The organism is Streptomyces sp. MMCC 100 (genome assembly GCF_041538145.2).
Lineage (GTDB): Bacteria > Actinomycetota > Actinomycetes > Streptomycetales > Streptomycetaceae > Streptomyces.
This window is the reverse complement of the sequence record NZ_JBGORK020000001.1, coordinates 6,578,576-6,631,167: the sequence shown is the minus strand read 5'-3', so window position 1 is coordinate 6,631,167 and position 52,592 is coordinate 6,578,576. Positions and strand designations below refer to the sequence as shown.

The 52,592-nt window shown below is 70.8% G+C and carries 52 protein-coding genes and 1 riboswitch (1 of these 53 cut by a window edge); of the genes, 28 read left to right on the top strand and 24 right to left on the bottom strand.

Annotated elements, in window-relative coordinates; all coding sequences use genetic code 11:
• Positions 1 to 336: 336 nt before the first annotated feature.
• From ABS735_RS30525 to ABS735_RS30505, 5 genes are all read left to right on the top strand, one after another.
• A complete protein-coding gene (locus tag ABS735_RS30525) occupies positions 337 to 1,557 on the top strand; it encodes an HD-GYP domain-containing protein (RefSeq protein ID WP_373902769.1) in 1,221 nt (406 codons plus the stop codon).
• A 113-nt stretch (positions 1,558 to 1,670) separates the two neighbouring features.
• Complete coding sequence (locus ABS735_RS30520; RefSeq protein WP_373902497.1) at positions 1,671 to 2,651, top strand: tetratricopeptide repeat protein; 981 nt, start codon at positions 1,671 to 1,673, stop codon at positions 2,649 to 2,651.
• A gap of 101 nt (positions 2,652 to 2,752) precedes the next feature.
• On the top strand, positions 2,753 to 3,403 hold the full coding sequence (gene def, locus ABS735_RS30515; RefSeq protein WP_373902496.1) for a peptide deformylase: 651 nt from the start codon (positions 2,753 to 2,755) through the stop codon (positions 3,401 to 3,403).
• A gap of 260 nt (positions 3,404 to 3,663) precedes the next feature.
• Positions 3,664 to 4,749 (top strand): epi-isozizaene synthase, encoded by a 1,086-nt coding sequence (cyc1, locus tag ABS735_RS30510; protein WP_373902495.1) that lies wholly within the window; start codon positions 3,664 to 3,666, stop codon positions 4,747 to 4,749.
• Complete coding sequence (locus ABS735_RS30505) at positions 4,746 to 6,122, top strand: bifunctional albaflavenone monooxygenase/terpene synthase (protein WP_373902494.1); 1,377 nt, start codon at positions 4,746 to 4,748, stop codon at positions 6,120 to 6,122. Before cyc1 ends, ABS735_RS30505 begins: the two co-directional genes overlap by 4 nt.
• A 15-nt stretch (positions 6,123 to 6,137) precedes the next feature.
• Here the strand turns inward: ABS735_RS30505 and ABS735_RS30500 are convergent, their stop codons facing one another.
• The 7 genes from ABS735_RS30500 to ABS735_RS30470 all read right to left on the bottom strand — a co-directional run bounded on the left by ABS735_RS30500 (position 6,138) and on the right by ABS735_RS30470 (position 14,496).
• On the bottom strand, positions 6,138 to 7,106 hold the full coding sequence (locus tag ABS735_RS30500; RefSeq protein WP_373902493.1) for a GlxA family transcriptional regulator: 969 nt from the start codon (positions 7,104 to 7,106) through the stop codon (positions 6,138 to 6,140).
• Between the two features lie 250 nt (positions 7,107 to 7,356).
• The gene (locus tag ABS735_RS30495; RefSeq protein WP_373902492.1) at positions 7,357 to 8,379 is read right to left on the bottom strand and encodes a ribonucleotide-diphosphate reductase subunit beta; all 1,023 of its coding nucleotides are present in this window, start codon (positions 8,377 to 8,379) and stop codon (positions 7,357 to 7,359) included.
• Positions 8,379 to 10,754, bottom strand: coding sequence for a ribonucleoside-diphosphate reductase subunit alpha (locus ABS735_RS30490; protein ID WP_373902491.1), 2,376 nt, complete (start codon positions 10,752 to 10,754; stop codon positions 8,379 to 8,381). The genes ABS735_RS30495 and ABS735_RS30490 overlap by 1 nt, the downstream gene beginning before the upstream one ends.
• 124 nt (positions 10,755 to 10,878) lie before the next feature.
• Positions 10,879 to 11,022: riboswitch (cobalamin riboswitch) on the bottom strand.
• Positions 11,023 to 11,087: 65 nt separating this feature from the next.
• Positions 11,088 to 11,594, bottom strand: a complete 507-nt coding sequence (locus tag ABS735_RS30485) for a GNAT family N-acetyltransferase (protein ID WP_373902490.1) — start codon at positions 11,592 to 11,594, stop codon at positions 11,088 to 11,090.
• Between the two features lie 85 nt (positions 11,595 to 11,679).
• Entirely contained in the window at positions 11,680 to 13,290 is a 1,611-nt protein-coding gene (gene mctP / locus ABS735_RS30480; RefSeq protein WP_373902489.1) for a monocarboxylate uptake permease MctP, read from the bottom strand.
• On the bottom strand, positions 13,287 to 13,586 hold the full coding sequence (locus tag ABS735_RS30475; RefSeq protein WP_373902488.1) for a DUF3311 domain-containing protein: 300 nt from the start codon (positions 13,584 to 13,586) through the stop codon (positions 13,287 to 13,289). Before ABS735_RS30475 ends, mctP begins: the two co-directional genes overlap by 4 nt.
• 145 nt (positions 13,587 to 13,731) lie before the next feature.
• The gene (locus ABS735_RS30470) at positions 13,732 to 14,496 is read right to left on the bottom strand and encodes a GntR family transcriptional regulator (protein WP_003973740.1); all 765 of its coding nucleotides are present in this window, start codon (positions 14,494 to 14,496) and stop codon (positions 13,732 to 13,734) included.
• Positions 14,497 to 14,950: 454 nt separating this feature from the next.
• Between ABS735_RS30470 and ABS735_RS30465 the strand changes: the two genes are divergently transcribed.
• The 4 genes from ABS735_RS30465 to ABS735_RS30450 all read left to right on the top strand — a co-directional run bounded on the left by ABS735_RS30465 (position 14,951) and on the right by ABS735_RS30450 (position 19,755).
• On the top strand, positions 14,951 to 16,252 hold the full coding sequence (locus ABS735_RS30465) for a sugar ABC transporter substrate-binding protein (RefSeq protein ID WP_373902486.1): 1,302 nt from the start codon (positions 14,951 to 14,953) through the stop codon (positions 16,250 to 16,252).
• 139 nt (positions 16,253 to 16,391) lie between these two features.
• The gene (locus tag ABS735_RS30460; RefSeq protein WP_373902485.1) at positions 16,392 to 17,384 is read left to right on the top strand and encodes a carbohydrate ABC transporter permease; all 993 of its coding nucleotides are present in this window, start codon (positions 16,392 to 16,394) and stop codon (positions 17,382 to 17,384) included.
• The gene (locus ABS735_RS30455; protein ID WP_373902484.1) at positions 17,381 to 18,256 is read left to right on the top strand and encodes a carbohydrate ABC transporter permease; all 876 of its coding nucleotides are present in this window, start codon (positions 17,381 to 17,383) and stop codon (positions 18,254 to 18,256) included. Before ABS735_RS30460 ends, ABS735_RS30455 begins: the two co-directional genes overlap by 4 nt.
• A gap of 8 nt (positions 18,257 to 18,264) precedes the next feature.
• Positions 18,265 to 19,755 carry a glycoside hydrolase family 3 protein gene (locus tag ABS735_RS30450; RefSeq protein ID WP_373902483.1) on the top strand — a complete coding sequence of 497 codons (1,491 nt, stop codon included), beginning with the start codon at positions 18,265 to 18,267 and terminating at the stop codon, positions 19,753 to 19,755.
• Positions 19,756 to 20,036: 281 nt separating this feature from the next.
• Here ABS735_RS30450 and nagB read toward each other — a convergent pair whose 3' ends face one another.
• Together nagB and ABS735_RS30440 are read right to left on the bottom strand one after the other, a co-directional pair.
• Positions 20,037 to 20,822, bottom strand: coding sequence for a glucosamine-6-phosphate deaminase (gene nagB, locus ABS735_RS30445; RefSeq protein ID WP_373902482.1), 786 nt, complete (start codon positions 20,820 to 20,822; stop codon positions 20,037 to 20,039).
• Positions 20,823 to 20,955: 133 nt separating this feature from the next.
• Entirely contained in the window at positions 20,956 to 21,708 is a 753-nt protein-coding gene (locus ABS735_RS30440) for an SDR family oxidoreductase (RefSeq protein ID WP_373902481.1), read from the bottom strand.
• A 97-nt stretch (positions 21,709 to 21,805) separates the two neighbouring features.
• On the opposite strand from ABS735_RS30440, the gene ABS735_RS30435 reads away from it, so the two are divergent.
• Together ABS735_RS30435 and ABS735_RS30430 are read left to right on the top strand one after the other, a co-directional pair.
• On the top strand, positions 21,806 to 22,450 hold the full coding sequence (locus ABS735_RS30435; protein ID WP_373902480.1) for a TetR/AcrR family transcriptional regulator: 645 nt from the start codon (positions 21,806 to 21,808) through the stop codon (positions 22,448 to 22,450).
• A gap of 426 nt (positions 22,451 to 22,876) precedes the next feature.
• On the top strand, positions 22,877 to 24,352 hold the full coding sequence (locus tag ABS735_RS30430) for a sensor histidine kinase (RefSeq protein ID WP_373902479.1): 1,476 nt from the start codon (positions 22,877 to 22,879) through the stop codon (positions 24,350 to 24,352).
• Between the two features lie 184 nt (positions 24,353 to 24,536).
• On the opposite strand, the gene ABS735_RS30425 is transcribed toward ABS735_RS30430, so the two are convergent.
• Both ABS735_RS30425 and ABS735_RS30420 read right to left on the bottom strand, forming a co-directional pair.
• Complete coding sequence (locus ABS735_RS30425) at positions 24,537 to 24,794, bottom strand: WhiB family transcriptional regulator (protein ID WP_003973730.1); 258 nt, start codon at positions 24,792 to 24,794, stop codon at positions 24,537 to 24,539.
• Positions 24,795 to 25,114: 320 nt separating this feature from the next.
• Positions 25,115 to 26,083, bottom strand: a complete 969-nt coding sequence (locus ABS735_RS30420) for a diacylglycerol/lipid kinase family protein (protein WP_373902478.1) — start codon at positions 26,081 to 26,083, stop codon at positions 25,115 to 25,117.
• 132 nt (positions 26,084 to 26,215) lie between these two features.
• Here ABS735_RS30420 and ABS735_RS30415 point away from each other — a divergent pair, with 132 nt between their 5' ends.
• Positions 26,216 to 26,674 carry a hypothetical protein gene (locus tag ABS735_RS30415; protein ID WP_373902477.1) on the top strand — a complete coding sequence of 153 codons (459 nt, stop codon included), beginning with the start codon at positions 26,216 to 26,218 and terminating at the stop codon, positions 26,672 to 26,674.
• Between the two features lie 19 nt (positions 26,675 to 26,693).
• Here ABS735_RS30415 and ABS735_RS30410 read toward each other — a convergent pair whose 3' ends face one another.
• The 3 genes from ABS735_RS30410 to ABS735_RS30400 all read right to left on the bottom strand — a co-directional run bounded on the left by ABS735_RS30410 (position 26,694) and on the right by ABS735_RS30400 (position 28,700).
• Positions 26,694 to 27,758 (bottom strand): RNA polymerase sigma factor SigF, encoded by a 1,065-nt coding sequence (locus tag ABS735_RS30410; RefSeq protein ID WP_373902476.1) that lies wholly within the window; start codon positions 27,756 to 27,758, stop codon positions 26,694 to 26,696.
• A 17-nt stretch (positions 27,759 to 27,775) separates the two neighbouring features.
• Positions 27,776 to 28,189: an ATP-binding protein gene (locus tag ABS735_RS30405; protein ID WP_003973726.1), complete on the bottom strand. Its 414-nt coding sequence runs from the start codon at positions 28,187 to 28,189 to the stop codon at positions 27,776 to 27,778.
• 250 nt (positions 28,190 to 28,439) lie between these two features.
• Positions 28,440 to 28,700: a UBP-type zinc finger domain-containing protein gene (locus tag ABS735_RS30400; RefSeq protein ID WP_059300643.1), complete on the bottom strand. Its 261-nt coding sequence runs from the start codon at positions 28,698 to 28,700 to the stop codon at positions 28,440 to 28,442.
• A gap of 61 nt (positions 28,701 to 28,761) precedes the next feature.
• Here ABS735_RS30400 and ABS735_RS30395 point away from each other — a divergent pair, with 61 nt between their 5' ends.
• A complete protein-coding gene (locus ABS735_RS30395) occupies positions 28,762 to 30,354 on the top strand; it encodes a Na+/H+ antiporter (RefSeq protein ID WP_373902475.1) in 1,593 nt (530 codons plus the stop codon).
• A 31-nt stretch (positions 30,355 to 30,385) separates the two neighbouring features.
• Here ABS735_RS30395 and ABS735_RS30390 read toward each other — a convergent pair whose 3' ends face one another.
• Positions 30,386 to 31,294 (bottom strand): 1-aminocyclopropane-1-carboxylate deaminase/D-cysteine desulfhydrase, encoded by a 909-nt coding sequence (locus ABS735_RS30390; RefSeq protein ID WP_373902473.1) that lies wholly within the window; start codon positions 31,292 to 31,294, stop codon positions 30,386 to 30,388.
• Positions 31,295 to 31,350: 56 nt separating this feature from the next.
• Positions 31,351 to 31,929, bottom strand: coding sequence for an N-acetylmuramoyl-L-alanine amidase (locus tag ABS735_RS30385; RefSeq protein ID WP_373902768.1), 579 nt, complete (start codon positions 31,927 to 31,929; stop codon positions 31,351 to 31,353).
• A 341-nt stretch (positions 31,930 to 32,270) separates the two neighbouring features.
• Between ABS735_RS30385 and ABS735_RS30380 the strand changes: the two genes are divergently transcribed.
• From ABS735_RS30380 to ABS735_RS30360, 5 genes are all read left to right on the top strand, one after another.
• Positions 32,271 to 33,677, top strand: a complete 1,407-nt coding sequence (locus ABS735_RS30380) for a family 2B encapsulin nanocompartment shell protein (RefSeq protein ID WP_373902472.1) — start codon at positions 32,271 to 32,273, stop codon at positions 33,675 to 33,677.
• A gap of 85 nt (positions 33,678 to 33,762) precedes the next feature.
• On the top strand, positions 33,763 to 34,923 hold the full coding sequence (locus tag ABS735_RS30375) for a family 2 encapsulin nanocompartment cargo protein polyprenyl transferase (protein ID WP_373902471.1): 1,161 nt from the start codon (positions 33,763 to 33,765) through the stop codon (positions 34,921 to 34,923).
• Between the two features lie 287 nt (positions 34,924 to 35,210).
• A complete protein-coding gene (locus ABS735_RS30370) occupies positions 35,211 to 35,945 on the top strand; it encodes a GNAT family N-acetyltransferase (protein ID WP_373902470.1) in 735 nt (244 codons plus the stop codon).
• Positions 35,946 to 36,030: 85 nt separating this feature from the next.
• The gene (locus ABS735_RS30365) at positions 36,031 to 36,615 is read left to right on the top strand and encodes a dihydrofolate reductase family protein (RefSeq protein ID WP_373902469.1); all 585 of its coding nucleotides are present in this window, start codon (positions 36,031 to 36,033) and stop codon (positions 36,613 to 36,615) included.
• A gap of 26 nt (positions 36,616 to 36,641) precedes the next feature.
• Positions 36,642 to 36,863: a hypothetical protein gene (locus ABS735_RS30360; protein WP_373902468.1), complete on the top strand. Its 222-nt coding sequence runs from the start codon at positions 36,642 to 36,644 to the stop codon at positions 36,861 to 36,863.
• A gap of 131 nt (positions 36,864 to 36,994) precedes the next feature.
• Here the strand turns inward: ABS735_RS30360 and sodN are convergent, their stop codons facing one another.
• Positions 36,995 to 37,390, bottom strand: a complete 396-nt coding sequence (gene sodN, locus ABS735_RS30355; protein WP_373902467.1) for a superoxide dismutase, Ni — start codon at positions 37,388 to 37,390, stop codon at positions 36,995 to 36,997.
• Between the two features lie 145 nt (positions 37,391 to 37,535).
• Between sodN and sodX the strand changes: the two genes are divergently transcribed.
• Positions 37,536 to 37,970 carry a nickel-type superoxide dismutase maturation protease gene (sodX, locus tag ABS735_RS30350; protein ID WP_373902466.1) on the top strand — a complete coding sequence of 145 codons (435 nt, stop codon included), beginning with the start codon at positions 37,536 to 37,538 and terminating at the stop codon, positions 37,968 to 37,970.
• On the opposite strand, the gene ABS735_RS30345 is transcribed toward sodX, so the two are convergent.
• Positions 37,874 to 38,503: a CGNR zinc finger domain-containing protein gene (locus tag ABS735_RS30345; protein ID WP_123626192.1), complete on the bottom strand. Its 630-nt coding sequence runs from the start codon at positions 38,501 to 38,503 to the stop codon at positions 37,874 to 37,876. The two genes, sodX and ABS735_RS30345, sit on opposite strands and share 97 nt — an antisense overlap.
• A gap of 100 nt (positions 38,504 to 38,603) precedes the next feature.
• Between ABS735_RS30345 and ABS735_RS30340 the strand changes: the two genes are divergently transcribed.
• Positions 38,604 to 39,401 (top strand): class I SAM-dependent methyltransferase, encoded by a 798-nt coding sequence (locus ABS735_RS30340; RefSeq protein WP_373902465.1) that lies wholly within the window; start codon positions 38,604 to 38,606, stop codon positions 39,399 to 39,401.
• An 81-nt stretch (positions 39,402 to 39,482) separates the two neighbouring features.
• Here ABS735_RS30340 and ABS735_RS30335 read toward each other — a convergent pair whose 3' ends face one another.
• Genes ABS735_RS30335 through ABS735_RS30325 form a run of 3 tightly spaced genes read right to left on the bottom strand, consistent with a single transcriptional unit; the run spans position 39,483 to position 42,358 of the window.
• Positions 39,483 to 40,235, bottom strand: a complete 753-nt coding sequence (locus ABS735_RS30335; RefSeq protein ID WP_373902767.1) for an amino acid ABC transporter ATP-binding protein — start codon at positions 40,233 to 40,235, stop codon at positions 39,483 to 39,485.
• Between the two features lie 53 nt (positions 40,236 to 40,288).
• Positions 40,289 to 41,230 (bottom strand): amino acid ABC transporter permease, encoded by a 942-nt coding sequence (locus ABS735_RS30330; protein ID WP_373902464.1) that lies wholly within the window; start codon positions 41,228 to 41,230, stop codon positions 40,289 to 40,291.
• A 30-nt stretch (positions 41,231 to 41,260) separates the two neighbouring features.
• The gene (locus tag ABS735_RS30325; RefSeq protein ID WP_373902766.1) at positions 41,261 to 42,358 is read right to left on the bottom strand and encodes an ABC transporter substrate-binding protein; all 1,098 of its coding nucleotides are present in this window, start codon (positions 42,356 to 42,358) and stop codon (positions 41,261 to 41,263) included.
• A 503-nt stretch (positions 42,359 to 42,861) separates the two neighbouring features.
• On the opposite strand from ABS735_RS30325, the gene ABS735_RS30320 reads away from it, so the two are divergent.
• The 4 genes from ABS735_RS30320 to ABS735_RS30305 all read left to right on the top strand — a co-directional run bounded on the left by ABS735_RS30320 (position 42,862) and on the right by ABS735_RS30305 (position 46,348).
• Positions 42,862 to 44,091 (top strand): NAD(P)-dependent malic enzyme, encoded by a 1,230-nt coding sequence (locus ABS735_RS30320; RefSeq protein ID WP_373902463.1) that lies wholly within the window; start codon positions 42,862 to 42,864, stop codon positions 44,089 to 44,091.
• Between the two features lie 388 nt (positions 44,092 to 44,479).
• Positions 44,480 to 45,445 (top strand): zinc-binding dehydrogenase, encoded by a 966-nt coding sequence (locus ABS735_RS30315; protein ID WP_373902462.1) that lies wholly within the window; start codon positions 44,480 to 44,482, stop codon positions 45,443 to 45,445.
• Between the two features lie 127 nt (positions 45,446 to 45,572).
• The gene (locus tag ABS735_RS30310; protein WP_373902461.1) at positions 45,573 to 45,782 is read left to right on the top strand and encodes a helix-turn-helix domain-containing protein; all 210 of its coding nucleotides are present in this window, start codon (positions 45,573 to 45,575) and stop codon (positions 45,780 to 45,782) included.
• On the top strand, positions 45,782 to 46,348 hold the full coding sequence (locus tag ABS735_RS30305; protein ID WP_373902460.1) for a Clp protease N-terminal domain-containing protein: 567 nt from the start codon (positions 45,782 to 45,784) through the stop codon (positions 46,346 to 46,348). The genes ABS735_RS30310 and ABS735_RS30305 overlap by 1 nt, the downstream gene beginning before the upstream one ends.
• Before the next feature lie 79 nt (positions 46,349 to 46,427).
• On the opposite strand, the gene ABS735_RS30300 is transcribed toward ABS735_RS30305, so the two are convergent.
• Positions 46,428 to 47,510 (bottom strand): PadR family transcriptional regulator, encoded by a 1,083-nt coding sequence (locus ABS735_RS30300; protein ID WP_373902459.1) that lies wholly within the window; start codon positions 47,508 to 47,510, stop codon positions 46,428 to 46,430.
• A 1-nt stretch (position 47,511) separates the two neighbouring features.
• Positions 47,512 to 48,462, bottom strand: coding sequence for a DUF4097 family beta strand repeat-containing protein (locus ABS735_RS30295; protein WP_373902765.1), 951 nt, complete (start codon positions 48,460 to 48,462; stop codon positions 47,512 to 47,514).
• Between the two features lie 137 nt (positions 48,463 to 48,599).
• Between ABS735_RS30295 and ABS735_RS30290 the strand changes: the two genes are divergently transcribed.
• Positions 48,600 to 49,457 (top strand): hypothetical protein, encoded by an 858-nt coding sequence (locus tag ABS735_RS30290; protein ID WP_373902458.1) that lies wholly within the window; start codon positions 48,600 to 48,602, stop codon positions 49,455 to 49,457.
• Positions 49,458 to 49,681: 224 nt separating this feature from the next.
• Here ABS735_RS30290 and ABS735_RS30285 read toward each other — a convergent pair whose 3' ends face one another.
• On the bottom strand, positions 49,682 to 49,864 hold the full coding sequence (locus tag ABS735_RS30285; protein ID WP_003961784.1) for a DUF6104 family protein: 183 nt from the start codon (positions 49,862 to 49,864) through the stop codon (positions 49,682 to 49,684).
• 189 nt (positions 49,865 to 50,053) lie between these two features.
• Here ABS735_RS30285 and ABS735_RS30280 point away from each other — a divergent pair, with 189 nt between their 5' ends.
• From ABS735_RS30280 to ABS735_RS30270, 3 genes are all read left to right on the top strand, one after another.
• Positions 50,054 to 50,413 carry a CU044_2847 family protein gene (locus ABS735_RS30280; RefSeq protein ID WP_373902457.1) on the top strand — a complete coding sequence of 120 codons (360 nt, stop codon included), beginning with the start codon at positions 50,054 to 50,056 and terminating at the stop codon, positions 50,411 to 50,413.
• Positions 50,406 to 52,364 carry a VMAP-C domain-containing protein gene (locus ABS735_RS30275; RefSeq protein ID WP_373902456.1) on the top strand — a complete coding sequence of 653 codons (1,959 nt, stop codon included), beginning with the start codon at positions 50,406 to 50,408 and terminating at the stop codon, positions 52,362 to 52,364. The genes ABS735_RS30280 and ABS735_RS30275 overlap by 8 nt, the downstream gene beginning before the upstream one ends.
• Positions 52,365 to 52,542: 178 nt before the next feature.
• A protein-coding gene (locus ABS735_RS30270; protein WP_373902455.1) for a MoxR family ATPase crosses the window boundary here: on the top strand, positions 52,543 to 52,592 show its 5' end (the start). The gene runs 949 nt beyond the window's last position; only the first 50 of its 999 coding nucleotides appear in the window; it begins with the start codon at positions 52,543 to 52,545; its stop codon lies beyond the right edge, outside the window.

Below are 52,592 nucleotides of genomic sequence, written 5' to 3'. Positions count from 1 at the left end.
TGGGTCGGGTCGTGGCTGCCGTCTGGGCCGTGTCCGTGGCGCGGGGCATGCCTGGCGTCTGGGCCAGGCATGCCGTCCGAGGTGTCGCCGGGTGCGGCCGGGTGCGGTGGCCGTGGTGGTGGACGCCGTGCGCGTGGGTACGGGGTGCGCGGGGCGGCGGCTCCGGGCGGTGGGGTGCGGTGCAGCGCGCGGTGGTCGCGCGGGTGGGGGCAGACCGTGAGGCCCTTCCGGCCGCGAGTTCCGTCTCCCTCCCCGCCCCCGCACGGGCGGGAGCGCCCGGCCCCGTCTCCGGGGACCGGAGGCAAGCGACGCTCTCCGTTCCCGGCCCCGGCGGCCCTGTTCCTCGTACCCGGTTGTGCCGGGATCCTCGCGCTCGGGTGTCTCGCCTCCGTGCTGGGGTCGGGGCCCGTGCAGCGGCCCGTGGCGCTCGCCTTCGGGGGTCTCGTCGCCCTCGGTGAGCTGACCCGGCGGACCGATGCCGAGGCCCGGGAGGCCGCTCCGCTCGGGGCCGCGGGCGCGCTGGCGTACGCGCTGCTCGCAGACGTGGCCGGGCAGCCCGCGCACCACGGCGTCGCGCAGACCGTCACCGTCGTGCTCGCCGCCTCGCTGCTCGGCAGCGTGCCCTACGTCGCCCGCGGCAGCGGTCCCGTCCTCGACCACCTGGCGCGGCGCGTGCTCACCGTCGGCTTCGCCGCCGTGTGCTTCCGGCCGCTGTCCAACCAGGGTGTCTTCGACGACTGGAGCGGCCCCGCCTACGCGCTGCTGCTGCTCGCGCTGCTCGCCCTGACCACGCTGTGCGACGCCGTGCTCGCCGCGGCGCCCGCGCACGCGCGCACCGGCTGGCCCTTCGGGCCGCTGCTGCGGGAAGAACTGCGCGGCATGGTCGGGATCACGTCGGCGGTGTGCGCGACCGGCGCGGTGATGGCGCTCGCGGTGAGCGTCGCGGGACTGTGGGCGCTCCCCGTCTTCTCCGTGCCCCTGCTGCTCGCCCAGCTCTCCTACCGCCGGTACGCGGCCGTCCGGGCCACCTACCGGCAGACCATCGCCTCCCTGGCCCGCGCCACCGAGATCGCCGGGTACACCCCGGCCGGGCACGCCCGCCGCGTCGCCGGACTCGGTGTGGCCGTCGGGCGGGACCTGGGGCTGTCCGGGGCCGAGCTGACCGTGCTGGAGTACGCGGCCCTCATGCACGACATCGGCCAGCTGAGCCTGGTCGACCCGGTCCCGGCGGGCGCCACCGCGGACCTGCCCGCCGCCGAGCAGCGGCGGATCGCGCTGCTCGGCGGGGCGGTGGTCCGCCAGACCGGCGTCGACGCGGCGGTCGCGGTGGTCGTCGAGCGGCAGGCCGACCCCTGCCGGGAGCAGCCGGTCGCCGCCCGGATCGTGCGGGTCGTGAACGCCTACGAGGAGAAGGCGCGGGACGCGGGCCCGGGCGGCGTTCTGACGGCACTGGAGGAGCTGCGCCTGGCCACCGCCGGTGACTACGCTCCCGAAGTGGTGGAAGCACTGGCCCGGGTACTTTCCCGGGGCAGCCTTACCGAGCCCGCGGCTGGGTAACCCATGGGTAATGAGCGCCTCCGCAGCCGTACGTGGTTTGATGCCCGGAAGAGGGTGTCCGGGGGCGCGAAAGGCACAGCCAGCCCACAGAACGGAACTGGCAGGCGGGAATCGTGAGGATCTTCGGCAAGGCACGGCACCGGCCCTCCGCCTCCTGGCGGCAGGCCACCGACCGCGCGTTCACGCTGATCGGCGACGGTCGCTACGACGACGCGGGCGCGCTGCTGACGCGGGCGGCGGACCTGGAGCCCTGGCTGTCGGAGTCCTGGTTCAACCTGGCGCTGCTGCACAAGTTCCGGCACGACTGGGAGCAGGCGAGGGCGGCCGGCCTCAGGGCCGTCGCCCTGCTCGACCGGGACACCGGCGCCCCCGACTGGTGGAACGTCGGCATCGCCGCCACCGCCCTGCAGGACTGGCCGCTGGCCCGCCGCGCCTGGCAGGCCTACGGCCTGCGCACCCCGGGGAACGCCACGGACGCGGGTGAGCCGCTCGGCATGGATCTCGGCAGCGCGGCCGTACGGCTCTCCCCGGAGGGCGAGGCCGAGGTGGTGTGGGGGCGGCGGCTCGACCCCGCCCGCGTCGAGGTGCTGTCCATCCCGCTGCCGTCCTCCGGGCGGCGCTGGGGCGAGGTCGTCCTGCACGACGGCGTGCCGCACGGGGAACGGACGACCTCGGCCGGGCACTCGTACCCCGTCTTCGACGAGATCGAGCTGTGGGCGCCCTCGCCCGTGCCCACCTGGGTCGTCCTCCTGGAGGCCGCCACCGAGGCCGACCGGGACGCCCTGGAGCAGCTCGCCGCCGACGCCGGGTTCGCCGCCGAGGACTGGTCCTCCTCCGTCCGGCTGCTGTGCCGGATGTGCTCGGAGTCCCGCATGCCGTCCGACGAGGGCGAGGGCGAGCACCTCGACCCGCACGACCACAGCGAACCCGGACACCCCGGGCCCCTGGGGCACCGCACCGACGGGCAGCTGTGGGTGCCGGAGCGGGAGTGCGGGGTGGCCGCGCCGGCCGGGCTGGTGAAGGGGTTGCTGGACGGGTGGGTCGCGGACAGTCCTGACTCCCGGGACTGGCGGGACCTGGAAGAGGTCTGCTGAGCGGCCCCGTAGTCTTTGTCAGGACAGTCTCTGTCAGGACACTCCAGCAGCAGTCACCATCAGCATCACCCTTGGTTGTACGAGGAAGGCATACGTCGGTCATGGCCCAGCAGGACACCGATCAGCAGCACCCGGGCGTGCTCCCCGTGGACGACGAGGGGTTCGTCGTCGACACCGAGGACTGCGAGGAGCGTGAGGCCGACTGGCGCGGGCGCGGCACCTCACGTCCGATCACGGTGGTCGGCAACCCGGTGCTGCACAAGGAGTGCGAGGACGTCACCGACTTCGGCGAGGAGTTCCAGCAGCTGGTGGCCGACATGTTCGCCAGCCAGCGCACCGCCGAGGGCGTGGGCCTGGCCGCCAACCAGATCGGCGTCTCCAGGAAGGTCTTCGTCTACGACTGCCCCGACGACGAGGGCGTCCGCCACGTCGGCGTGGTCTGCAACCCCAAGCTCGTCGAGCTGCCCGCCGACCGCCGCCGCCTGGACGACAGCAACGAGGGCTGCCTGTCCGTGCCGACCGCCTACGCGCCGCTAGCCCGGCCCGACTACGCCGAGGTGACCGGGCAGGACGAGAAGGGCAACCCCGTCAAGGTGCGCGGCACCGGGTACTTCGCACGGTGTTTGCAGCACGAGACGGACCACCTGTACGGGTACCTGTACATCGACCGGCTCTCCAAGCGCGAACGCAAGGACGCGCTGCGGCAGATGGCCGAGAACGAGCCGCGCTACCCGGTGGTCGCGAACGACTGACGTCGCCCCACCCGCCCCGCATCTGTCTTGCGCACGGCGCCTGTTCGGGTCTTCCCCCGAGCGGGCGCCGTTCGTCTGTGTTCCTCGGTGGGAAGCCGCCACACAACAGGAGAATTCCGGCACCGGGGGGTAGTGAATGAAGCAAATCCGTTCCCAGGGCGGTCAGTTGTGGTGCTGAATGGGAAGTGCGGGGATACGCAACGGCGCACGCCCCGCTCAGCGAGAGGGGTGCGCCACCGGCGGCTGAGAGGGGTTTGTTCGTGCATGCTTTCCCACACGGCACCACAGCGACACCGACCGCGATCGCAGTACCACCATCGCTCCGTCTTCCGGTGATCGAGGCGGAATTTCCCCGGCAACTGCACCCGTATTGGCCGAAGCTCCAGGAGACCACCCGGGCCTGGCTGCTCGAAAAGCGGCTCATGCCGGCGGACAAGGTCGAGGAATATGCCGACGGTCTGTGCTACACGGACCTCATGGCGGGGTACTACCTGGGCGCCCCCGACGAGGTCATGCAGGCGATAGCGGACTACAGCGCCTGGTTCTTCGTCTGGGACGACCGGCACGACCGTGACATCGTCCACGGCCGTCCCGGCGCCTGGCGGCGGCTGCGCGACCGGCTGCACACGGCACTCGACTCACCCGGGGACCACCTGCACCACGAGGACACGCTGGTGGCCGGGTTCGCCGACAGTGTGCGGCGGCTCTACGCCTTCCTGCCGGCCACCTGGAACGCCCGGTTCGCCCGGCACTTCCACACGGTGATCGAGGCGTACGACCGGGAATTCCACAACCGCACGCACGGAATCGTGCCCGGCGTCGAGGACTACCTCGAACTGCGCCGGCTCACCTTCGCGCACTGGATCTGGACCGACCTGCTGGAGCCGAGTTCGGGCTGCGAACTCCCCGACGCCGTCCGGAAACACCCGGCATATCGCCGGGCGGCGCTGCTGAGCCAGGAATTCGCCGCCTGGTACAACGACCTCTGCTCGCTGCCGAAGGAAATAGCGGGAGACGAGGTCCACAATCTCGGCATCAGTCTCATCACCCATCATTCACTCACGCTGGAAGAAACCATCGGAGAAGTCCGGCGGCGTGTCGAGGAATGCATCATCGAATTCCTCGCCGTGGAGCAGGACGCCTTACGGTTCGCCGACGAACTCGCCGACGGAACCGTACGCGGAAAGGAACTGAGCGGCGCCGTACGGGCCAACGTCGGCAATATGCGGAACTGGTTCAGTTCCGTCTACTGGTTCCACCACGAGTCCGGCCGGTACATGGTCGACAGCTGGGACGACCGGTCCACGCCCCCGTACGTCAACAACGAAGCGGCAGGTGAGAAATGACCGTCGAGTCCGTCAACCCCGAAACCCGCGCACCGGGGGCACCCGAGCTGCGCGAACCGCCCGTCGCGGGCGGCGGCGTACCGCTGCTCGGCCACGGCTGGCGGCTGGCCCGCGACCCGCTGGCCTTCATGTCCCAGCTGCGCGACCACGGCGACATCGTGCGCATCAAGCTCGGCCCCAAGACCGTCTACGCGGTCACGAACCCGGAGCTGACCGGCGCCCTCGCCCTGAGCCCCGACTACCACATAGCCGGCCCGCTGTGGGAGTCGCTGGAGGGGCTGCTCGGCAAGGAGGGCGTGGCGACCGCCAACGGCCCGCTCCACCGCCGCCAGCGCCGCACCATCCAGCCGGCGTTCCGGCTCGACGCCATCCCCGCCTACGGGCCGATCATGGAGGAGGAGGCGCACGCGCTCGCCGAGCGCTGGCAGCCCGGGCGGACCGTCGACGCCACCTCCGAGTCCTTCCGGGTCGCCGTGCGCGTCGCGGCCCGCTGCCTGCTGCGCGGGCAGTACATGGACGAGCGGGCCGAGCGGCTGTGCGTCGCGCTCGCCACCGTCTTCCGGGGCATGTACCGGCGCATGGTGGTCCCGCTCGGACCGCTGTACCGGCTGCCGCTTCCGGCCAACCGCCGATTCAACGACGCGTTGGCCGATCTGCATCTGCTGGTCGACGAGATCATCGCCGAGCGCCGCGCATCCGGTCAAAAGCCGGACGATTTGCTCACGGCATTGCTGGAGGCGAAGGACGACAATGGCGACCCGATCGGGGAACAGGAGATCCACGACCAGGTGGTCGCGATACTCACCCCCGGCAGTGAAACCATCGCGTCCACGATCATGTGGTTGCTCCAGGCACTTGCCGACCATCCGGAACATGCCGACCGCATACGCGATGAAGTCGAAGCGGTCACCGGCGGACGCCCCGTGGCATTCGAGGACGTCCGCAGGCTCACGCACACCGGCAATGTCATCGTGGAGGCCATGCGTTTGCGTCCGGCCGTATGGGTATTGACGCGGCGCGCGGTGGCCGAGTCGGAACTCGGTGGCTATCGCATTCCGGCCGGTGCGGACATCATCTACAGTCCGTACGCAATCCAACGCGATCCGAAGTCGTACGACGACAACCTGGAGTTCGACCCGGACCGATGGCTCCCGGAACGCGCGAAGAATGTGCCGAAATACGCCATGAAGCCGTTCAGTGCGGGCAAGCGGAAGTGCCCCAGTGACCACTTCTCGATGGCACAGCTCGCGCTGATCACGGCCGCGCTCGCCACCAAGTACCGCTTCGAGCAGGTGGCGGGCTCCAACGACGCCGTTCGCGTCGGCATCACGCTGCGTCCGCACGACCTGCTGGTCAGGCCCGTGGCGCGGTGACGCGACCGTAGCGGATCAGGCGGCGGCCTCAGGGCCCCGGAAGGTGCGCCGGTAGGCGTGCGGGGTGGTGCCCAGGGCCCTGGTGAACTGGTGCCTCAGGGCCGCCGCCGTACCGAAACCGGCGCGCCAGGCGATCGCGTCCATCGTCTCGTCCGTCGCCTCCAGCAGCCGCTGGGCCAGCAGTACGCGCTGGCGCAGGATCCAGCGGTAGGGGGTCGTCCCCGTCTCCTGCTGGAAGCGGCGGGCGAAGGTGCGCGGGGACATGTGCGCCCTGGCCGCGAGCTGCTCGACGGTGACCTCCTCGTCGAGGTGCTGTTCCATCCAGGCCAGCACCTCGCCGACGGTGTCGCAGGAGGAGCGCGGCAGTGGCCGTTCGATGTACTGCGCCTGCCCGCCGTCCCGGTGCGGCGGCACCACCATGCGCCGGGCGATCCGGTTGGCGACCTCCGGCCCCTGCTCCTTGCGCACGATGTGCAGGCAGGCGTCGATGCCGGCGGCGGTCCCGGCCGAGGTGATCACCGGGTCCTCGTCGACGTAGAGCACGTCCGGCGCGACCTCGGCCCGCGGGTACTGCCGGGCCAGCTCGGCCGCGTGGTGCCAGTGCACCGCGCACCGCCGCCCGTCCAGCAGGCCGGCGGCGCCCAGCACGAAGACGCCGGAGCACACGCTCAGCACGCGGGTGCCCCGGTCCGTCGCCCTGCGCAGGGCCTCCAGCAGCCCGGGCGGATACTCCCGGCGGACGAAATCACTGCCCGCCGGCACCGCGATCAGGTCGGCCTCGTCCAGCCGCTCGAGACCGTACGGCGTGGAGACGGTCAGTCCACCGACGTGGGTGGTCAGCTCGGGGCCCTCCGCGGAGACCACCGCGAAGTCGTACCGCGGCAGGCCCTCGTCGCTCCGGTCGATACCGAAGACCTCGCAGATCACGCCCAGTTCGAAGGGATGCGCGCCGTCCAGCAGGACGGCGGCCACGTTGCGCAACATGCCGCCAGTGTGCCTCGGAAGTGGCAGGAAATCGAGGTCTTACGGCAGTCCTGCCACTCCCGGTAAGGAGTATCCGGCGCGACAGTGGTGTCATGACCGGAAACCAGATAGAAGGCCTTGTCGGAATGCTCGCGACCTTCGGACTCCTCGTCCTCATGGTCCTCCCCTCGGTGATCGGCATCGTGCGCGAGAGGCGCATCGACCGTCAGATCAGGGAGGCCCAGGAGGACAGGGGCCAGGGGAAGGAGACTCAGAAGTCCTCGGACAGGTCGACGGTGCCCTCCACCGCCACCTGGTACGCCGAGGGGCGCCGCTCGAAGAAGTTGGTCAACTCCTGAACGCCCTGCAGCTCCATGAAGGAGAAGGGGTTCTCGGAGCCGTACACCGGAGCGAAGCCGAGACGCGTCAGACGCTGGTCGGCCACGCACTCCAGGTACTGCCGCATCGAGTCGGTGTTCATGCCCGGGAGGCCGTCACCGCACAGGTCGCGCGCGAACTGCAGCTCGGCCTCGACGGCCTCCCGCAGCATGTCGGTGACCTGCTCCCCGAGCGCGTCGTCGAACAGCTCCGGCTCCTCCTTGCGCACGGTGTCGACGACGTCGAACGCGAAGGACATGTGCATGGTCTCGTCCCGGAACACCCAGTTGGTGCCGGTGGCCAGACCGTGCAGCAGACCCCGGCTGCGGAACCAGTAGACGTAGGCGAAGGCGCCGTAGAAGAACAGGCCCTCGATGCACGCGGCGAAGCAGATGAGGTTGAGCAGGAAACGGCGCCGGTCGGCCTTGGTCTCCAGCCGGTCGATCGACTCCACCGAGTCCATCCACTTGAAGCAGAACCCGGCCTTCTCCCGGATGGACGGGATGTTCTCCACGGCCGCGAAGGCGGCGGCGCGGTCCTCCGGGTCGGGCAGGTAGGTGTCAAGCAGCGTCAGATAGAACTGGACGTGGACGGCCTCCTCGAAGAGCTGGCGGGACAGGTACAGCCGCGCCTCGGGGGAGTTGATGTGCTTGTAGAGGGTCAGCACCAGGTTGTTCGCGACGATCGAGTCACCGGTGGCGAAGAAGGCCACCAGCCGGCCGATCAGATGCTGCTCCATGGGGCTGAGCTTCGCGAGGTCGGCGACGTCCGAGTGGAGGTCGACCTCCTCCACGTGCCAGGTGTTCTTGATGGCGTCCCGGTAGCGCTCGTAGAAGTCCGGGTAGCGCATGGGGCGCAGGGTCAGCTCGAAGCCCGGGTCGAGCAGGTTCTTCGTGGCAGGGGTCTCGGTGGTCATTACTGGCAGGCCTCGCAGGACTCGGGGTTTTCCAGGGAGCAGGCGACCGCTTCGGGGTCCGGGGTGGCCTGCACGGGGACGGTGGCGGCTCGGGCCGCGGCGCGGGCGATCCGGGTCGCCGGGCGCGAGCGCAGGTAGTACGTGGTCTTCAGGCCCTGCTTCCAGGCGTACGCGTACATCGAGGAGAGCTTGCCGATGGTCGGCGTCTCCAGGAACAGGTTCAGCGACTGGGCCTGGTCGAGGTACGGGGTGCGGGCGGCGGCCATGTCGATCAGGCCGCGCTGCGGGATCTCCCAGGCGGTCCGGTACAGCGCGCGCACGTCCTCGGGGATCCAGGTGAAGCCCTGCACCGAGCCGTTGGCCTCGCGCAGCGCCTCGCGGGTGCGTGCGTCCCACACGCCGAGCCGCTTGAGGTCGTCCACCAGGTAGGAGTTGACCTGGAGGAACTCACCCGACAGCGTCTCGCGCTTGAAGAGGTTGGACACCTGCGGCTCGATGCACTCGTAGACACCGGCGATGGAGGCGATGGTCGCGGTCGGAGCGATGGCCAGGAGCAGGGAATTGCGCAGCCCGGTCGTGGCCATGCGCTCGCGCAGCGCGGCCCAGCGCTCCGGCCAGACGGGCTCGACGCCGTAGTGGTCCGGGTGCAGCACGCCCCGGGCCGTGCGGGTCTTCTCCCAGGCCGGCGCGGGGCCGTTGCGCTCGGCGAGGTCGGCGGAGGTCTCGTACGCGGCGAGCATGATCCGCTCGGCGATGCGGGTGGACAGGGCCTTCGCCTCGGGGGAGTCGAAGGGCAGGCGCAGCTGGAAGAAGACGTCCTGCAGGCCCATCGCGCCGAGGCCGACCGGGCGCCAGCGGGCGTTGGAGCGGCCCGCCTGCTCGGTCGGGTAGAAGTTGATGTCGACGACCCGGTCGAGGAAGGTGACGGCGGTGCGGACGGTGGCGTCCAGGCGTTCCCAGTCCATGTCGCCCCTCGCGGGGTCGGCGAAGGCGCCGAGGTTGACCGAGCCCAGGTTGCAGACCGCCGTCTCCCCGTCGTCGGTGACCTCGAGGATCTCCGTGCAGAGGTTGGAGGAGTGGACGACGTGGCCGGGGACCGCGGTCTGGTTCGCGGTCCGGTTGGCGGTGTCCTTGAAGGTCATCCAGCCGTTGCCGGTCTGCGCGAGGGTGCGCATCATGCGGCCGTACAGCTCGCGGGCGGGCAGCGTCTTGCGGGCGAGCCCCGCCTCCTCCGCCCTGCGGTAGGCGGCGTCGAACTCCTCGCCCCACAGGTCGGTCAGCTCCGGCACGTCGGCGGGGGAGAACAGCGACCAGGTCCCGTCGGTGTCCACCCGGCGCATGAACTCGTCCGGGATCCAGTGCGCGAGGTTCAGGTTGTGCGTACGGCGGGCGTCCTCACCGGTGTTGTCCCGCAGCTCCAGGAACTCCTCGACGTCCGCGTGCCAGGTCTCCAGGTAGACCGCCGCCGCGCCCTTGCGCCGGCCGCCCTGGTTCACGGCGGCCACCGAGGCGTCCAGCGTCTTCAGGAACGGGACGATGCCGTTGGAGTGCCCGTTGGTGCCGCGGATCAGCGAACCGCGGGCGCGGACGCGGGAGTAGGCGATGCCGATGCCGCCGGCGTGCTTGGAGAGGCGGGCGACCTGGTGGAGGCGGTCGTAGAGGGAGTCCAGCTCGTCCTTGGGGGAGTCCAGGAGGTAGCAGGACGACATCTGGGCGTGCCGGGTGCCGGAGTTGAAGAGGGTGGGGGAGGAGGGGAGGTAGTCGAGGCGGCTCATCAGGCCGTAGAGGGCGGCCACTTCGTCCACCGCGCGGACGGTGTCGTCCTCGGCGAGTCCGGCGGCGACCCGCAGCATGAAGTGCTGGGGCGTCTCGACGGCCTTGCGGGTGATCGGATGGCGGAGCAGGTAGCGGCTGTACAGGGTGCGCAGACCGAAGTAGCCGAAGCGGTCGTCGGCGGCCGGATCGATCAGCGCGTCAAGGCGGTCCGCGTGCAGCCGTACGAACGCGGCGGTGCGGTCGGCGATCAGGCCCTCGCGGTGGCCGGTGGCGACGGAGTCGGTGAAGGTGACGACGCCCTGGGTGGCGGCCTCGGCGCGGATGCCGATGCTCAGCAGCCGGGCGGCCAGCCGGGAGTAGACCGGGTCCTCGGAGATCAGACCGGCGGCCGCCTCCGTGGCCAGCTCGCGCAGCTCGGCCTCGTCCGCGCGGGCGGACCGGCCGCGCAGTGCGGCGGCGGCCACCCGGCCGGGATCGGCGTCGGTGAGGTCGGCGGTCAGCCCGGTCAGGGTCCGCAGCAGGGCGGCACCGGGTCCGTCGGATTCCCCGGTCGCCGTCACCGGGGTCGCTGAAGCCGGATCGGCTGGCGCGATGGTCACGTGGAGCACTCCCTCGCTCGGCACGGGGCCTGGCGGAGGGCAGGGGGCAGCACACGAGCGCACGCGGCGTCGCGTCCACCGGCCCACTCCACGAGGCCCGGACGTCATGGCACCCGGGCCGGGACGGCCGGGCGCGCTGTCGGCAGGTCCTCGGACTGAACAGGCGTGCGCGCACATGCGAAGACGTACGGATACACGCAAGTACACCGTTGCGGGACAGTTCCGGATTCGCACCGGATTCCCCTGCGGCGACAGCGAGCACGAGCATACATCTTGTGCCGGGTGACGCGAGCACCCCCAGATGTTGTGTCCCGATGGGGTGTCGCGCCGGTGTCAGAGCGTCAGTTCGTAAGTGAGCAGCATGATGTCGTCCAGCTCCGGCAGGGGGTTCCAGTCGCGGTCGGGCGTGCGGACGAAGCCCAGGCGCTCGTAGAGGCGGTGGGCGGTGCGCATGGTGGCCTGGGTCGACAGCACGACGCCCACGCAGCCCGGCACGGTCCGGGCGCGGTCCACGCAGGCCCGTACGAGGGCCTCGCCGGCCCCGCGGCCGCGTGCCTCGCGGGCGACGGCGAGCATGCGTATCTCGGCCTCGCCGGGGCCCGCGATGTCCGCCATGGGCCCGCCGGACGGCACGAAGGTCACGCCGCCGAGCACCCGGCCGTCCGCCGCGGCGACCAGCACCTCGGCGGCCGCCGCCCGCTTGGCCACGTCGCGCAGCTCGTCCAGGTACGAGTCGCTCTCCCCGAAGTCGAGGAGGCCGTCGCGCAGGTAGGCCTGCGCGGTGATCTCGCCGAGGGTGTCGTACCCCTCGGCCGTCGCCCGCCGGATCACGAAGTCCATAGCGCCGAGTGTGCCCGACGGGTGCGACAACGGGCCGCCGGATTTCTCCGACGGCCCGTCTCGAAGCAGGAACTCGAACCAGGGATCAGTGCGAGCTGCCCGCCGTGGCCGGCGGCAGTTCCACCTGGACACCCGGGTCGCCGGCGTCCGCCGTGTAGTCGCTCGGCTTGGTCTCGTCGACGCCGTCGGGCGCCTTGACCGCCTTCAGGACGAAGGTGAGGACCACCGTGACCAGGACGTTCAGCACGAAGGCGGTGAGGCCGATGTAGCCGATCTCGCCGATGCCGGGGATCTCCTCGGAGGAGCCGCCGAAGTGCGCTTGCGTCGGCGAGGCGACCCCGTAGGCGGCGACCGTGCCGTAGACCATGCCGACCGCCCAGCCGCCGAGCAGCGCCCAGCGGTGGAACCAGCGGGTGAACAGGCCGCCGACCAGGGCCGGGAAGGTCTGCAGGATCCAGATGCCGCCCAGCAGCTGGAAGTTGATCGCGACGGTCTTGTCCATGCCCAGGACGAAGATCAGCGCGCCCACCTTCACCAGGAGCGACACCAGCTTGGAGACCTTGGTCTCCTGCTGCGGCGTGGCGTCCGGCTTGATGAAGTCCTTGTAGATGTTGCGGGTGAACAGGTTCGCGGCCGCGATCGACATGATCGCCGCCGGGACCAGCGCGCCGATGCCGATCGCCGCGAAGGCCACGCCCGCGAACCAGTCCGGGAACATGTTCTCGAACAGCTGCGGGATCGCCAGCTGGCCGTTCTCCACCTTGACCCCGGCCGCGATCGCCATGAAGCCCAGCAGCGCGAGCAGGCCCAGCATCAGCGAGTACAGCGGCAGGATCGTGGTGTTGCGGCGGATCACCTCACGGCTGCGCGAGGACAGCGTGGCGGTGATCGAGTGCGGGTACATGAAGAGCGCGAGGGCCGAGCCGAGCGCGAGGGTCGCGTACGTCCACTGCCCTCCCGCGGCCGGCACCACTCCGCCCGCTCCCGTCTCGGTGAACTTGTCGCTCGCCGACGCGAAGATGTCGTCGAAGCCGCCCAGCTTGATCGGGATGTAGATGATCGCCACCGCGATGACGATGTAGATCAGCGTGTCCTTCACGAACGCGATCAGCGCGGGCGCGCGCAGTCCCGACGAATAGGTGTACGCCGCCAGCACACCGAAGGCGATCAGCAGCGGCAGGTCCTTGACGAACCAGTTGGTGTCCTCGCCGCCGCCGACGCCCATCACGTCGAGCACGGCCTGGATGCCGACCAGCTGCAGCGCGATGTACGGCATGGTCGCCAGGATGCCGGTGACGGCCACCGCCAGCGACAGGCCCTTGGAGCCGAACCGGCCGCGCACGAAGTCCGAGGTCGTCACGTATCCGTGCTTGTGCGAGACCGACCACAGGCGGGGCAGGAAGGTGAAGATCAGCGGGTAGACCAGGATCGTGTACGGCACCGCGAAGAAGCCGGACGCGCCCGCCGCGTAGATGGCCGCCGGGACGGCCACGAAGGTGTACGCGGTGTACAGGTCGCCGCCCAGCAGGAACCAGGTGACCCAGGTGCCGAACGAGCGGCCGCCGAGGCCCCACTCGTCGAGGCTGTGCTCGTTCTCGGCGCGGCGCCAGCGGGCGGCCAGGAAGCCCATGGCGGTGACGAGGACGAAGAAGAAGATGAAGACGGCGAGTGCGACGCCGTTCACGCCGTCGTTCATCGCGACTCACCGCCCTTCGGGGCGGAGGAGGCGGAGCCCACGGCGGCGGAGTGGGCGGCGCGTCCGCGCTGGTCCCACTGCCACAGCTTGTACGCGGTCACCGTCAGCAGTGTGGAGATCAGCACCCAGGCCATCTGGTACCAGTAGAAGAACGGGATGCCGATGAGGGCCGGGTCCGTCTTCGAGTACGAACCGACCCACAGCATGGCGACGAACGGTGCGACAAGACAGAGCCCGATGACGACGCGCACCGGCGTCACCACCGGCTCTCTGCTCACTTCTGTGTCTTCTGACATGCGCGGCTCCGTCCCCTCGCTGATCACCTCGTGCAGTGCGCACGAAATGTAGGTGACGGTGTCAAGACAGCGGAAGACCTCGTCCGTATATCGGTCCTCAACTGCAACTTCGCGCCCGCGCGCGAGGAGGTATGCCGGGTATGCACTAGTCCTGGGGCCGCTTGAGGCGGGCCACGAACTTGTAGCGGTCGCCCCGGTACACCGACCGCACCCACTCCACCGGCTGACCGGTGCGGTCCTGCGAGTGCCGGGAGAGCATCAGCATGGGCAGGCCCACGTCGGTGCCGAGCAGACCGGCCTCGCGCGGGGTGGCCAGGGAGGTCTCGATGGTCTCCTCGGCCTCGGCGAGATGGACGTCGTACACCTCGGCGAGCGCGGTGTAGAGGGACGTGTACTTCACCAGGGAGCGGCGCAGGGCCGGGAAGCGCTTCGCGCTGAGGTGGGTGGTCTCGATGGCCATCGGCTCACCGTTGGCCATGCGCAGCCGTTCGATGCGCAGCACCCGGCCGCCGGCCGTGATGTCCAGCAGTCCGGCGAGCCGGTCGTCGGCGGTGATGTAGCCGATGTCCAGCAGCTGCGAGGTGGGTTCGAGGCCCTGGGCCCGCATGTCCTCGGTGTACGAGGTGAGTTGCAGCGCCTGCGACACCTTGGGCTTGGCGACGAAGGTGCCCTTGCCCTGGATGCGCTCCAGGCGGCCCTCGACGACCAGCTCCTGCAGGGCCTGGCGCACCGTCGTGCGCGAGGTGTCGAACTCGGCGGCCAGGGTGCGCTCGGGCGGGACCGGCGTGCCCGGCGTCTGGGTCCGGGTCATGTCGAGCAGATGCTTCTTCAGACGGTAGTACTTGGGCACGCGCGCGGTACGGACGGTCGCCCCACCCTCGTTCTCCGCACTGCTGACGTCGGTGCTCATGCTCTGCCTTCCCGGCTCCGGGTGCCGAAGCGACCGCTATCCCTGTCGGCCACGGCTCACATCGTGGCACGGCTTCGTGCCGGGATGGCCCCCGCACGCTCCGTGATCCCTTCTGTATACCCGTGGGAACACCCTTGGTCTAGTCCACAGGGTGGTCGGACGCCGCTGGTACGCGCGTTCGGAGCCGTTGCGGCACGTCATTCGGTGGGAGGTGGTACACCCGGTCCCGGTCCGTCCGATCTGCCGCTTGCGCAATGAAAGGTCCCTGCATATCTCGGTCCCATCACGGACGCGGGGACTGAGTTTGAACACCCTTGACAGTCCAATTGGTCTGGGCCAAGCTCCCCGTACTGGTCTACACCATTGGTCCAGGTCCCGGCCCCAGGAGCGGTACGCGTTCACGCTCGAACCGCAGGGAGGCAGGGGGGTTTGTGGCATCCCTGAGGAGGGTGGCGTGAAGCGCAAGCTGATAGCCGCGATCGGTATCGCGGGCATCATGGCAAGCATCGCGGCGTGCGGAGGCTCGGACGACGACGCGTCCAAGCAGGACCCGAAGGACCGCAAGGGCGAGCTCACCGTCTGGTTGATGGTGGACGCCCAGAGTAGCTGGCCCGAGCTGGTCAAGCAGGCGAACAGCGAGTTCAACAAGAAGTACCCCGGCGTCAAGGTCAACGTCCAGTACCAGCAGTGGGGCGACAAGACCAAGAAGCTCGACGCCGCCCTGTCCGGCGACTCGTTCCCCGACGTGGTCGAGCTCGGCAACACCGAGACCATGACGTACATCCTCAACGGCGCCCTCGGCGAGATCGACGCCAAGAAGTACGACAACTCGGACACGTGGATCGAGGGCCTCAAGGACACCTGTTCCTACGAGGGCAAGCTCTACTGCGTCCCGTACTACGCGGGTGCCCGCGTCGCCATCTACAACAAGGACATGTTCAAGGCCGGCACGGGCTCCGACCAGCTGCCGACGACCGAGGCCGACCTGCTCAAGGCGCTCGACAAGGTCCAGGCGAAGTACAAGAAGGACAACGCGTTCTCCGCGCTGTACCTGCCGGGCCGCTACTGGTACGCCGCCATGTCCTACGTGGCCGCCTACGGCGGCGAGATCGCCACCTACGACGAGGGCAGCAAGGAGTGGAAGGCCGCCCTGTCCACGCCGGAGGCGCAGAAGGGCATCCAGCACTTCGTCGACCTGGTCAAGAAGTACAACCACGGTGACCAGACGAAGGACGAGCAGGACCACGCCAACGTCATGGCCAACGAGAAGGCCGCCCTTCTCTACGGCAACGGCTGGGAGGCCGGCAGTGTCGTCGACTCCAAGACGAACGGCAACCCCAAGCTGAAGGACAAGATCGCCACGGCGGGCATGCCCGGCCCGGACGGCAAGGCCCTGCCCTCCTTCATCGGCGGGTCCGACCTCGCGACCGTCTCGAAGTCCGACCAGCAGGACCTGGGACAGGAATGGATCTCGTTGTTCACCAACGAGAAGTCCCAGGCCGCACTGGCCGAGAAGAACATCCTGCCGAACAACACCAAGCAGCTCGAGCCGCTGAAGGCCAAGCCCGAGACGGCGCCGATCGCCAACGCGGTCCCGGACGCCTGGTTCACCCCGATCGCCCCGGGCTGGTCCGCGATCGAGAAGAAGGAAACGCTCGAGACGATGCTCCTCGACATCCTCAAGGGCAAGTCGGTCGCCGACGCCACCAAGGCGGCCGACGAGGAGATCAACTCCCTGATCAACGAGTCCTCCTGAGCCTCCCCGCTCGAACCCTCGTTGACCTCCGGTGCCTTGTCCGGCCGCGCCGCCGGACAAGGCCGGTTGGGCGGCCGGCCGCTTGGGGCGTGCTGGCCGCCGACTCGATGCAGAACCCTTCGAACGGAAGGCCAGCACAGTGAGTGCCGCCGACATCAAGACAGCCGGCCCGGAGGTGTCCGCCCCGCGGCCGCCTCACGGTGACGGCCCGGCGCCGTCCGCACCCCGGCGGAGCCGGTGGACGAACGGGCCGTTGCTGCCCTATCTGCTGATCGCGCCGGCTGTCGTGGCCCTCGCCGCGGTGTTCGTCTGGCCGCTGATCAAGACCGTGATCATGTCCTTCCAGGACGTCGGCCGACGCGAACTGTGGACCGGTCAGGCCGCCGACTGGGTCGGCTTCGACCAGTTCGCCAACATCCTCGGCGACAGCGAGTTCTACGACGTCGTGTGGCGCACCGTGCTGTTCATGGTGGTGTGCGTCGTCACCACACTGGCCATCGGCCTCTTCCTCGCGCACTCCATGCAGCGCATGACGAAGGCGGTGCGACTGCTGCTGACCGGCGCCCTGATCGCGGCCTGGTCGCTGCCCCTGCTGGTCGCCACCTCGATCTTCCGCTGGTTCGCCGACTCCGACTACGGCGTCGCCAACATGGTGCTCACCGAGTACCTGGGCCTCGACTTCCAGGGCCACAACTGGTGGCTCGATCCGAAGCAGGGCTTCGTCATGATCGGTGCCGTGGTGGTGTGGGGGGCCGTGCCGTTCGTCGCCGTCACCCTGTACGCCGCCTTCACCCAGGTGCCCAGTGAGCTGGAGGAGGCCGCGGAGCTGGACGGTGCCGGCCGCATCGGCGTGTTCCGCTACGTGACCTGGCCGGTGATCAAGCCCGTCTTCCAGATGGTGGCCACACTCTCGGTGATCTGGGACTTCAATGTCTTCGGACAGGTCTTCCTGATGCGCGGCAACAAGCCGGAGGAGGAGTACAACCTGCTCGGCCTCTACTCGTACGAGAAGGCCTTCGAGTCGAACAGCTTCAGCCAGGGCGCCGCCATCGCCCTGATCACTGTGCTGCTCCTCTCCGGCGTCGCCGTCTACTACCTGCGCCAGCTGCTCAAGATCGGAGAGGTCGAGTGAGCGACACGACAGCCCCGGGCGCCACGGCGCCCGACTACCGGCCCGACCGCAAGAAGCGCAGCCGGCACTTCTACAACCTCGTAGGTCTCGTCACCTTCGTGGTGATGGCCTTCCCGGTCTACTGGCTCGTGGTGAGCGCTCTGCGCCCCAACATCGAGATCCGCTCCTACGACCAGAAGCTCTGGCCGAACTCCATCACCTTCGACAACTTCCGCCGGGCGATCGACGCGCCGAACTTCGGCACCGCCATCCAGTCCAGTCTCATCATCTGTGTGACCGCCGTCCTCGGCGCGATGGTGCTGTCCACGATCGCGGCCTTCGCGATCGGCCGGTTCCGGTTCGCCGGCCGCAAGGTCTTCATGATCGTGCTGCTCGTGGTGCAGCTGCTGCCGCCCACGGCCATGCTGATCCCCCTCTACATCCAGCTGAACGACCTGGGGGCGATCAACGAGTACTGGGGCGTCATCGTCATCTACCTCGTCACCACGCTGCCGTTCGCCACCTGGATGATCCGCGGGTTCGTCGTGAACATCCCGCTGGAGCTGGAGGAGGCCGCGATGGTGGACGGCTGCTCCCGGATGGGTGCCTTCTGGCGCGTGGTGTTCCCGCTGCTCGCCCCCGGCCTCGCCGCCGCGTCGATCTTCTCGCTGATCAACGCGTGGAACGAATACCTGCTCGCCTACATCGTGCTGCAGGACAACGACAAGTACACGCTCAACGTCTGGCTCATGAATTTCACCACCTCGCACGGCACCGACTACGGCGCCCTGATGGCCGCCTCGACGATGATCGCGATACCCGTCGTGGCCTTCTTCATGATCGTTCAGAAGAAGATGGCCGCCGGCCTCACCTCCGGCGCCGTGAAGGGATAGCGCCACCGATGACGACCCTCGCCAGGGCCACCGACACCCTCACGCGCGACGCGCTCACCGTCCTCCAGCCCGGCTTCGCCGGCACCACCGCACCCGACTGGCTGCTGCGCCGACTCGGCGAAGGGCTGGCGTCCGTCGCCCTGTTCGGGCGCAACGTCACCTCGCCCGAGCAGGTGGCGGCCCTGACCGCGCAGCTGCGCGCCGAGCGCGAGGACGTGCTCGTCGCGATCGACGAGGAGGGCGGTGACGTCACCCGCCTGGAGGTGCGCACCGGATCCTCCTTCCCCGGCAACCACGCCCTCGGCGCGGTGGACGACGTCGGGCTCACCCGGGCGGTGGCCGCGGAACTGGGCCGTCGGCTCGCCGCCGCGGGCGTCGACTTCAACTGGGCCCCGTCCGCCGACGTGAACTCCAACCCGGACAACCCGGTCATCGGCGTACGCGCCTTCGGCGCCGACACCGACCTGGTCGCCCGGCACACCGCGGCCTACGTCACCGGCATGCAGTCCGCGGGCGTGGCCACCTGCACCAAGCACTTCCCGGGCCACGGCGACACGGGCATCGACTCCCACCACGCCATGCCGCGCATCGACGTGGACGCCGACGTGCTGGCCGAGCGCGACCTCGTCCCGTTCCGCGCGGCCGTCGCGGCCGGCACCCGCGCGGTGATGAGCGCCCACATCCTGGTCCCGGCCCTGGATCCGGACCGTCCGGCAACGTTGTCCCGCCGCATCCTGACCGATCTGCTCCGGGGCGAACTGGGCTACGACGGGCTCGTCGTCACCGACGGCATCGAGATGAAGGCCATCGCCGGCACCTACGGCATCGAACGCGGCACCGTCATGGCCATCGCGGCCGGTGCCGACGCGATCTGCGTGGGCGGCGGCCTGTCCGACGAGGGCACCGTACGGCGGCTGAGCGACGCGCTGGTCGAGGCCGTACGCGCCGGTGAACTGCCCGAGGAGCGCCTGGCCGACGCGGCGGAACGGGTCAGGGCACTGGCCCGCTGGACCGCGGCGAACCGGCCGGGCGGCGCCGCCGAGGAGACCATCGACGGGGACGTCGGCCTGCGCGCGGCCCGTCGCGCTCTGCGCGTCACCGTCGCCGGGGACTTCACCCCGCTCACCGAGCCGCCGTACGTCGCCGCGCTCACGCCCGTGGCGAACATCGCGGTCGGCGACGAGACGCCCTGGGGCGTCGCGGCCGAGCTCCTCCGCCTGCTCCCGGGCACCGAGACCGGCAGCTTCAACGGCGCCGACGCCGGAAGCGAGGCGCTGGCCGCGGCGGGCTCCCGCCGTGTCGTCGCCGTCGTCCGCGACGAGCACCGCCACCCGTGGATGGCGGCGGCCCTGGACGTCCTGCTGGCGGCCAGGCCCGACACGATCGTCGTCGAGATGGGCGTCCCGCGCGCCCAGCCCCGCGGCGCCCTCCACGTGGCCACCCACGGTGCTGCCCGCGTCTGCGGCCGAGCGGCTGCGGAGGCCATCGCGGGCGTCTGACGAGCAGTGCACTGTGTCGCCACGCCGAAGGCGCCGGTCCCGGAGGGGGACCGGCGCCTTCGCCGTGTGTGGCCGCGCGCGGGCTTCGGCGAGGGTGGAGTTCGCCGGGGTGCCGACGGGCGGGGGGCTCGGGATCTGGGCGAGGCAGACCATTGCCGCGGGTACGGGTGCGGGTGCGGGTGCGGCGGGTGTGGGCACGGCAAAGGCGCCGGGGCCCTGTGACGGGATCCGGCGCCTCTCGCGCGTGGGTGTCCGGCCCGGTGGGCCCGGGACGGGACGGGTCAGATGCCCTGCCAGTCCGGCTTGTGGGCGTAGGTGTGCCGGAAGTAGTCGGCGAGCTTCAGCTTGGACGCGGCGGCCTCGTCGACGACGACCGTGGCGTGCGGATGCAGCTGCAGCGCGGAGGCAGGGCACAGCGCCGCGACCGGGCCCTCGACGCTGGCGGCGACCGCGTCGGCCTTGCCCTCGCCGGTGGCGAGCAGCACCACGTGCCGCGCCTCCAGGATGGTGCCGATGCCCTGCGTGATCACGTGGTGCGGCACCTGCTCGATGTCGCCGTCGAAGAAGCGAGCGTTGTCGACGCGGGTCTGCTCGGTCAGGGTCTTGATCCGCGTCCGGGAGGCGAGCGAGGAGCACGGCTCGTTGAAGCCGATGTGACCGTCGGTGCCGATGCCCAGCAGCTGGAGGTCGACCCCGCCGGCCCCGCTCAGCGCCCGGTCGTAGGCCTCGCACGCGCCCTGCACGTCCGTGGCCGTCCCGTCCGGGCCCATGAACGCGTCCATGTCGATGTCCAGCGGTTCGAGCACCTCGCGCCGCAGCACCGAGCGGTACGACTCCGGGTGCTCCGCGGGCAGCCCCACGTACTCGTCGAGCTGGGCGATCCGGGCCCGCGCGGTGTCCACGGCACCCGAGCGCACCTTGGCCGCCAGCGCCTCGTACACGGGCAGCGGCGTCGAGCCGGTGGCCACCCCGAGCAGGGCGTCGGGCTTGCGCCGGAGCAGCTGCGCCATGGCTTCGGCTATGAGTTCGCCGCCCGCCTTGGCATCGGGAACGATGACAACTTCCACGCTGGCCTGCCGTTTCGAAGAGAGGACTCACCCGGGGCCCGGGACTGGCTATGTGGTTTAGACCAATCTAACAGAGCGGGGCCCAGCGGTCTCGCTGAAACGGGCATGCGGGTGGCGGCGTTCGGCGGTGGTGTCAGGTCAGTGATCCTCCCGTGGCGTCCACCCAGCTTCCCGTGACCCACCGGCCTCCGTGCGAGGCGAGGAACGCGACCACGTCGGCCACCTCGGCCGGCGCCCCCACTCCGCCCAGGGCCGAGAAGGCCGCCGCCTGCGCCCAGCCGTCCGGACTCCCGTGCAGCATCGCGGCCGTGTTGTCCGTGTCGATGATGCCTGGCGCCACCGAGTTCACCGTGATCCCGCGGGCGCCCAGCACCTTGGAGAGGTCGCGCGAGAACACGTCCAGGGCGCCCTTCGTCATCGCGTACGCCATGTTGTCCGGCATCACCGCGGTGCGGGCCAGGCCCGACGAGATGTTGATGACCCGGCCGCCGTCGCGCAGCCGCCCCATGCCGTGCTTGAGGATGAAGAACGGCGCCTTCACATTGACCGTGAAGACCGCGTCGTACTCCGCCTCCCCTATCTCCCCGATGGGGCGCGTGCTGCCGATCCCCGCGTTGTTCACCAGGACGTCCAGACCGTCGGCGTGTCTGTCGAACTCCTCCCACAGGGCCTCGGCGGCACCGGGGGCGCTCAGGTCGGCCCCGATCGTGAACGCCGATCCGCCCGCCGCCTCGATCGCGGCGACCGTGTCCTTCGCCGCCCCCTCGTTCCTCCCGTAGTGCACCGCGACCCGGGCGCCGTCACGGCCCAGCCGCTCCGCGATGCCCCGCCCGATGCCCCTGCTCGCCCCTGTGACCAGTGCCGTCCTGCCGGCAAGCGCGCCCATCTCGGCGCCCCCCTTCGCTTTCACTAGTGGTCGTTACAGAAATGACCGTACAGGAGTCTGGCGTCCTTTATCTAGTGGCCGCTATAAAATGCACTCCATGGTGAACGGTGAGAAGACGGAACGGTCCGGAGCGCCTGCCCGGAGCGGTGCGGCCAGGACCCGCGGCCGCCCGCGCTCCTTCGACCGTGCGACCGCGCTGGAGGCGGCGCTGCTGGCGTTCTGGGAGCACGGGTACGAGGCCACGTCCGTCTCCGACCTGACGCGGGTCATGGACATCGGCGCGCCGAGCCTCTACGCCGCCTTCGGGGACAAGCGCTCGCTCTTCGAGGAGGTCGTCCAGGAGTACGGCGTGCGGTACGGCTCGTTCGGCGACCGGGCCCTCGCCGAGGAGCCGACCGCGCGTGCGGGCATAGAGAGGATGCTGCGCGAGGCCGCCGCCGAGTACACGGCCCCGGGCCGGCCGCACGGCTGTCTGGTCATCCACGCGGCCGCCAACTGTTCGACCGCCGAGGTGGAGGAGTCCCTGCGGGAGCGGCGCAACGCCAACATCGCCGCGATCGAGAGCAGGATCGAGGCCGACGTGGACCGGGGTGTACTGCCGCCGGACACCGATGCCGCCGCCCTCGCCCGGTACACCGGCGCGATGATCCAGGGCATGTCCCAGCAGGCGCGCGACGGCGCGAGCCGGGCGGAACTGGAGGCGCTCGCGGAAATTGCCCTGGCGGTCTGGCCCCGAGGTTGAGCCAACGGGGTTAGGCTTCTGGCGGCTGCCGGACGGGGGTGCAGTCGGCACAAGTCACCAACAACAAACAACGTCCACCGCATGGACACGGTAAGTGGTCTAGTCCACAATGGTCGCTGGGTCACTGACCGTGTCGCTCACGCAAGGTGATCGTCAGGCTTCCGTCCTCCCCGCACAGGAGGACGGACCGAGGATCCGGAGCTCTCTGCCCTGACTGCCCCGGCTCCTCATCCTTCGGCCGACCGGGACCGCACACCCCACGGCCGATGTTGCTCCGGGCTGCGGTGCCGAGAGGGTTGAGGGTCCCTCTCAGGCGCCGCGGCCCGCGGGTGTTTCCGGGGGCCGTTCGGCCGCGTCGGGGGCGGGGGAGCAGCGGAGGGCGGCTGGTTTCGATCGCTGTCCGTACCGCCAGGTACGCTCAGCCCCGTGCCCTCCATGAACGAACTCGTACGCCAGCACACCGCGCTCGACGACTCCGACCTCGAGTGGCTCCACCTGCTGGTCTCGGAGTGGCAGCTGCTGTCCGACCTCTCCTTCGCCGACCTGGTCCTGTGGGTCCCCACCCGCGACGGCACGCGCTACGTCTCCGTCGCCCAGATGCGCCCCAACACCGGACCCACCTCGTACCAGGACGACATGGTCGGCCACCTCGTCCCGCGCGGCCGGCGCCCCATGCTGGACGCCGCCCTGGACGAGGGACGGATCGTGCGCGAGGGCGACCCGGAGTGGCGCGAGGAGGTCCCGGTCCGCGTCGAGTCCATCCCCGTGCGCCGCCAGGGACGCGTCCTCGGGGTCATCGCCCGCAACACCAACCTGCTCACCGTGCGCACGCCGAGCCGCCTGGAACTCACCTACCTGCAGAGCGCCTCGGACCTCGCCCAGATGATCGCGGCCGGTGCCTTCCCGTTCGAGAACCAGCAGGTCGACATGGACGCCTCGCCCCGCGTCGGCGACGGCCTGATCCGGGTCGACGGGGACGGCATCGTCCAGTACGCCTCCCCGAACGCGCTGTCGGCCTACCACCGCATGGGCCTGGCCGCCGACCTGGTCGGCCATCATCTGGGCCGGACCACCGCCGAACTCGCCCCGTCCCGCGGGCCGGTGGACGAGGCGCTCGCCAAGGTGGCCAGCGGCTGGGCGCCGCGCGAGTTCGAGATCGAGGCGCACGACGGGGTGATCCAGTTCCGCGCCATCCCGCTCAAGCCCAAGGGCACGCGTATCGGTTCGCTGGTGCTCCTGCGGGACGTGACGGAACTGCGTCGCCGTGAGCGTGAGTTGATCACCAAGGACGCCACCATCCGGGAGATCCACCACCGGGTGAAGAACAACCTCCAGACGGTGGCGGCCCTGCTGCGCCTGCAGGCCCGGCGCATCGAGTCCGACCGGGGCCGCGAGGCGCTCGAGGAGGCCGTGCGCCGGGTGGGCTCGATCGCGATCGTGCACGAGACGCTCTCCCAGAACCTTGACGAGCGTGTGGAGTTCGACGAGATCGCCGACCGTGTGCTGGCGATGGTGGCCGAGATCTCTCCGGGCCGGGTCACCGGCCGGCGCACCGGCCGCTTCGGCATTCTCGACGCCGAGGTCGCCACCCCGCTGTCCATGGTGCTGACCGAGGTGCTGCAGAACGCCCTGGAGCACGGCTTCCGGGACAGCGACACCGGCACGGTCGAGGTCTCGGCGGTCCGTGGCGGTACCACCAAGGAGGCCCGGCTCCTGGTCACCGTCCAGGACGACGGCGTCGGCCTGCCCGAGGACTTCGACCCGCACCGCTCCGGCAACCTCGGCCTGCAGATCGTCCGCACCCTGGTGGAGGGTGAGTTGGGCGGCACCTTCGACATGGTCCCGGCCGCGGAACGCGGCACCCGGGTGATCCTCGACGTCCCGGTGCCCGCCGAGAAGTAGAACGAGAAACCGAACGGTAAGTGGGCACAGCAAAAAGCCCCGGACCAGTGAAGGTCCGAGGCCAGTGCTCGTGCGATACATCGTCCGATGCGCATCGGGGGTACTGCGCGCTGCGGCTCGGGAGCGGGGGATGCGTACTCGCTGTACGCGCCGCCAAGCTGAGGCTGTCAGTAGGGGTGGGTTGTCAGGCGGAGGCCTGACGAGCCCGGTTGCGGGCGGCACGGCGCTTCATTGCGCGGCGCTCGTCCTCGCTGAGACCACCCCAGACGCCGGAGTCCTGGCCGGACTCGAGCGCCCACTGCAGGCACTGCTCCATGACGGGGCAGCGACGGCAGACGGCCTTGGCTTCCTCGATCTGCAGCAGCGCGGGACCGGTGTTGCCGATGGGGAAGAAGAGCTCGGGGTCTTCCTCGCGGCAAACGGCGCGGTGACGCCAGTCCATGGCTGCTACCTCTCCTTGGTATTACATGCTGGGATGCTTGTGAATGTGAACGCTTTCACGAATCCCTCAACAAGGGAAGGGCCTAGCGCCAGGTTCCCTGGCGTGGTCCTGTGGTTTGAAGAGGGGTTCCGGTGATCTGTGGATGCCGGTCTTGCGGGCTGTCCCGATCGCCAAGAAGAGACTCGCAAACCTCGGCGGCGGATACAACCCCTTCCGGAAAGTTTTTTTTGATTCTTCGGTGTCGACTAGGTCACAGCCGTACTTCCATGGGGTGGACCCTGGTCTAAACGTTCGAGTGAAAGGACTTTCGCCCCTTCTGCTCACACAATCACACGCAGTGCACGGCGTACGCCTGTGAACGTCACGCTGGTCCGCAACCCCAGGTGGTCACCGTCCATCTGAAGGGGCAGAGGCACCTTCGAATGCAAGGTGAAGTCGGTCAGATCGTGCAGGGAGACCGCGTGTCGACCGCGTGGCCCGCGTGCGGGGGACGAAGTGAGCAACTGGGTGCCATACCGGGCGACCGCGGCCGTCGACAGCCGGCTGAGGCCGAAGACGTCGAGCGCGGTGTCGAACGACGCCTCGGGGGAGGCGTAGATCGGGCGGTTGCCGAGGAACGTCCAGGGGCAGGTGTTCGAAACTATGGACAGCACCAGATCGGTGACCGGGTCCTCGCCCGCCCGCTCCAGCGTGATCGTCCCGCTGCGGCGGTGCGGCTCGCCGATGAGCTGGCGCACCACCTGGCGGACGTAGAGGGCGTGCGTCGACTTCTTGCCGCGCTCGCGGTGCTGCTCGACACGGCCGACCACCCCGGCGTCGAAGCCCAGTCCGGCGTTGAAGGTGAACCAGCGCGCCGGGACCGCCTCGTCCTCCGTGCCCGGCGTACCCGACGCCAGGCCCAGGCCGACGGTCCGTTCGCTGCCCTCGCGCAGGGCGTCCAGCAGGGCGCCGGTGGCCTCCACCGCGTGGTTGGGCAGGCCGAGGGCGCGGGCGAAGACGTTGGTGGAACCACCGGGGACCACCGCGAGCCCGGGCAGGTGCTCCGGGTCGGGGCCCGCGTGCAGCAGACCGTTGACGACCTCGTTCACCGTGCCGTCGCCGCCGAGGGCCACCACCAGGTCGATGTCCTCGCTCTGTGCCGCCTGCCGGCCGAGGTCGCGCGCGTGGCCGCGGTACTCGGTGGTGACCGCCTCCAGCTTCATCTCGCTCGCCAGCGCGTGGATCAGCACGTCGCGCGTACGCGCACTCGTGGTGGTTGCCGCCGGATTGACCACGAGAAGTGCACGCATGGTGTGCAGGGTACCTACTGGGTGGTACTCGGCCCAGACCGATGTGAAGATCCCCACCGGGCCCGGTGCGCGTGATACGCCCGACACCCGGGCGGGCGCGGGCGTGGGAGCGCCGAGGGCTACCCTGCAGAGGTGAGCAGTGAGCAGACCCCCGACCCCGCCTCCTCGGTCGCCGAAGAGGCAGAGCCCCGCCCCGCCCGAGTGACCGCCGCGGCGGCGATCGCCGCGCTGGAGGGCCTGGCGCTGGTCGTCGGCGGTGCCTGGATGCTCGTGGGGGGCCTCACCGGGCACCCCGACGACCGGACCGCGGCCGTCACCGGCGGCATCACCCTGATCGTCCTCGCCCTGCTGCCGCTGCTCGCCGCCCGCGGGCTGATCCGCTTGCGGGGATGGAGCCGGGGACCCGCCGTGATCACGCAGATCATGGCGCTGCCCGTCGCCTACAACATGGCGGGGGCCGACAGCCTGGCCGTCCCCGCAGGCGTCGTGCTCGGTGTCGTGGCGCTCACCGCCCTGTACCTGCTCATCAATCCCGAGACCACCCTGGCCCTCGGAATCCGGGGGCCAGGCAACGCCGGCAAACAGCCGTAAGGCGCCCGCTGAGAAGCTGCTACTCCTCGACCAGCAGCTTCTCCCGCAGCTGTGCCAGGGTGCGGGCCAGCAGCCGTGACACGTGCATCTGCGAGATCCCGACCTCCTGGGCGATCTGGGACTGGGTCATGTTGCCGAAGAAGCGCAGCAGCAGGATGCGCTTCTCCCGCGGCGGCAGGTCCTCGAGCAGCGGCTTGAGCGACTCCCGGTACTCGACTCCCTCCAGTGCCTCGTCCTCGGCGCCGAGGGTGTCGGCGACCGCCGGGGACTCGTCGTCGGTGTCCGGGACGTCCAGCGACAGCGTGGAGTACGCGTTGGCCGACTCCAGGCCCTCCAGGACCTCCTCCTCCGAGATGGACAGCTTCTCGGCGAGCTCGTGGACCGTGGGGGAGCGGCCGTGCAGCTGGGAGAGCTCCGCCGTGGCCGTCGTCAGGGCCAGCCGCAGCTCCTGGAGCCGGCGCGGGACACGCACCGCCCAGCCTTTGTCCCGGAAGTGCCGCTTGATCTCGCCGACGACCGTGGGGGTCGCGTACGTGGAGAACTCCACCCCGCGGTCCGGGTCGAAGCGGTCGACCGACTTGATCAGTCCGATGGTGGCGACCTGGGTGAGGTCGTCCAGGGGCTCGCCGCGGTTGCGGAAGCGGCGCGCGAGGTGCTCGACGAGCGGCAGGTGCATGCGGACCAGCCGATTGCGCAGCTCCGCGTACTCCGGGCTGTCCTTCGTCAGCGTGCGCAGCTCGGCGAACAGAAGGCGCGCACCGCTGCGGTCCTGCGGGTCGTGCCGTGTGCCCTGCGTGACCCGTGCCCCCGGCGCGTGGCCGCCGACGTTTCGCTCGTGCTCGCTCATCGTCCCGCCCGTCGCCCTTTCCCGAGCCCGCGCCTCCGCTCGGACGGGCGGGACAGGGGTGTCCCCGGTCCGCTGCCCGTCGCCCGGAACGACGGCCTCCGGCGAGGTCTCGTCCTCCGGATGCGGTCGGGCCTGCTCGGGGATGCCGTCGATGCCGTCCGCCGTGCGTCGCGCCTCGTTCGGAGAACGTGTGCCCTCGGCCGGCAGCTCCCGTGTACCGCGCTCTTCGTCCCGCACCGGCCCGTCCCCGTCCCTCACGTCGGCCCGGGTCCCGCGCCGCGCTGTTTGTAGAGGCTGATCGAAACGGTTTTGTCCTCGTCCACGGCGGAGGAGACCTTGCCCGCGAGGGCGGAGAGCACCGTCCAGGCGAAGGTGTCCCGCGAGGGGGCGTGGCCGTCCGTGGTCGGCGCCGAGACGGTGACCTCGAGCGAGTCGTCGACGAGGCGGAAGACGCAACTGAGCACCGAGCCGGGCACGGCCTGCTGGAGCAGGATCGCGCAGGCCTCGTCGACTGCGATGCGCAGGTCCTCGATCTCGTCGAGGGTGAAGTCCAAACGAGCTGCGAGGCCGGCCGTCGCCGTACGCAGCACCGACAGGTAGGCACCCGCGGCCGGCAGCCGGACTTCGACGAAGTCCTGGGTCGCGGGCTCGCCTGCGATCTGGGACACCCTCACCTCCAAGGTGGTACAAGCGTTACAGGGCCGAGGGACGCCCCTCGGGATAACGCGATACGTGGTTCAGCGGTGACGTTATCGCGCTCCGAAGTTTCCTGTCCCCGAGACCCCAACCCCGTGCTGTCACTCATAGTAAACACACGAACACGCACAGTGGCTAGGGGGTCGGCGGGCCCAAATCGGAAGAGCGCGCGCCGGGTTGACGTACCCAGACGTCAGACGGTCGAACCGTCCCGGGCAGAGGTCACACGAGGACGTGGTCGACGAAGCACCAGCGCCAGCTCTCCCCGGGCTCGAAGGTCCGCATCACCGGGTGACCGGTCTCCTTGTGATGCGCCGTCGCGTGCTGCCTCGGCGAGGAGTCGCAGCAGCCGACATGACCGCAGCTGAGACACAGCCTCAGCTGCACCGGGTCCGTGCCCTCGGCCAGACACTCCGGGCAGGTCTCGCCGCACGGCTCGGGTTCCGGGTGCGGCAGCGCGTCGGCGTGCGTGCACTGTTTCATGATTGCCAGGTTACGACGGGTGTGCGGATGACCGCGCGGAAAACGAGGGCGGGCGAGGACGATGGACGTGATGCCGCTGCTGTTGCTGGTGGCGGGGAGCGCCGCGGTCGCCGCGGCGGGACGGCGCGTACCGGTGCCGGTCCCGCTGCTCCTGGTCGCGGCGGGCCTGGCGGTGAGCTACGTGCCCGGTGTGCCCGACTACACCCTCGACCCGCACATCGTCCTGCCCCTGCTGCTGCCCCCGCTGCTCCACACGGCGGCCACCGACAGCTCCTACCTGGACCTGCGGGCGCAGGCCCGACCCGTGGCGCTGCTGTCCGTGGGATACGTCCTGTTCGCCACCTTCGTCGTCGGCTGCGCGGCCTACTTCATCGTGCCGGGCCTGCCGCTGACCGCGGCCCTGGTGCTCGGTGCCGTCGTGGCACCGCCGGACGCCGTCGCGGCCACGGCGGTCGCCCGCCGCGTGGGGCTGCCCTCCCGGATCACCACGATCCTCCAGGGCGAGTCCCTGGTGAACGACGCCACCGCGATCACCGCCTTCAAGGTGGCGCTCGCGGCGGCCGTCGGCGAGGGCGCGACCTGGGCCGGCGGGATCGGCGAGTTCCTGATCGCGGCGGTGGGCGGCGTCGGGGTCGGGCTGGTCCTGATGGTGCCGCTGCACTGGCTGCGCACCCACCTGACGGAGGCGCTGCTGCAGAACACGCTCTCCCTGCTGATCCCGTTCGTCGCCTACGCGGTCGCCGAGCAGGTGCACGCCTCGGGGGTGCTCGCGGTGGTCGTCGTCGCCCTCTATCTGGGCCACCGCGCGTGGGAGGTCGATTTCGCCACCCGGCTCCAGGAGGAGGCGGTGTGGAAGATGGTCGCGTTCGTCCTGGAGTCGGCCGTGTTCGCCCTCATCGGGCTCCAGCTGCCCGTCGTCCTCAAGGGCCTGGGGGAGTACGAGGGTGTCGACGCAGCCTGGTACGCCCTCGCCGTCTTCCTGGTGGTGGCCGTGGCGAGGTTCGTGTGGGTGTACCCGGCGACCTTCCTGCCCCGGCTGTCGGCCCGCGTACGCGCGCGCGAGGGCGCCCTCTCCTGGCAGGGACCGTTCGTGATCGGCTGGGCCGGGATGCGGGGCGTGGTCTCCCTGGCCATCGCCTTCTCGATCCCGCTCACCGTGCACGGCGGGGAGCCCTTTCCCGAGCGCAACCTCATCCTGTTCCTGACCTTCACGACGGTCATCGGCACGCTGGTCGTCCAGGGCGTCAGCCTGCCGCCGCTGATCCGCCTGCTGAAGTTCCCGGCGCACGACGTGCAGGCCGAGACGCTGGCGGAGGCCAACGCCCAGGCGCAGGCCTCGCGGGTCGCGGAGCAGCGCCTGGACGACCTGCTCGCCGACGAGCGCAACACTCTGCCGACGCCCCTCGCCGACCGCCTCCGCACGGTCCTGGAGCGCCGCCGCAACGCGGTCTGGGAACGGCTGGGCCAGGTCAATCCCGTCACCGGCGAGACCGTCGACGACACCTACCGGCGGCTCTCCCGGGAGATGATCAGCGCCGAGCGCGAGGTCTTCGTCCGGCTGCGGGACGGCCGCTACATCGACGACGAGATGCTCCGGACGCTGCTGCGCCGACTGGACCTGGAGGAGGCGGCGGCCTACCGGGAGACCACCTGAGCGGGCGCTCGGGGCCGTGATCCGGACCCGCTCAGGGGAAGGGCCGGCCGGTGACGACCGCCGCCAGGGTCGTCCCGCGCGGGAAGGCGCCCTCCTCGGTGAGCGCGAGCAGGGCGTACAGCATCTTGGCGACGTAGACGCGTTCCACGGGCAGGTCGTGGCGGCGCTCGAAGTCCTCGGCGAAGGCGTCGAGGCCGGGCGTCGTGCGGGCGTAGCCGCCGTGGTGGAAGCGGTCCTCCAGGCTCCAGGCGCCGCGCGGCCCGCCGAACGCACGCTCCTGGAGCCGCCGTATGTCGCCCTCCAGGAAACCGCCCTTGAGCACGGGTATGCCGACCGCCCGCCGCCCCGGAGGGAGCCCGGCGGCCAGCCCGGCCAGGGTGCCACCGGTGCCGCAGGCGATGGCGGCCACGTCGGCGTGTTCGCCCAGCTCCTCGCCCAGGGCGCGGCAGCCGCGGACGGCCTGGGGGTTGCTGCCGCCCTCGGGAACGACGACGGCGTCCTCTGCGTCGACCGCGCGCAGAAGGGCGGCCAGGGTCTCCGGTTCGGTCTTGCGGCGGTACGTGGAGCGGTCGACGAAGTGCAGCCGCATGCCGTCGGCGGCGCACCGGGCCAGCGAGGGGTTGAGCGGCAGGCCTGCCAGTTCCTGACCGCGGACCACGCCCACCGTGGGCAGCCCGAGCAGCCGGCCTGCGGCTGCCGCGGCCCGCAGGTGGTTGGAGTAGGCACCGCCGAACGTGACGACCGTGCGGCCGCCCGCCGTGGCGAGATTAGGCGCCAGTTTGCGCCATTTGTTGCCGACCAGCTCGGGGTGGATCAGGTCGTCCCGCTTGAGCAGCAACCGGACACCGTGCCGCTCGAAGCGTTCGTCGGCCGCCTCCTGCAGGGGAGAGGGCAGGCGGGGCCGCAGGGCGGCGAGGTCGCGGGTGTCGGTGCCGGTCACCCCGCCATTGTCACGCCGCCGCACACGGCGGACACCTCGCTTCGGCCGGTCCCGGATCACTTCAGCCGGTCGCGGATCCGCTCCCGCATCGAGGCCATCGTGAACCCGCGCGGATCCACCTTTCCCGGCTGCCACTCCAGGTGACCGATGACGGACCGCTCGTTCCAGCCGTGGTGGCGGCACACGGCCGCGGCCGCCCGCTCGATCGCCTCCAGCTGCGCCGCCGGCCAGGGATCGTCGCCGTCGCCGAGGTTCTCGCACTCGAAGCCGTAGAAGTGCCGGTTGCCGTCGGTGCCGGCCTCGTTGTCCCGGGGCAGCGCCTTCTCCGCGATCACCGCGCGCAGGACGTCGTCGTCGCCGAGACCGGCGTGGTTGGCCCGGCCGTACCCGACCAGATGGACCTTGCCGTCCTTGGTGACGACCCCATGGCACAGCGGACCCGGCAGGTCCTCGTGGCCCTCGCGGCAGATGTCCACCGTCCGCGCGCTGCCCTTGGTGACCGTGTGGTGGATCATCACACCGTGCACGGGGCCCCACGGCCCCTGGTGGTTGCGGTTGTGGTCCCGCCAGTCGCCGACCTCGACGACGGTCAGGCCCTCCGCCTTCAGTGCCTTGAGGAAACTGCTCGCGGACATGGGTGAGGCCACGGTCGGCTCCTTCACGCTGCGCGACGACCGCCCGACGCGACCGCCTCGTACGGAGCTTGTACCGAAACGGAGCGTCTCCTATTACTTGTTCGGTCCGTGTGCGAGCCGTTTCGGACAATCTCGTCCCGGCCGACGGCGCCGAACTGGGCCGAGCAGAGTCGGACATGTCGCCGAGCGGCGGAACAAGCCCCCATATGTGCCCCGGCCGCGCGTGATCCATTCCCGCTCTTTCGTGTAATAGCACCGGCACGCTCCGTGAGGAAGGCTGGTCCACGCACATCGATGCCGGGCGGCGCAGTCGTCCGGCATGACCGGGAGGGCAATTCCTTATGTCGGTAGGCGAAGAGGTCCGCACCGAGCAGACCAGGCCGCAGCAGAGCCTCGGCACGGCGGCCGCGCGGAACCTGGCCACCACCACCAAGTCCGTTCCTCAGATGCAGGAGATCAGCTCGCGCTGGCTGCTGCGCACGCTCCCCTGGGTGGACATTCAGGGCGGCACGTACCGGGTGAACCGGCGTATGACCTTCGCCGTCGGCGACGGCCGCGTGACGTTCGTGAAGACCGGTGACCGCGTCGAGGTCATCCCCGCGGAGCTGGGCGAGCTGCCGGCCCTGCGCTCGTACGAGGACGACGAGGTCCTGTCGGAACTCGCGCAGCGCTGTGAGCAGCGGGAGTTCGGCCCCGGCGAGGTGATCACCTCGTTCGGCGGCCGGGCCGACGAGGTCTACCTGCTGGCGCACGGCAGGATCGAGAAGATCGGCACCGGTCCCTACGGCGACGACGCGGTGCTCGGTGTCCTCGCCGACGGCGCCTACTTCGGCGACCAGGCGCTCCTCGACGGGGACGCCATCTGGGAGTACACCGCCCGCACGGTCACCGCCTGCACGGTGCTCGTGCTGCCCCGCCAGGAGGTCGAGCAGGTCGCGGAGCGGGCCGGCTCCCTGCGCGAGCACCTGGAGCAGCGGCGCGCGATCCCGGAGCAGCGCACCAACAAGCACGGTGAGAAGGAGATCGACCTCGCGGCCGGCCACAGCGGCGAGCCGGACATCCCGCACACCTTCGTCGACTACGAGGCCCGGCCCCGTGAGTACGAACTGAGCGTCGCCCAGACCGTGCTGCGCATCCACTCGCGCGTGGCCGACCTGTACAACCAGCCGATGAACCAGACCGAGCAGCAGATCCGGCTGACGGTCGAGGCGCTGAAGGAGCGTCAGGAGCACGAACTCATCAACAACCGTGAGTTCGGCCTGCTGCACAACTGCGAGTACGACCAGCGCATCCAGCCGCACGACGGCGTCCCCGGTCCGGACGACCTCGATGAACTGCTGAGCCGCCGGCGCGGCACCAAGCTGCTCCTCGCCCACCCGCGCGCCATCGCCGCCATCGGCCGCGAGCTCAACAAGCGCGGACTCGTTCCCGAGACGATCGACGTCGCCGGGAACCGCATTCCGACCTGGCGCGGTGTGCCGATCTACCCGTGCAACAAGATCCCGGTCACCGAGGCCCGTACGTCATCGATCATCGCGTTGCGTACCGGAGAGCAGGACCAGGGCGTCATCGGTCTGCGGGCCACCGGCATCCCCGACGAGATCGAGCCGAGTCTGTCGGTGCGCTTCATGGGCATCAACGAACAGGCCGTCATCAAGTACCTGGTCACGGCCTACTACTCGGCCGCGGTCCTCGTGCCGGACGCGCTCGGCGTCCTGGAGAACGTCGAGATCGGCCGCTGGCGGTGACGCCACTGTCCCGGACGCGGTGTCCCCGCCCTCCCGGGCGGGTACACCCCCGGGGTACGGACGGGCCCAGGGGGAAGGTGAGTCCATGACGGAGATCCGGCGCGGCGCCACCGCGACGCGCCGTTCCACCGGAACGCCGGAAAGGCGCGGGTCCATCGGCACACAGCGGGACAACGAGCCGGGGGAGCCGCCCGGGGGGCAGGGGCCGGTGGGGGCCGAAGGGCACGAGGCAGCCGTGCTCCTGAGGGAGTCACGGGCGTCGGTCGACCCCGAACTGCGCTCCGCCATCGCATCAATGCCCGACTCGATGCGCCGGATCGCGCTCTACCACTTCGGCTGGCAGCACGCGGACGGCGCGCCCGCGTCGGGCAACGCGGGCAAGGCGATCCGCCCCGCGCTCGTCCTCACCGCGGCGACCGCGCTCGGCGGGCCGGCGGCCCGTGCGGCTGCCGGCCGGGCCGCGGCGGCGGTGGAACTGGTCCACAACTTCACCCTGCTGCACGACGACGTGATGGACCGGGACGCCACCCGGCGTCATCGGCCCACCGCGTGGACCGTGTTCGGCGACGCCGACGCGATCCTCGCCGGAGACGCCCTGCAGGCGCTCGCCCTGCGGCTGCTCGCCGCAGACCCGCACCCGGCGTCCGCGGCGGCGGCCACCAGGCTCGCCGACTGCGTCATGGAGCTGTGCGAGGGCCAGCACGCGGACACGGCCATGGAAGGGCGTCCGCCGGGCGAGGTCACCCTCGACGAGACGCTCGCCATGGCCGAGGCCAAGACGGGTGCCCTGCTGGGCTGCGCCTGTGCCCTCGGTGCGCTGTACGCGGGCGCCGCCACGGAGGACGTCGAGGCCCTGGACGCCTTCGGCCGTGAGGCCGGTCTGGCCTTCCAGCTCATCGACGACGTCATCGGCATATGGGGCGACCCGCGCCACACCGGAAAGCCGGCCGGTGCGGACCTGGCCGCCCGCAAGAAGTCACTGCCGGTCGTCGCCGCCCTCACCTCCGGCACCCCGGCCGCCGCCGAACTCGCCGAGCTGTACGCGGCACCGTACGACGAGGACAAGGAGGACCTGGAGCACACCGCCCTGGTGGTGGAGCGGGCCGGCGGCCGGGACTGGGCGCAGGTCCAGGCGGCCGACCGGATGGCGAGGGCCATGCAGGAGCTGGCCCGTGCCGTGCCCCACCCGGAGGCGGCGGGCGGCCTGCTCGCGCTGGCCGAGTTCGTGACCCGGCGCAGCACCTGACGGCCGCACCGGTCACCCCGGACCCGGCCGTCCCGGACCCGGTCACCTCGCCCGCCCCGGCGGCCGTGGACCGCCGGGGCGGCCGCGCAAGACCCCGGAGCCCTTGCAGGGCCGTACGGAACCTGACCGACGTACGGCCGCACCGCCGACGGCTCCGGTCCGGCGGGTCCCGCACTTCCCCACGGTGTGCGGGGCCCGCCTCCCTGTCTCTCCCGCTGGGCGTGCGGGTCCACCGGATAGGCTCAACCGCCTTACACGCGAACGATGTTGAGTCGAAGGGGCGAGGCATGGGTGTGGTGATCCGGACCGCGGGCGAGGGCGACCGGGATCTGGTCGTCCGGCTGTTGGACGAGGCCTTTCAGGACGATCCGGTGAGCAGTTGGGTCTTTCCCGGTGAGGAGTACCGGCGACGGACGCACCACCGGCTCATGGCCGCGTTCGCCGACGCCGTCTTCGCCGACGGGCGCATCGACCTCACCGAGGACGGTGCCGCCTGCGCGCTGTGGCTGCCCGTCCCGGCGGACGAGCGCGCCGGCGCCGAGCCGGACGACGGCCCCGAGGCGGATGACGGGCCCGAGTCGGATGACGGCCCCGAGTCGGATGACGGCCCCGAGTCGGATGACGGGCCCGAGTCGGATGACGGGCCCGAGCCGGATGACGGGTCCAAGGCGGGCGTCGAGGACGTTCCCGCGCGGATACGCGAGGCCGTCGACCCGGACAACGAGCGCGTGGAGTTGATAGCCCGGCTCACGGACGGCATCCATCCCACCGGCCGAGCCCATGAGTACCTGTGGATGATCGGCGTGGCCCCCGGGCGGCAGGGCGAGGGGCTGGGCACCGCGCTGATCGAGAGCGTCCTCGACCGCTGCGACCGCGAGGGGTTGCCCGCCTACCTGGAGGCGAGCAGCGCCCGAGGCAAGACGCTGTACGAACGCCTCGGTTTCGTGTTCACCGGGCGGGCCCTGGACCTGCCGGACGGCCCCCGTATGTGGCCCATGTGGCGCGAGCCGCGGACTCGCTGACCGCGTGATCCCCTCCCCGAACAACTACACATGGAGTACTGTGGTCGTAGTGGTCAACGCGTTCGACACGTATGGGGAGACCGGTTTGCGCAAACTCACGTATTTCATCGCCTGCTCGATCGACGGCTTCATCGGCGGCCCGGACGGCGACGCGTCGTTCATGGTCCCGTTCGTCGACGAGGAGTTCTTCGAGTTCCTGAAGACGGAGTATCCGGAGACGATGCCGACTCATGGCCGTCGGCCGCTCGGCATCGACGACCTGCCGAACAAGCGGTTCGACACGATCGTCCAGGGGAGGGCCAGCTACGACCTGGCCCTCAAGGAGGGCGTCACCAGTCCGTACGCACACCTGCGCGAGTACGTCGCCTCGCGCACGCTGACCGAGTCGCCCGACCCGAACGTCGAGATCATCTCGACGGACCTGGTCGGCAGGGTCCGGGACCTGAAGGCGGAGGACAGTGCCTTCGACATCTACCTGTGCGGCGGGTCCGTCGTCGCCGGAGAACTGGTCGACGAGGTCGACGAACTGGTCATCAAGACGTACCCGGTGGTCCTCGGCACCGGTATGCCGATGTTCGCCTCCGGGTTCGAGGTCTCCGAGTTCGTACCGGACTCGGTGCGGACCTTCGGCAACGGAGTGGTGGTGCGCACGTACCACCGGAAGCGCTGAGCCGCCGCCCGCTCTAACCTGGGGGTATGGACAGCGACACGTACGTCTGTCCCAAGTGCGGACAGCCAGTCGAAGCAGTCGCCCGGCGCCACAAGACGCTGGGCGCGTGGGTCCCGGTCTGGGCACCCGGCCCGTGCCGCAACCCGAAGTGCGCGGCAGGTCCCGAGCCGAACGCCCGGACAGCCGAGGCCGGAGCGCGGCCCGAGACAGTGCGACACCCCCGAGGGGCGACCGCGGAGAACCCCTGATCACGGGAAACCCTGACCACGGCAACGCCGAAGGGGCCCGGCCAGGATGGCGGCCGGGCCCCTTCGGGCTTTTGGCTTTTCTGCGGCCTGCGATGGTGCACCGATCGCCGGCCCCGGGGTACCGGCCTTCGTCAGGCCTTCTTGGTCTCCCAGAAGATCTTGTCGATCTGGGCGATGTAGTCCAGGGCCTTCTGGCCGGTCGCCGGGTCCTTCGAGCCCTTGGCGGTCGACAGAGCCTTGAGGGTGTCGTTGACCAGCTGGTGCAGCTCCGGGTACTTCTCGAAGTGCGGGGGCTTGAAGTAGTCGCTCCACAGCACGGAGACGTGGTGCTTCGCGAGCTCGGCGCGCTGCTCCTTGATGACCGTGGCGCGCGTCTGGAAGTGCGGATCGTCGTTGCCGGCCATCTTCTCCTGGATGGCCTTCACCGACTCCGCCTCGATGCGGGCCTGGGCCGGGTCGTACACGCCGCAGGGCAGGTCGCAGTGGGCGCTGACCGTGACCTTGGGGGCAAACAGGCGGGAAAGCATGAAGCGTTCCTTCCTCGTGATCGTCTTCTCAGGGGGGACATTACTCCCTGGGAGGCCCGATTTCGCGAGTGCCCCCGTGGGCTTAGGACAAAAGTCCGGGGTGAGACTGAGACTGGTGGAGGAAAGACCGGGGAGGTGCCGGGTGATGCCGGAGCAACTGTCGCAGGAGACCGAGCGCGCGAGAGGGGCGCTGCCCTTCGGACCGGCCGAGGTGACCGGGCCGTCGATGGTGCCCACGTTGCACCACGGCGACGTGCTGCTCGTGCACTGGGGGGCGCGGGTCCGACCGGGTGACGTGGTCGTGCTGCGGCATCCCTTCCAGCAGGACCTGCTCGTGGTCAAGCGGGCGGCCGAACGGCGCGGGTCCGGCTGGTGGGTGCTCGGGGACAACGCGTTCGCGGGCGGGGACAGCACCGACTACGGGGTCGTCCCGCAGGACCTCGTCCTCGGCAGGGTCCGGTTCCGGTACCGGCCGCGGGCGGGTCAGCGTTCGCCGTTCGCCGTGGTCCGCTGGGCACTGTCGGCGGTCAGGCCGGTGCTGGCCGAGCGGTCCGCCTCCAGGCGCTTGCGGGCGCGGTAGGCCGCCACGTTGGCGCGGGTGGCGCAGCGGTCGGAGCAGTAGCGCCGGGAGCGGTTGGTCGAGGTGTCCAGGTAGGCGTTGCGGCAGGGGGCCGCCTCGCACAGACCCAGCCGGTCGACGCCGTACTCGGTGAGGTGGAAGGCCAGTCCCATGGCCGCGATGGCCGCGAAACCCGCGGTCGCGTTGGAGGGATGGTCCGCCAGGTGCATGTGCCACAGCGGGCTGCCGTCCTCCGCGCGGTGGTCGTGTCCGGAGATCTGCGGGCTCACCGGGAACTCCAGGAGCAGGGAGTTCAGCAGGTCCACGGCGAGGGTCTCGTCGCCACCGTCGGCCGCCTCGAAGACCGCGCGCAGCCGTCCCCGGACCGAGCGGAACCGCGTCACGTCGGCGTCGGACGCGCGCCGGGCCGCCGACTGGTTGGCGCCGAAGAGCTCACGGACGGCCTCCACCGAGGTCAGGGAGTCCTGGCCCCGCGACGGTTCCTCGGTGTTGACGAGACGTACGGCGTAATCCGAGTAATAGGCCAGTTCCACTTGTAGTCCTTACGAAGGGGCTCTATGGTCGTGCCTGCGGTCAGGTAATAGCTGATTGCGCTTCCAGGGTATTACACGACGTAGGCACGGAGGGGGCTCGATGACGGACGCGGACGCCACCACGACCACCACGACCACGACAACCACCGCGGGGGGAGCCGACTGGCAGGCGTGGCAGCGGAGCTGGGACCGGCAGCAGGAGTGGTACATGCCGGACCGTGAGGAGCGGTTCGGGATCATGCTCGACATGGTCGAGGCGCTCGTCGGCCCCGCGCCGCGCGTGCTGGACCTGGCCTGCGGCACCGGCACCATCACGGCCCGGCTGCTCGCCCGGTTCCCGCAGGCCACGAGCACCGGCGTGGACCTCGACCCCGCGCTCCTCGCCATCGCCGAGGGCACCTTCGCGGGCGACGAGCGGGTCTCCTTCGTCACCGCCGACCTCAAGGACCCCGACTGGCCGGCGAAGCTGCCGTACGACACGTACGACGCCGTGCTGACCGCCACGGCCCTGCACTGGTTCCACGCCGAGCCCCTCGCGGATCTCTACGGTCGGGTCGCGGAGCTGGTCCGCGACGGTGGTGTCTTCATGAACGCGGACCACATGATCGACGACACGACGCCCCGGATCAACGCGGCCGAGCGCGCGCAGCGCCACGCGCGGATGGACGCGGCCAAGGGCGAGGGCGCGCTGGACTGGTCCGAGTGGTGGCAGCTCGCCGCCAAGGACCCGGTGCTCGCCGGGCCCACCGCCCGCCGCTTCGAGATCTACGGCGAACACGCCGACGGCGAGATGCCCTCGGCGGCGTGGCACGCGCGCGTACTGCGCGAAAAGGGCTTCGGCGAGGCGCGGCCGGTGTGGTGCTCGCCGTCGGACACCCTGCTGCTGGCCGTCAAGTGAGCTCATGACAGCGAGGAGGGGCGGTACGGGAGATCCGTACCGCCCCTCCTCACGCGGTCCCGGGGGGACCTTGCGCCGGCCTCAGAGGACCTTGGACAGGAACGCCTTCGTCCGGTCGTGCTGCGGATCGGTCAGGACGTCGCGCGGATTGCCCGACTCGACCACCACGCCGTTGTCCATGAAGACCAGGCTGTCGCCGACCTCGCGGGCGAAGCCCATCTCGTGGGTGACGACGACCATCGTCATGCCGGACTCGGCGAGGTCGCGCATGACGTCGAGGACGTCGCCGACCAGCTCGGGGTCGAGCGCCGAGGTCGGCTCGTCGAACAGCATCAGCTTCGGGTCCATCGCCAGGGCCCGCGCGATGGCGACGCGCTGCTGCTGGCCGCCGGAGAGCTGCGAGGGGTAGTTGTCGGCCTTGTCGCCCAGGCCCACGCGCTCCAGGAGCCCCCGCGCGCGGTCCCTGGCCTGGGCCTTGCTCATGCCCTTCACCTGGATCGGCGCCTCCATGACGTTCTCCAGGGCCGTCATGTGCGGGAACAGGTTGAAGCGCTGGAAGACCATGCCGATGTCCCGGCGCTTGAGGGCGACCTCGCTGTCCTTGAGCTCGTAGAGCTTGTCACCCTTCTGGCGGTAGCCGACCAGCTCGCCGTCGACGTACAGACGTCCGGCGTTGATCTTCTCCAGGTGGTTGATGCAGCGCAGGAACGTCGACTTGCCGGAGCCGGAGGGGCCGATGAGGCAGAACACCTCGCCCTGCTTCACCTCCAGGTCGATGCCCTTGAGGACCTCGACGGCGCCGAAGGACTTGTGGACGCCCTCCGCCTTGACCATGGGGACGGCGGAGTCCCGCACGCGGGCACCGTCCGTCTTGCCGATCTTCTCGGTCATGCCATGCCTCCCTTCGGGCGGCCGAGGGAGAACATGTTCGCCTTGACCTTCTGCCACGGCGTCGGTGGCAGCTGGCGGCTGGAGCCTCGGGCGTAGTGCCGCTCCAGGTAGTACTGGCCGATGCTGAAGACCGAAGTCAGCAGCAGGTACCAGGCCGCCGCCAGGAACAGCATCTCGGCCGGGGCACCCGAGGTCTGGCCGATGTCCTGGGCGACCCGGAACAACTCGGCGTACTGGACGACCGACACCAGTGAGGTCGTCTTCAGCATGTTGATGACCTCGTTGCCCGTCGGCGGCACGATGACGCGCATCGCCTGCGGGACCACGATCCGGCGCAGCGTCTTGGCGTGGCTCATGCCGAGCGCGTGCGCCGCCTCGGTCTGGCCCTCGTCGACCGCGAGCAGGCCGGCGCGGCAGATCTCCGCCATGTACGCCGCCTCGTTCAGACCGAGGCCGAGCAGCGCCGTCAGGAACGGCGTCATGAAGTCGGACCACTCGTCGCGGTAGAACGGGCCGAGGTTGATGTACTCGAAGACCAGGCCGAGGTTGAACCAGACGACCAGCTGCACCAGGACCGGCGTGCCGCGGAAGAACCAGATGTAGAACCACGAGATGGACGAGGTCACCGGGTTCTTCGACAGCCGCATCACGGCGAGCAGGATGCCGCCGACGATGCCGATCAGCATCGCCAGGACGGTGATCAGCAGCGTCTTGCCCATGCCGGTCAGGACACGGTCGTCGAAGAAGTAGTCCGGGATCGCGCCCCAGTTGATCTTGCCCTGGGAGAACGCGTACACGACCGCGACCAGCAGCGCGATCGCGACGACCGCGGAGACGTAGCGCCCGTAGTGCCGGACCGGGATGGCCTTGATGGCCTCCGGCGGGGTCGGCGGGGTGTCGGCCGGGCCGCCCGCCGTCTTGTCGATGTCAACAGTCACGGATGTTGCCTTTCAGCGCCCGCCGCGCGGTCACTTGCCGCCGTTGACGGTGGCCTGGGTGACGGCGCCTTCCGCCACGCCCCACTTGTCCATGATCTTCTTGTACTCGCCGTTGGCGATCACCGCGTCCAGCGCCGCCTTCAGGGCGTCGCGCAGCTGCGTGTTGTCCTTGGCGACCGCGATGCCGTACGGCGCGGCCTCGACCTGCTCGCCGACCATCTCGAAGTCCTTGCCGCCGCCGGAGGTCTTCACCGCGTACGCCGCGACCGGGAAGTCGGAGGAGCCGGCGTCCGCGCCGCCCGCGCGCAGACGGGTCTGGGCCTGCTGGTCGTTGTCGAAGGCCTCCATGGAGATCTTCTTGCCGGCCGGGCACTTCTCGTTCTCGGCCTTGGCGAGGTCCTCGGAGACCGTGCCGCGCTGGAGCACGAGCTTCTTGCCGCACAGGTCGGACCAGGTCTTGATGCCCTGGTCGTCGCCCTTCTTGGTGTAGATGGAGACACCGGCGGTGAAGTAGTCGACGAAGTCGACGCCCTGGCCGACCTTCTTGCCGGTGTCGGCGTCGATGCCCTCCTGGCGGTCCTTGGTGTCGGTCATCGCGGACATGGCGATGTCGTACCGCTTGGAGCGCAGACCGGTGATCAGGGTGTCGAAGGTGCCGTTCTCGAACTCGAACTTCACACCGAGCTGCTTGCCCAGGGCGTCCGCGAGGTCGGGGTCGATACCGACGGTCTTGCCGGAGTCGTCCTTGAATTCGACGGGAGCGTACGCGATGTCGGAGCCGACCTTGACGGTGCCCTTGTCGCGAATCGACTGCGGCAGCTTGTCCGCCAGCGGAGCGCCGCTCGAGGACTGGGTGTCGCTGCTGCCGGAATCGCCGCTCTCGGTCTGGTCGCCGCATCCGGTGAGCAGCAGGGCGCCTGCGACCGCGATCGCACCGAGCGCTGCTAGCCGGGAGTGCGCGGCGGTCGTACGACGGGTGGAGCGTGCGGTCATGGTGGTTCCTCCGGCGGATGAGGGAGTAGCCGATGGGGACGGTGGAGTTCCGGTGGGACGGACGCCGGCCGGAGACCGACCGGCGTCGTGGGTCGACGAGAGCACACACCTTCGAGTGCCGCGACCTCGTGTGATTACGGCATCTTGCCATTCGGACTCGGCCGTTCAGGGGGGCCGTCATGTCAAAATCGGATAACGGGTCACCCCCCGAACCGCACCAGGTCGGTACATCACGACCGAACCTTTGCGGGAATCTGCCCTTCCGGCCGGAAGATCTACGGAATTTCTCGTTATCCGAACATGGATTGCGGGTGAGCTGGGTCGCCGAAGGTGGCGTTCGCAGGTCTGTCAAGGGGTGCCGGGAGGTTGTCCGGAACCCTGGCTATGAGCCATGTCACCGACATGCGGCGTTCGGGGTCCGGCATGTGAGCTTGCGCTTATCGGACTCGTCGCGGGGGCGGTCCGTCGGGTAAGAAGGTTCTTTACACCCCTCATCAGGGGCTCAGGGCGCGTGTGCGGCGCGTCCGTCGCGCAGGGTCCTCGTGGCCCAGACAGCCATCTCCCTGTGCGGTGCCCGCCCATTCCTCACCAGGAGTGGACAAACCCTCAATCCATGAACTCTTAAGGGGTAAGACAAAGTGGCAGCGGAGATCGTCAATCCTCGCAGCGACAGCGACGCCAGTGCGGAGCAGGAGGCGGGCGCCGAGCCGCTCGACTCCTTCGACCCCGCGTTCGCGCTGCACCGCGGCGGCAAGATGGCCGTGCAGGCCACCGTGCCGGTCCGCGACAAGGAAGACCTGTCCCTGGCGTACACGCCCGGCGTCGCGAAAGTGTGCAGCGCGATCGCCGAGCAGCCCGACCTCGTCCACGACTACACCTGGAAGTCGTCGGTCGTCGCGGTCGTGACGGACGGTACGGCGGTGCTGGGGCTCGGGGACATCGGGCCCGAGGCCTCCCTTCCCGTGATGGAGGGCAAGGCCATCCTCTTCAAGCAGTTCGGCGGCGTGGACGCGGTCCCGATCGCCCTGAACTGCACGGACGCCGACGAGATCGTCGAGACCGTGGTCCGGCTCGCGCCCTCCTTCGGCGGCGTCAACCTCGAGGACATCTCGGCGCCGCGGTGCTTCGAGATCGAGCGCAAGCTCCAGGAGCGCCTCGACATCCCGGTCTTCCACGACGACCAGCACGGCACGGCGGTCGTGACGCTGGCGGCGCTGCGGAACGCGGCGCGGCTGAGCGGACGGGCGCTCGGTGAGCTGCGGGCGGTGATCTCGGGCGCGGGCGCGGCCGGGGTCGCCATCGCCAAGATGCTCGTGGAGGCCGGCATCGGGGACGTCGCGGTCGCCGACCGCAAGGGCGTCGTCTCGGCCGACCGGGACGACCTGACGCCGGTGAAGCAGGAGCTGGCCTCCTTCACCAACAAGGCCGGGCTGTCGGGCTCGCTGGACGCGGCCCTCGCGGGCGCCGATGTCTTCATCGGTGTCTCCGGCGGTACGGTGCCGGAGCCGGCGGTGGCCTCGATGGCGAAGGGCGCGTTCGTCTTCGCGATGGCCAACCCGAACCCCGAGGTGCATCCGGAGGTCGCCCACAAGTACGCGGCGGTCGTCGCGACGGGGCGCTCGGACTTCCCGAACCAGATCAACAACGTGCTGGCGTTCCCGGGCATCTTCGCGGGCGCGCTGCAGGTGCGGGCGTCGCGGATCACCGAGGGCATGAAGCTCGCGGCGGCCGAGGCGCTGGCCTCCGTGGTGGGGGACGACCTCGCCGCGGACTGCGTCATTCCGTCCCCGTTCGACGAGCGGGTCGCGCCGGCGGTCACGGCTGCGGTGGCTGCGGCGGCTCGGGCGGAGGGGGTCGCGCGCCGGTGACGGTGTGACTCCTGCGGTGCGGTGAGCGGCCTCGTCCTTGGCGGACGGGGCCGCTTGGCTTTGCGTGCGTGCGTGCGGGCGCGGCCGTCGGACGGCGGGTGCGTGTGCGTGTGCGTGTGCGCTGGTGCTGGGCTGGGGGTGGGGTGCGCTGACCGGCGCCGGCCGGGTGCCTCCGCCAGTGCCTGAACGGCCTGGGAGGTACCCCCAGCGCCCACCCTCCCCCACTCTCGGCTTCGCTCGAGCGAGGGGACCCCATCGCCCCAGCGGCACGACTGCCCGCAGCGACGGCGGTACGGCGACTGCCCGCAGTCCGGGGGTGGGGCAAGAGGGGGTGTGTCACACGGCGCTGTGGTTCCGGTTGGGCGGTGTGGAACCTATCGTCAAGGTCATGTTCGCTGTCTACGCCGCCCGAATCGACCGCGACCAGCCGCTGGCCGGCCTGGAGTTGGGAGAGCTTCCGGCTCCCGAGGCCCGGCCCGGCTGGAGTGTCGTCGATGTCAGGGCCGCCTCCCTCAACCACCACGACCTGTGGTCCCTGCGCGGCGTCGGCCTCCCCGAGGACCGGTTGCCGATGATCCTCGGCTGCGACGCCGCCGGGGTCGACGCGGACGGCAACGAGGTCGTCCTGCACTCCGTGATCGGCCAGACCGGTCACGGGGTCGGCCCCGAGGAGCCCCGCTCCATCCTCACCGAGCGCTACCCGGGGACGTTCGCCGAGCAGGTCGCCGTGCCGACCTGGAACATCCTGCCCAAGCCCAAGGAGCTCTCCTTCGAGGAGGCCGCCTGTCTGCCGACCGCCTGGCTGACGGCGTACCGGATGCTGTTCACCAACGCCGGGGTGCGTCCCGGTGACTCCGTGCTGGTGCAGGGCGCCGGCGGCGGGGTGGCCACGGCCGCGATCGTGCTCGGCAAGGCGGCGGGGCTGCGGGTCTTCGCGACCAGCCGGGACGAGGCCAAGCGCAAGCGGGCCCTGGAACTCGGCGCGGTCGAGGCCGTCGAGACCGGTGCGCGGCTGCCGCAGCGGGTCGACGCCGTGATCGAGACCGTGGGCGCCGCCACCTGGTCGCACTCCATCAAGTCGCTGCGGCCCGGCGGCACGCTGGTCATCTCCGGTGCCACCAGCGGGGACCGGCCCTCCCACGCCGAGCTGACCCGGATCTTCTTCCTGGAGCTCAAGGTCGTCGGCTCCACGATGGGTTCCAAGGACGAACTGGAGGACCTGCTGTCCTTCTGCGCCGCCACCGGTGTGCGGCCCGTCATCGACGAGGTGCTCCCGATGGACCGGGCCCGCGAGGGGTTCGAGCGGATGGCTTCCGGGGAGCAGTTCGGCAAGATCGTGCTCAGCAACTCCTGACGCCTTCGCCCAGTTCCTCCAGATGCGGCGGGTCCGGTTCTCCGGGCCCGCCGTTCGCGTGCACCGCCTGGCCCTCGGCATGTCAACCAGTGTTGACATAAACCTGGTGTCAACCTAAGTTGACTGCATGAGTGAAGCAACGGATCTCGCCACGCGGGCGGGTGACCGCGATCCCCGGATCGGGCTGCGGGCCGTCGCCGCCCTGCGAAAGCTGGTGGAGCAACTGGAAGCGGTACAGGTGCGCAGCGCGCGCGGGCAGGGCTGGTCGTGGCAGGAGATCGCCACGGAACTCGGGGTCAGCAGGCAGGCCGTGCACAAGAAGTACGGGAGGCATTGATGTTCGAGCGATTCACGAAGGACGCCCGGGCGGTCGTGCAGGGCGCCGTCGGGCACGCCGAAGAGGCGCGGGCGCATACCGTCGTGCCCGAGCACCTGCTGCTCGCCCTGCTGGACCGAGAGGGCAGCCGCGCCTCCTTCGCGCTGGCGGCACTCGGTGTCGGCGAGCGTCGGGAAGAGGTACGGCAGGCGCTGCGGGACGCGCGGCGACGTGCCGGGCTGTCGCAGGCCGAGACCGATGCCCTCGCCGGACTGGGGGTCGACGTCGGGGAGATCGTCGCCCGGGTGGAGGAGGCCCATGGCGTGGGCGCGATGTCCGCCGACGACCGGAAGGGCAGGCGCCTGTGGTCGGGGCACCGCAGCTTCAGCCGGGGGGCCAAGGAGGTACTGGAGAAGGCGCTGCGGGTCGCCGTCGCCCGGCGTGAGCGCCACATCGGGGACGAGCACATCCTCCTCGCCCTGGTCCTCCGCCCCGGCGTGCCGGCCGAGGTGCTCGCCGACCACGGGGTGACCCACGAGTCGCTGACCAGGGTGCTGGGCGACGGAGCCGGGGAAGCCTGCGCCTGACCGGCGCTTCACTTCCGCGCGACCGGTCGTCCGCCGGTGTGCGGCGCCCCTGAGGGAGTGGCGGGGCGCCGTACCCGACTCAGCCCTTCGGTGTCCGCAGGAGCACCCCGATGTGCGCTGCGGCCTCCGACAGGCGGCGGCGGGTGTCGCGCAACTGGTCGGCCGTCACACCGTGGTCTCGGGCGGCGTCGCGGATGTCGTCCCGGAAGCGGTCGAGCAGCCGGTCCAGGTCGCGGGCCGGGTCGCCGGTGGACTCCGCGGCGTCCTCGTGGGCCCAGCTCGGGGCGTATCCCGCGGGGAAGTCCTCGGGCGTGACGGAGTACTCGGGACCGGGGGAGCGCTCGGTCCGCGGGGCGGCGCTCCCGGTGTCGGTGCGGCCGAAGCCCCAGTCCTTGCCGAACTCCTTCCCGAAGTCCTTTCCGAAGTCGCCGACCTCCTTGGCCAGTTCGCTCAGGCCCTCGCGCAGTCCCGTCGGCCAGTCGCCCCGCGAGAAGTGGTCCTGCACCTGTTCCTGCACGCGCTGGGCGATGCGCTGGACCTCCTCCTGCGCCTGGGCCCGGGCCCGCTCCTGGGCCTCCTTGGCCTGGCGCCGGGCCCGCTGGGCCTCGTCACGGGCGCGGCGGCTCTCGTCCTTGGCGCGGCGGGCCTGCTCCTTCCACTCCTGCTTGACGCGCCGCATCTCCTCCTTGGCGGCCCGCCAGGCCTCCTTCTCGTCGGTGTCCCCGGCACCGCCGAGGGGGCTCCCCTCGTCGTGTGCCCCGGAACCGGTGCCCCGGCGGGCCGCGGTGGCCGCGGCCCGCATCTCCCGCCGCAGATCGCCGGCCGCGCCCCGTACGTCGGCCCGGATCTCGGCGGCCAGCTCGGCGACCGATTCCCGGATCTCCAGCTCCAGGTCGGCCAGCTCTCCGCTGCGGTCGGCCAGCTCGGCGCGGCCGGCGTCCGTGATGGCGTACACCTTGCGGCCGCCCTCGGTGGTGTGGGTGACCAGGCCCTCCGCCTCCAGCTTGGCCAGGCGCGGGTACACCGTGCCCGCGGACGGGGCGTACAGGCCCTGGAAGCGCTCTTCGAGGAGCCGGATCACCTCGTAACCGTGACGCGGGGCCTCGTCCAGGAGCTTGAGGAGATAGAGGCGGAGGCGGCCGTGGGCGAAGACGGGGGGCATGTCAGAGCACCTTCTTGTCGGTCGTGCCGTCGGAAGGGGCGCCGGTGGCGCCCTGATCCCGGACGGAAGCGGAATTGTCCCCCGAGCCGCCCCGCGCGTCGTCCGCCGGGCCGGTGTCCTGCGGCTCCCGCTCCCACGGTGCGTCCTCCGTCGCCGGGCGGCGGAGCAGGGCGATCGAGCCGGAGACCGTGGTGGCCTTCAGCCGGCCGTTGCCCGCGCCGAGTCGCCCGGTGATGCGCTTGGCCCCCCACTGGCCGCCCACCCGGAGGTCCTCGAAGGCGCTGCTGACCATGCCGCTGGCCGTGTTCGCCTCGACCTGGGCATCGGCCGGCTGGGGGAGCCGGATGGCGATCTCGCCCGAGACGCTGTTCAGGCTGATGTCGGTGGGGCCGCCGGCCGGGTCCAGGTCGACGATCATCGAACCGCTCACCGAGTCGGCCCGCACGGAGGAGCCCGCCTCCACCACCGTCAGGTCGCCGGAGACGGAGTTGAAGCGCAGGTCGCCGGTGAGGGCCTGGGCCTCCACGTTCCCCGAGACGGTGTCGGCGCGGACCGGGCCCGCGAGGCTCACCAGCGTGGTGTCCCCGGAGACGCCCTTCACCTCGGCGGATCCGTCGAGACCGGAGACCACGGCCGCCGCGCTGACCGCGCCCACCTCCACGCGGGTGCCGGTCGGCACCGCCAGGGAGACCACCGCGGTGCGGCGCCAGCCCTTGCGGTCCAGCCACTTGAGGAAGCCCTTCCAGGGCAGGTCCTCGTAGGCCACCGTGAGCACGCCGTCCCGGTGGGTCACGATCAGGGGTGGTCCGTCGATCTCGGAGACCTCTAGACGGGCGGAACCTTCGTCCGTGCCCACCACGTTCACCGTTCCACCGACGATGCGTACGTGGAGTCCTCTCACGGGCTCGTCGAAGGTGAGCTTCCTGGGCTCGGTGACGGACCACTCGGACATGGTGACGACCTCCTCGACCGAACGCGCCATATCGCGTCCTTGCCAATTCACGATATATCGCGGGCACGGAAAGTCAAGACGCCCGTTCTGGTGATCGACGATCGGCCGACCGAACCGATGTGCCCTAGCTTGTCCCTATGTCGACGGAAGAGCCCATGTCCGCTCCCGCTCCCGGGGCCCTGCTGCTCTGCCGCGCCGAGCCGGACTCCGTCGCCGCCGTCGCTCCACTGCTCGGCGAGCGGATGCCGCTGGTCCGGGCGGGCGAGGGATGGAGCGCGCTCGTGCCGGAGGGCGGGCCCTGGCGCGACGGCAGGGAGCCCGTCGACCGTGTGGTCACCGGCTGGGCCGCGGCGCTCGCCGTCGGCGCTCCCTGGCCGGTGCTCGCCCTGTGGTGGGACGCCGACCGGGCCGGATACACCCTCGCCTCCGGCTTCCGCCGCCCCGTCGGCTACGTGTGGCTCGCGGACGGCACGCCGGCCGGTGAGGACGAGGCGATGCGTACGTTCGCCGCCCGGCTCGGCCTCGACCCGGTCCTGGACGTCCAGTCGCTGGACCGGCTCACCCGGCCCGATCCGGATGCCGGTCACGGTCACGGTCTCGGTCGGGACGCCGGAGCCGGGGCCGGTGCCGGTGCCCGGGCCAGGCTGCGCGGGCTGCTCGCGGTGCTTGCGCGCGCGGGGATCACCCTCCCCGCCGGACTCGTCCCCGGCGAAGGCGCCGACCGCCTCGGCACGGCCGCCCGCGCCCTCCCCGGCGCCCTCCGGACCGACGCCGCCGGACGCCGCCCGACCGCCGACGAGAGCCGCCTGGCCGCCTGGACGCCCTGGGTGGGCGGCCCCGGGGCCCGCGCCCTGGCCTTGGCCCAGATGGCGGTGGGCCTGCCGCTCACCGCCTGGGGTCTGCGGCGCCGCAGCGGCGGCTGGACCACGGCGGGGGCGCTGCTGATCACGCACGGCGCGCTCGGGACGGCGTACGGCCTCTCCAGGCGCTCCTGACGGCGCCCAGAAGACACCCACGCGTCCGTGCGCCGGCGTGGCGCCTGTGCGTCCTGGTCCGTGCGCGGCGTGGCGCCTGTGCGTCCTGGTCCGTGCGCGGCGTGGCGCCTACGCGTCCTCGTCCGTGCAGCGCGGTGCTTACGCTCCCTCGTCCGTGTGCGGCGTGCCTAACGCCTCCCCGTCCGTGCGCGGCGTGCCTACGCGTCCTGTGCGTGCGCGGCGCGCTACTCGTCCTCGTCCTCGTCGTCCAGCCGCGCGAGCCACGTCGCCAGTCGCTCCACCGGCACCTCGAAGTCAGGGTTCAGGTCGACGAAGGTCCGCAGCTGCTCGGCGAGCCACTCGAAGGTGACCTCCTCCTCGCCGCGCCGCTTCTCCAGTTCCTCGATGCCTCGGTCGGTGAAGTACAACTCATGCTCCTGATGCGGGTGGGGCGGACCCCACGGCGTACCCGTCCAGGGTAGTGCGTACGGCCCGGCCGCTTCCTCCGGCTTGCGGGTGGGGGTCGCGGGCGGCCGGGCTGGGTATTAGCCTCGTCGGGGTCAAGTGACCGGTGACCGTGCCCGGTTTGGGCGCGGCGGGCTCGACGGGGGAGCGGAATGAGCCACATCCAGGACGTGCGGCTGCCGGACGGGACGGTGGTCACCGCCCGGATCGGCGAGGCGGACGGGTACGACGACCAGGAGGACGTCGGCTTCACCGAGGCGGCCGTCGCCAAGGTCGAGCGGCTCCAGGAGCTGATCACCGGGGTCGGTTCCTCGGTGCTGAGCGCGGCCCGCGCCGCCGGGCCCAGCGAGGCCGCCATCACCTTCGGCGTGGAGCTGACCGCCAAGGAGGGACTGGCCGTGGCCGTGCTCGCCCGGGGCGAGACCAAGGCATCGCTCGAGGTCACGCTCACCTGGCAGTTCGACCGGCCCGACGGGCAGACGGGCGCGCGGGTGCCGGCCGCGCATGAGTGAGGGCAACGACCGCCTCTACGAACTCGCCCGCGCCGCCACCGTCCACCTGCTGCCCGCCCGGGGTGACGGTGCGCCGCTGTGGGGGAGCGGCTTCTTCGTCGCGCCGGGCTGGGTCCTCACCGCCGCCCACGTACTGCGCCCGCACCTCGCGGCGGACCCCGGCGCCGTCTTCCGGGTGCGCGGCGAAGGGGTCGACGCCGAGGCCCGCCTCGAGCAGTGGCTGCTCACCGACCCGCGCCGCCAGGCCGTACCCCTGGAGGAGGACCTGGCCCTGGTGCGGCTGGCGGGGGAGCCCGAGGAGCACCAGCACGAGTGCGTCTGGCTCGCCGACCGGGCCGTGCTCCACTCCGGCGCCCTCAAGGTGTGCGGCTACCACCCGGGACCGCCCGAGACGCACTTCCGGATCGTCGACGCCGAGATCAACGGGCACCAGGACCGGCACGGACTGATCATCAAGCCCGACATCGACTTCCCCGGCGGGGTCTCCGGCGGCCCGCTCGTCGACCCGGAGACGGGAGCCGTGATCGGGCTGGTCAAATCGCGCCGCAAGCAGCAGGACGGCGGCAAGGCCGTCGCCATCTCCGCCCTGCGCCGCTTCGGACCGACGTACCGGACGGTGCTGGCCGCGCACGACCGCTGGCACGGCGACGAGCCGCAGTCCCCGGCCGGGGACAACTGGATAGACCTCCAGGGCGGGCCCCCGGTCGGCGCCGGCGAGCAGTGGACCCCCGCCGACCGCCGGGACGCGCTGCGCCTGCTCGCCGAGCTGCCCCCGCCGCCGGACGCGCCCACCGTCGAACTGCTCGCGAAGAAGGCGCGCAGCCGCAACACCTGGCCGGGCGGCACCCCCGAGCTGCTGACCTGGCGGGACGGCGCGGGACTGCTCTACGAGGGCGCCCGCCCGCTGGAAGCACTGACCTTCCTGCGCTACCTGAAGTACGTCGAGCTGTACACGGCCGCCCGGGGCAGCGACGCGACCGCCCTCGGCCGGTGGATCGCCACGCGGCTGCGCCGGGAACCGCGCCGGCCCTTCCACGCCCTCGTCAGCGACGTGAGCCTCCCCGATGCCCTGCGCCCGGCCCCCGACACCGCGCCGGAGCGCGTCGTGATCCCCTACCCGGGGCCGGGCGAGGGGGCGACCGTCACCGTCCTGCTCGACCCGGTGATAGGCGCGCGGCCCGCCCGGTTCTTCTGGCAGATCTGGTACGACGACGGCCAGGGCGAGCCCGAACTCCACGAGGTGGACGGCTCCGTCCACGGACACGACCCCGCCGGTCTCGTCCAGGCCCTGCGCGGGCCGCTGGGCCGGCTGCTGCGGGCCAAGGACGAGGCGGACCGGCCGGTGCCCCTCGAAGTCGCCCTCCCCGTCGAACACTTCGACACGGCCGTGCACCGGTGGCGGTTCGACGACATCGCCGAACTCAACGACGCCGGTCACCTGGGGGCGCGCCGCAGGGTGGTACTGCGCGCCCTCGAGCGCCGGGGAGATCCGGACAAACTCTGGACCGAGCGCTGGCAGGCCATGACCACCCAGCAGCGCTTCAGCGGCTGGCGCACCCCGGGGCAGGGCGACTTCCCCGGGGCCCGCGGCTACCGCGACGCCGCCTGCGACCTCATACCGGTCATGTGCCGGCCGGCCGGACGCGACCCCGGCCGCACCGCCATGAGGCTCGCCCTCGAGAGCGGTCACGGCGTCGCCCTCTGGCACGTCGACGGCCACTCCTCCCGGGTCTGCCCCGAGTCGTGCGACACCCTCTACGCCAAGGCGGAGGAACTCCTCGGCACGCTCGGCAACCTCGCCGAACTGCCGGACCGGATACGCCACGTGCGCCAGGAGATCAGCGAACTGCGGGCCGACCATGCCTGGGCCGAGCCGATGGCCCTCCTCTACGACGATCCGCGCCGGCCCCTGCCCTCCGAAGAGGGCGGGACGCTGGACGCCCCCCTGTGAACCCCGGACACGCGGCCCGGTGCGCGCCGGGCACGCGCCGCGCGGGACGTCGTGACTGGCCGGAATGCGCTGGTTCCCGGGTGGGGCGCGGGTACATTTCCAGGGGCCCGTTGTGGGTGCGCGACGCCCTAGTCGGCCAGGCCGTGGACAACCACCGACCGTCGACGAGGAGCACCGTATGAGCGAGTGGTTCATCTACCGGGGCACCGGGCAGCCGGATCCCGAGCG

Coding starts and splice junctions, on each gene's coding strand:
- sodX (WP_373902466.1), top strand. CDS start 37,536: ATGCCGGAGCAACTGTCGCAGGAGACCGAGCGCGCGAGAGGGGCGCTG.
- ABS735_RS30385 (WP_373902768.1), bottom strand. CDS start 31,929: ATGTCCGCGAGCAGTTTCCTCAAGGCACTGAAGGCGGAGGGCCTGACC.
- ABS735_RS30475 (WP_373902488.1), bottom strand. CDS start 13,586: ATGTCAGAAGACACAGAAGTGAGCAGAGAGCCGGTGGTGACGCCGGTG.
- sodN (WP_373902467.1), bottom strand. CDS start 37,390: ATGCTTTCCCGCCTGTTTGCCCCCAAGGTCACGGTCAGCGCCCACTGC.
- ABS735_RS30305 (WP_373902460.1), top strand. CDS start 45,782: ATGTTCGAGCGATTCACGAAGGACGCCCGGGCGGTCGTGCAGGGCGCC.
- def (WP_373902496.1), top strand. CDS start 2,753: ATGGCCCAGCAGGACACCGATCAGCAGCACCCGGGCGTGCTCCCCGTG.
- ABS735_RS30450 (WP_373902483.1), top strand. CDS start 18,265: ATGACGACCCTCGCCAGGGCCACCGACACCCTCACGCGCGACGCGCTC.
- ABS735_RS30295 (WP_373902765.1), bottom strand. CDS start 48,462: ATGTCCGAGTGGTCCGTCACCGAGCCCAGGAAGCTCACCTTCGACGAG.
- ABS735_RS30500 (WP_373902493.1), bottom strand. CDS start 7,106: ATGTTGCGCAACGTGGCCGCCGTCCTGCTGGACGGCGCGCATCCCTTC.
- ABS735_RS30440 (WP_373902481.1), bottom strand. CDS start 21,708: ATGGGCGCGCTTGCCGGCAGGACGGCACTGGTCACAGGGGCGAGCAGG.
- ABS735_RS30400 (WP_059300643.1), bottom strand. CDS start 28,700: ATGAAACAGTGCACGCACGCCGACGCGCTGCCGCACCCGGAACCCGAG.
- ABS735_RS30370 (WP_373902470.1), top strand. CDS start 35,211: ATGGGTGTGGTGATCCGGACCGCGGGCGAGGGCGACCGGGATCTGGTC.
- ABS735_RS30290 (WP_373902458.1), top strand. CDS start 48,600: ATGTCGACGGAAGAGCCCATGTCCGCTCCCGCTCCCGGGGCCCTGCTG.
- ABS735_RS30310 (WP_373902461.1), top strand. CDS start 45,573: ATGAGTGAAGCAACGGATCTCGCCACGCGGGCGGGTGACCGCGATCCC.
- ABS735_RS30275 (WP_373902456.1), top strand. CDS start 50,406: ATGAGTGAGGGCAACGACCGCCTCTACGAACTCGCCCGCGCCGCCACC.
- ABS735_RS30360 (WP_373902468.1), top strand. CDS start 36,642: ATGGACAGCGACACGTACGTCTGTCCCAAGTGCGGACAGCCAGTCGAA.
- ABS735_RS30375 (WP_373902471.1), top strand. CDS start 33,763: ATGACGGAGATCCGGCGCGGCGCCACCGCGACGCGCCGTTCCACCGGA.
- ABS735_RS30470 (WP_003973740.1), bottom strand. CDS start 14,496: ATGAGCACCGACGTCAGCAGTGCGGAGAACGAGGGTGGGGCGACCGTC.
- ABS735_RS30280 (WP_373902457.1), top strand. CDS start 50,054: ATGAGCCACATCCAGGACGTGCGGCTGCCGGACGGGACGGTGGTCACC.
- ABS735_RS30395 (WP_373902475.1), top strand. CDS start 28,762: ATGGACGTGATGCCGCTGCTGTTGCTGGTGGCGGGGAGCGCCGCGGTC.
- ABS735_RS30335 (WP_373902767.1), bottom strand. CDS start 40,235: ATGGTCAAGGCGGAGGGCGTCCACAAGTCCTTCGGCGCCGTCGAGGTC.
- ABS735_RS30435 (WP_373902480.1), top strand. CDS start 21,806: ATGGTGAACGGTGAGAAGACGGAACGGTCCGGAGCGCCTGCCCGGAGC.
- ABS735_RS30315 (WP_373902462.1), top strand. CDS start 44,480: ATGTTCGCTGTCTACGCCGCCCGAATCGACCGCGACCAGCCGCTGGCC.
- ABS735_RS30300 (WP_373902459.1), bottom strand. CDS start 47,510: ATGCCCCCCGTCTTCGCCCACGGCCGCCTCCGCCTCTATCTCCTCAAG.
- ABS735_RS30380 (WP_373902472.1), top strand. CDS start 32,271: ATGTCGGTAGGCGAAGAGGTCCGCACCGAGCAGACCAGGCCGCAGCAG.
- mctP (WP_373902489.1), bottom strand. CDS start 13,290: ATGAACGACGGCGTGAACGGCGTCGCACTCGCCGTCTTCATCTTCTTC.
- ABS735_RS30495 (WP_373902492.1), bottom strand. CDS start 8,379: ATGACCACCGAGACCCCTGCCACGAAGAACCTGCTCGACCCGGGCTTC.
- ABS735_RS30340 (WP_373902465.1), top strand. CDS start 38,604: ATGACGGACGCGGACGCCACCACGACCACCACGACCACGACAACCACC.
- ABS735_RS30485 (WP_373902490.1), bottom strand. CDS start 11,594: ATGGACTTCGTGATCCGGCGGGCGACGGCCGAGGGGTACGACACCCTC.
- ABS735_RS30425 (WP_003973730.1), bottom strand. CDS start 24,794: ATGGACTGGCGTCACCGCGCCGTTTGCCGCGAGGAAGACCCCGAGCTC.
- ABS735_RS30420 (WP_373902478.1), bottom strand. CDS start 26,083: ATGCGTGCACTTCTCGTGGTCAATCCGGCGGCAACCACCACGAGTGCG.
- ABS735_RS30505 (WP_373902494.1), top strand. CDS start 4,746: ATGACCGTCGAGTCCGTCAACCCCGAAACCCGCGCACCGGGGGCACCC.